Annotated in this window: 51 protein-coding genes (2 of these 51 cut by a window edge); 23 read left to right on the forward strand and 28 right to left on the reverse strand. The window is 65.2% G+C overall.

The window, feature by feature from the left end; translation table 11 throughout:
• The 6 genes in view from ACFFJ6_RS22530 to ACFFJ6_RS22555 are tightly spaced (at most 42 nt apart) and all read right to left on the reverse strand, a layout consistent with a single transcriptional unit that may run on beyond the window.
• Window positions 1-506: the 5' portion of a primary-amine oxidase gene (locus tag ACFFJ6_RS22530; protein WP_378392274.1), read on the reverse strand. It extends 1,504 nt beyond the left edge of the window; only the first 506 of its 2,010 coding nucleotides appear in the window; it begins with the start codon at window positions 504-506; its stop codon lies off the left edge, out of view.
• Between the two features lie 42 nt (window positions 507-548).
• Window positions 549-2,174, reverse strand: coding sequence for an ABC transporter ATP-binding protein (locus ACFFJ6_RS22535; RefSeq protein ID WP_378392025.1), 1,626 nt, complete (start codon window positions 2,172-2,174; stop codon window positions 549-551).
• Window positions 2,171-3,058, reverse strand: a complete 888-nt coding sequence (locus tag ACFFJ6_RS22540; protein WP_378392027.1) for an ABC transporter permease — start codon at window positions 3,056-3,058, stop codon at window positions 2,171-2,173. The genes ACFFJ6_RS22535 and ACFFJ6_RS22540 overlap by 4 nt, the downstream gene beginning before the upstream one ends.
• Window positions 3,055-4,005: an ABC transporter permease gene (locus ACFFJ6_RS22545; RefSeq protein WP_378392029.1), complete on the reverse strand. Its 951-nt coding sequence runs from the start codon at window positions 4,003-4,005 to the stop codon at window positions 3,055-3,057. The genes ACFFJ6_RS22540 and ACFFJ6_RS22545 overlap by 4 nt, the downstream gene beginning before the upstream one ends.
• Window position 4,006: 1 nt before the next feature.
• Window positions 4,007-5,596 carry an ABC transporter substrate-binding protein gene (locus ACFFJ6_RS22550; RefSeq protein ID WP_378392031.1) on the reverse strand — a complete coding sequence of 530 codons (1,590 nt, stop codon included), beginning with the start codon at window positions 5,594-5,596 and terminating at the stop codon, window positions 4,007-4,009.
• 27 nt (window positions 5,597-5,623) lie between these two features.
• Window positions 5,624-6,820: a serine hydrolase domain-containing protein gene (locus tag ACFFJ6_RS22555; RefSeq protein ID WP_378392033.1), complete on the reverse strand. Its 1,197-nt coding sequence runs from the start codon at window positions 6,818-6,820 to the stop codon at window positions 5,624-5,626.
• 170 nt (window positions 6,821-6,990) lie between these two features.
• On the opposite strand from ACFFJ6_RS22555, the gene ACFFJ6_RS22560 reads away from it, so the two are divergent.
• Window positions 6,991-8,025, forward strand: a complete 1,035-nt coding sequence (locus ACFFJ6_RS22560; protein WP_378392035.1) for a helix-turn-helix domain-containing protein — start codon at window positions 6,991-6,993, stop codon at window positions 8,023-8,025.
• A gap of 10 nt (window positions 8,026-8,035) precedes the next feature.
• On the opposite strand, the gene ACFFJ6_RS22565 is transcribed toward ACFFJ6_RS22560, so the two are convergent.
• The 3 genes from ACFFJ6_RS22565 to ACFFJ6_RS22575 all read right to left on the reverse strand — a co-directional run bounded on the left by ACFFJ6_RS22565 (window position 8,036) and on the right by ACFFJ6_RS22575 (window position 10,626).
• On the reverse strand, window positions 8,036-8,536 hold the full coding sequence (locus ACFFJ6_RS22565; RefSeq protein ID WP_378392037.1) for a hypothetical protein: 501 nt from the start codon (window positions 8,534-8,536) through the stop codon (window positions 8,036-8,038).
• A gap of 122 nt (window positions 8,537-8,658) precedes the next feature.
• Window positions 8,659-9,111: a DNA polymerase III subunit chi gene (locus ACFFJ6_RS22570; RefSeq protein WP_378392039.1), complete on the reverse strand. Its 453-nt coding sequence runs from the start codon at window positions 9,109-9,111 to the stop codon at window positions 8,659-8,661.
• Between the two features lie 12 nt (window positions 9,112-9,123).
• Window positions 9,124-10,626, reverse strand: coding sequence for a leucyl aminopeptidase (locus ACFFJ6_RS22575; RefSeq protein ID WP_378392041.1), 1,503 nt, complete (start codon window positions 10,624-10,626; stop codon window positions 9,124-9,126).
• A gap of 405 nt (window positions 10,627-11,031) precedes the next feature.
• Between ACFFJ6_RS22575 and lptF the strand changes: the two genes are divergently transcribed.
• The 8 genes from lptF (at window position 11,032) to ACFFJ6_RS22615 (ending at window position 20,997) form a co-directional block, all read left to right on the forward strand.
• Complete coding sequence (lptF, locus tag ACFFJ6_RS22580; RefSeq protein WP_378392043.1) at window positions 11,032-12,198, forward strand: LPS export ABC transporter permease LptF; 1,167 nt, start codon at window positions 11,032-11,034, stop codon at window positions 12,196-12,198.
• A 10-nt stretch (window positions 12,199-12,208) separates the two neighbouring features.
• On the forward strand, window positions 12,209-13,294 hold the full coding sequence (lptG, locus tag ACFFJ6_RS22585) for an LPS export ABC transporter permease LptG (RefSeq protein WP_378392045.1): 1,086 nt from the start codon (window positions 12,209-12,211) through the stop codon (window positions 13,292-13,294).
• A gap of 5 nt (window positions 13,295-13,299) precedes the next feature.
• Window positions 13,300-15,795 carry an LPS-assembly protein LptD gene (locus ACFFJ6_RS22590; protein WP_378392276.1) on the forward strand — a complete coding sequence of 832 codons (2,496 nt, stop codon included), beginning with the start codon at window positions 13,300-13,302 and terminating at the stop codon, window positions 15,793-15,795.
• A 66-nt stretch (window positions 15,796-15,861) separates the two neighbouring features.
• Entirely contained in the window at window positions 15,862-16,818 is a 957-nt protein-coding gene (locus tag ACFFJ6_RS22595; RefSeq protein WP_378392047.1) for a peptidylprolyl isomerase, read from the forward strand.
• Between the two features lie 37 nt (window positions 16,819-16,855).
• On the forward strand, window positions 16,856-17,860 hold the full coding sequence (gene pdxA / locus ACFFJ6_RS22600; RefSeq protein ID WP_378392049.1) for a 4-hydroxythreonine-4-phosphate dehydrogenase PdxA: 1,005 nt from the start codon (window positions 16,856-16,858) through the stop codon (window positions 17,858-17,860).
• Window positions 17,857-18,720 (forward strand): 16S rRNA (adenine(1518)-N(6)/adenine(1519)-N(6))-dimethyltransferase RsmA, encoded by an 864-nt coding sequence (rsmA, locus tag ACFFJ6_RS22605; protein WP_378392051.1) that lies wholly within the window; start codon window positions 17,857-17,859, stop codon window positions 18,718-18,720. The genes pdxA and rsmA overlap by 4 nt, the downstream gene beginning before the upstream one ends.
• Before the next feature lie 16 nt (window positions 18,721-18,736).
• The gene (locus ACFFJ6_RS22610; protein WP_378392053.1) at window positions 18,737-19,795 is read left to right on the forward strand and encodes an alcohol dehydrogenase; all 1,059 of its coding nucleotides are present in this window, start codon (window positions 18,737-18,739) and stop codon (window positions 19,793-19,795) included.
• A gap of 239 nt (window positions 19,796-20,034) precedes the next feature.
• Window positions 20,035-20,997: a hypothetical protein gene (locus tag ACFFJ6_RS22615; RefSeq protein WP_378392055.1), complete on the forward strand. Its 963-nt coding sequence runs from the start codon at window positions 20,035-20,037 to the stop codon at window positions 20,995-20,997.
• A 54-nt stretch (window positions 20,998-21,051) separates the two neighbouring features.
• On the opposite strand, the gene gmk is transcribed toward ACFFJ6_RS22615, so the two are convergent.
• From gmk to fabD, 7 genes are all read right to left on the reverse strand, one after another.
• A complete protein-coding gene (gene gmk / locus ACFFJ6_RS22620; protein WP_378392278.1) occupies window positions 21,052-21,714 on the reverse strand; it encodes a guanylate kinase in 663 nt (220 codons plus the stop codon).
• A gap of 2 nt (window positions 21,715-21,716) precedes the next feature.
• Window positions 21,717-22,604, reverse strand: coding sequence for a YicC/YloC family endoribonuclease (locus ACFFJ6_RS22625; RefSeq protein WP_378392057.1), 888 nt, complete (start codon window positions 22,602-22,604; stop codon window positions 21,717-21,719).
• Window positions 22,605-22,700: 96 nt separating this feature from the next.
• On the reverse strand, window positions 22,701-23,987 hold the full coding sequence (mltG, locus tag ACFFJ6_RS22630) for an endolytic transglycosylase MltG (RefSeq protein WP_378392059.1): 1,287 nt from the start codon (window positions 23,985-23,987) through the stop codon (window positions 22,701-22,703).
• A gap of 202 nt (window positions 23,988-24,189) precedes the next feature.
• Window positions 24,190-25,455, reverse strand: coding sequence for a beta-ketoacyl-ACP synthase II (gene fabF, locus ACFFJ6_RS22635; protein WP_378392061.1), 1,266 nt, complete (start codon window positions 25,453-25,455; stop codon window positions 24,190-24,192).
• A 97-nt stretch (window positions 25,456-25,552) separates the two neighbouring features.
• Entirely contained in the window at window positions 25,553-25,792 is a 240-nt protein-coding gene (locus ACFFJ6_RS22640) for an acyl carrier protein (RefSeq protein ID WP_011441358.1), read from the reverse strand.
• A gap of 293 nt (window positions 25,793-26,085) precedes the next feature.
• A complete protein-coding gene (gene fabG / locus ACFFJ6_RS22645; RefSeq protein ID WP_054163427.1) occupies window positions 26,086-26,823 on the reverse strand; it encodes a 3-oxoacyl-[acyl-carrier-protein] reductase in 738 nt (245 codons plus the stop codon).
• 18 nt (window positions 26,824-26,841) lie between these two features.
• Complete coding sequence (gene fabD, locus ACFFJ6_RS22650; protein ID WP_378392065.1) at window positions 26,842-27,801, reverse strand: ACP S-malonyltransferase; 960 nt, start codon at window positions 27,799-27,801, stop codon at window positions 26,842-26,844.
• Between the two features lie 187 nt (window positions 27,802-27,988).
• Here fabD and ACFFJ6_RS22655 point away from each other — a divergent pair, with 187 nt between their 5' ends.
• The 5 genes from ACFFJ6_RS22655 to rplI all read left to right on the forward strand — a co-directional run bounded on the left by ACFFJ6_RS22655 (window position 27,989) and on the right by rplI (window position 32,035).
• Window positions 27,989-29,359, forward strand: coding sequence for a GGDEF domain-containing protein (locus ACFFJ6_RS22655; protein ID WP_378392067.1), 1,371 nt, complete (start codon window positions 27,989-27,991; stop codon window positions 29,357-29,359).
• 261 nt (window positions 29,360-29,620) lie between these two features.
• Window positions 29,621-30,097 carry a 30S ribosomal protein S6 gene (gene rpsF / locus ACFFJ6_RS22660; RefSeq protein ID WP_378392280.1) on the forward strand — a complete coding sequence of 159 codons (477 nt, stop codon included), beginning with the start codon at window positions 29,621-29,623 and terminating at the stop codon, window positions 30,095-30,097.
• Between the two features lie 5 nt (window positions 30,098-30,102).
• Window positions 30,103-30,342, forward strand: a complete 240-nt coding sequence (gene rpsR / locus ACFFJ6_RS22665; RefSeq protein ID WP_054163395.1) for a 30S ribosomal protein S18 — start codon at window positions 30,103-30,105, stop codon at window positions 30,340-30,342.
• Between the two features lie 127 nt (window positions 30,343-30,469).
• A complete protein-coding gene (locus ACFFJ6_RS22670; protein WP_378392069.1) occupies window positions 30,470-31,414 on the forward strand; it encodes a hypothetical protein in 945 nt (314 codons plus the stop codon).
• A 36-nt stretch (window positions 31,415-31,450) separates the two neighbouring features.
• Window positions 31,451-32,035 (forward strand): 50S ribosomal protein L9, encoded by a 585-nt coding sequence (rplI, locus tag ACFFJ6_RS22675; protein WP_378392071.1) that lies wholly within the window; start codon window positions 31,451-31,453, stop codon window positions 32,033-32,035.
• 108 nt (window positions 32,036-32,143) lie between these two features.
• Here the strand turns inward: rplI and ACFFJ6_RS22680 are convergent, their stop codons facing one another.
• On the reverse strand, window positions 32,144-33,079 hold the full coding sequence (locus ACFFJ6_RS22680) for a hypothetical protein (protein WP_378392073.1): 936 nt from the start codon (window positions 33,077-33,079) through the stop codon (window positions 32,144-32,146).
• A 283-nt stretch (window positions 33,080-33,362) separates the two neighbouring features.
• Between ACFFJ6_RS22680 and ACFFJ6_RS22685 the strand changes: the two genes are divergently transcribed.
• On the forward strand, window positions 33,363-34,613 hold the full coding sequence (locus ACFFJ6_RS22685; RefSeq protein ID WP_378392075.1) for a cyclopropane fatty acid synthase: 1,251 nt from the start codon (window positions 33,363-33,365) through the stop codon (window positions 34,611-34,613).
• Between the two features lie 12 nt (window positions 34,614-34,625).
• Here ACFFJ6_RS22685 and ACFFJ6_RS22690 read toward each other — a convergent pair whose 3' ends face one another.
• Complete coding sequence (locus ACFFJ6_RS22690; protein ID WP_378392077.1) at window positions 34,626-34,826, reverse strand: hypothetical protein; 201 nt, start codon at window positions 34,824-34,826, stop codon at window positions 34,626-34,628.
• Between the two features lie 339 nt (window positions 34,827-35,165).
• Between ACFFJ6_RS22690 and ACFFJ6_RS22695 the strand changes: the two genes are divergently transcribed.
• A complete protein-coding gene (locus ACFFJ6_RS22695; RefSeq protein WP_378392079.1) occupies window positions 35,166-36,662 on the forward strand; it encodes a replicative DNA helicase in 1,497 nt (498 codons plus the stop codon).
• 137 nt (window positions 36,663-36,799) lie between these two features.
• A complete protein-coding gene (alr, locus tag ACFFJ6_RS22700) occupies window positions 36,800-38,050 on the forward strand; it encodes an alanine racemase (RefSeq protein ID WP_378392081.1) in 1,251 nt (416 codons plus the stop codon).
• A gap of 116 nt (window positions 38,051-38,166) precedes the next feature.
• Here alr and ACFFJ6_RS22705 read toward each other — a convergent pair whose 3' ends face one another.
• The 3 genes from ACFFJ6_RS22705 to ACFFJ6_RS22715 form a co-directional block, all read right to left on the reverse strand.
• Window positions 38,167-38,424, reverse strand: coding sequence for a hypothetical protein (locus ACFFJ6_RS22705; protein WP_378392083.1), 258 nt, complete (start codon window positions 38,422-38,424; stop codon window positions 38,167-38,169).
• Window positions 38,421-40,058, reverse strand: a complete 1,638-nt coding sequence (locus tag ACFFJ6_RS22710; protein WP_378392085.1) for a hypothetical protein — start codon at window positions 40,056-40,058, stop codon at window positions 38,421-38,423. The genes ACFFJ6_RS22705 and ACFFJ6_RS22710 overlap by 4 nt, the downstream gene beginning before the upstream one ends.
• Window positions 40,059-40,434: 376 nt before the next feature.
• Window positions 40,435-40,827 (reverse strand): NifB/NifX family molybdenum-iron cluster-binding protein, encoded by a 393-nt coding sequence (locus ACFFJ6_RS22715; protein ID WP_378392087.1) that lies wholly within the window; start codon window positions 40,825-40,827, stop codon window positions 40,435-40,437.
• A gap of 182 nt (window positions 40,828-41,009) precedes the next feature.
• Between ACFFJ6_RS22715 and radA the strand changes: the two genes are divergently transcribed.
• From radA to ACFFJ6_RS22740, 5 genes are all read left to right on the forward strand, one after another.
• Window positions 41,010-42,461 (forward strand): DNA repair protein RadA, encoded by a 1,452-nt coding sequence (radA, locus tag ACFFJ6_RS22720; protein ID WP_378392089.1) that lies wholly within the window; start codon window positions 41,010-41,012, stop codon window positions 42,459-42,461.
• Between the two features lie 212 nt (window positions 42,462-42,673).
• Window positions 42,674-43,303 carry a CvpA family protein gene (locus ACFFJ6_RS22725; protein ID WP_378392091.1) on the forward strand — a complete coding sequence of 210 codons (630 nt, stop codon included), beginning with the start codon at window positions 42,674-42,676 and terminating at the stop codon, window positions 43,301-43,303.
• A 24-nt stretch (window positions 43,304-43,327) separates the two neighbouring features.
• The gene (purF, locus tag ACFFJ6_RS22730; RefSeq protein ID WP_378392093.1) at window positions 43,328-44,866 is read left to right on the forward strand and encodes an amidophosphoribosyltransferase; all 1,539 of its coding nucleotides are present in this window, start codon (window positions 43,328-43,330) and stop codon (window positions 44,864-44,866) included.
• 123 nt (window positions 44,867-44,989) lie between these two features.
• On the forward strand, window positions 44,990-45,736 hold the full coding sequence (locus ACFFJ6_RS22735) for an SDR family NAD(P)-dependent oxidoreductase (RefSeq protein WP_378392095.1): 747 nt from the start codon (window positions 44,990-44,992) through the stop codon (window positions 45,734-45,736).
• Between the two features lie 81 nt (window positions 45,737-45,817).
• Window positions 45,818-47,044, forward strand: a complete 1,227-nt coding sequence (locus tag ACFFJ6_RS22740) for an ABC transporter substrate-binding protein (RefSeq protein ID WP_378392097.1) — start codon at window positions 45,818-45,820, stop codon at window positions 47,042-47,044.
• 66 nt (window positions 47,045-47,110) lie between these two features.
• Here the strand turns inward: ACFFJ6_RS22740 and ACFFJ6_RS22745 are convergent, their stop codons facing one another.
• From ACFFJ6_RS22745 to ACFFJ6_RS22770, 6 genes are all read right to left on the reverse strand, one after another.
• A complete protein-coding gene (locus ACFFJ6_RS22745) occupies window positions 47,111-48,391 on the reverse strand; it encodes a TCR/Tet family MFS transporter (protein WP_378392099.1) in 1,281 nt (426 codons plus the stop codon).
• The gene (der, locus tag ACFFJ6_RS22750; protein WP_378392101.1) at window positions 48,388-49,773 is read right to left on the reverse strand and encodes a ribosome biogenesis GTPase Der; all 1,386 of its coding nucleotides are present in this window, start codon (window positions 49,771-49,773) and stop codon (window positions 48,388-48,390) included. Before der ends, ACFFJ6_RS22745 begins: the two co-directional genes overlap by 4 nt.
• A 73-nt stretch (window positions 49,774-49,846) precedes the next feature.
• On the reverse strand, window positions 49,847-50,374 hold the full coding sequence (locus ACFFJ6_RS22755) for a hypothetical protein (protein ID WP_378392103.1): 528 nt from the start codon (window positions 50,372-50,374) through the stop codon (window positions 49,847-49,849).
• Between the two features lie 54 nt (window positions 50,375-50,428).
• On the reverse strand, window positions 50,429-51,082 hold the full coding sequence (locus ACFFJ6_RS22760; RefSeq protein WP_378392105.1) for a tetratricopeptide repeat protein: 654 nt from the start codon (window positions 51,080-51,082) through the stop codon (window positions 50,429-50,431).
• A 248-nt stretch (window positions 51,083-51,330) separates the two neighbouring features.
• The gene (gene panB, locus ACFFJ6_RS22765) at window positions 51,331-52,152 is read right to left on the reverse strand and encodes a 3-methyl-2-oxobutanoate hydroxymethyltransferase (RefSeq protein ID WP_378392107.1); all 822 of its coding nucleotides are present in this window, start codon (window positions 52,150-52,152) and stop codon (window positions 51,331-51,333) included.
• Between the two features lie 2 nt (window positions 52,153-52,154).
• Entirely contained in the window at window positions 52,155-52,739 is a 585-nt protein-coding gene (locus tag ACFFJ6_RS22770; protein ID WP_378392109.1) for an NnrU family protein, read from the reverse strand.
• Between the two features lie 138 nt (window positions 52,740-52,877).
• Here ACFFJ6_RS22770 and ACFFJ6_RS22775 point away from each other — a divergent pair, with 138 nt between their 5' ends.
• The gene (locus ACFFJ6_RS22775; protein ID WP_378392111.1) at window positions 52,878-53,876 is read left to right on the forward strand and encodes a Bug family tripartite tricarboxylate transporter substrate binding protein; all 999 of its coding nucleotides are present in this window, start codon (window positions 52,878-52,880) and stop codon (window positions 53,874-53,876) included.
• Window positions 53,877-54,327: 451 nt separating this feature from the next.
• Here the strand turns inward: ACFFJ6_RS22775 and ACFFJ6_RS22780 are convergent, their stop codons facing one another.
• Window positions 54,328-56,629: the 3' portion of an autotransporter domain-containing protein gene (locus ACFFJ6_RS22780; RefSeq protein WP_378392113.1), read on the reverse strand. The gene runs 800 nt beyond the window's last position; only the last 2,302 of its 3,102 coding nucleotides appear in the window; its start codon lies off the right edge, out of view; it ends in the stop codon at window positions 54,328-54,330.

Here is a 56,629-nt window from a genome sequence, read left to right on the forward strand (position 1 = left end):
CCGCGTTCGAATTCCTTGTCGAAGAAGCCCGAGGAAAACGGATCGACCTGCACCAGCTCGATCTCCGCCTCGCTCAGACCACGGCGCTTCATCGCGGCGCGCCAGCCGGGATCGGCCTTCACCACCGCGTCGGTCTTGTAAAACTCTTCGAGCATCACCGGCGGCTGGCCATACGGCGGCTGGCTGTTGGGCTGCACTTTGCGCGACAAGATGGTCGACGACGCGACGTCCACGATGTGCTCGGCCGCCTCGCCGTTCGAGACATCCAACGTCAGCACGAAGGCACGGCGCGGCAGCATGGCGCCGGCATCGAATTCGCGCAGCTCCGACTTGAGAGGCTCCTCGAGCCGCACCGTCGGAAACCGGCAATGCTCCGGCGATGGCGCAGCGTCCCGCACGACATTGCAGACGGTCGCGATCTCCGTTTCGGTGAGCGGGTCCAGTGGATGAGGCGCAGACGCCTTCAGCGCGGGCTCCTGCGGTCGCTCAGTAGCTTCAGACATCATCTGGGACATGGTTGGCTCCATCCTGATCCGGTCGTGTTACATTCAGACTGTGGCGAGCGCGCGGAACCGCTCCTGGCCGGGAGCGGCCGCGAACAGGGCGCGTGTGTAGTCGTGCTGCGGGTGCTGCATGATCCCCGCGGTCGGGCCGCTCTCGACAATCTCGCCGTGACGCATCACCATGATGCGATCGCAGAGTTCGGCGGCGACGCGCAGGTCATGAGTGATGAACAGCATCGCCAGCCCGAGCCGCGCGCGCAGATCCGCGAACAATTTGAGCACCTGGGCCTGAACCGTGACGTCGAGCGCCGAGACGGACTCGTCGGCGATCAGGATCTGCGGTTCGCTGACCAGCGCACGGGCAATGCAGATCCGCTGGCGCTGGCCGCCGGAGAATTCATGCGGCAGGCGGTCGAAGATATCCGTATCCATGCCGACGAGTTCGAGCAGCGCCCGCACCTTCTCTCGCGCAACTTCGGCGGGCACGCCGAAATTGACAGCCCCCTCGATCAGCGAACGGCCGACCGGAAGGCGCGGATTGAGCGAGCGATACGGGTCTTGGAACACGACTTGAATGTAGCGACGCTGCAGCCGCAGTTCTTCCTGACCGGCCTTCGAGATGTCACGCCCCATCAGCAGGATCTGCCCTGCCGTCGGCGTCGCGAGCCGCGCGACACAGCGCGCGAGCGTCGACTTGCCTGAACCGGATTCCCCGACCACGCCGAGAATTTCGCCCTGGTTCAACGTGAAGCTCGCGCCCTTGAGCGCATGCGTCGTGGTCGATGCACCGAACAGCGACCGTCGCCCGTACACCATCTCGACATTGCGAACGTCGAGAACCGGTGCCGCAGCCTCGGCCCGGGTTTCCCCGGACGCCTTTCCCTTCGGAACGGAGTCGATCAGCAACCGCGTATACGCCTTCTCCGGCGACTGCAGAACCTTTGCAGCCGGCCCGCTTTCGACCAGTTCGCCGCGCTGCATCACCACGACCTGATCGGCGATATCCGCGACGACGCCGAAATCGTGCGTGATGAACAAAACACCGATGTTGCGGCGCTCGACCAGCGACTTGATGAGGCCGAGGATCTGCTTCTGTGTCGTCACGTCCAGCGCCGTGGTCGGTTCGTCGGCGATCAGCAGCGACGGTGACAACAGGAGAGCCATCGCGATCATCACGCGCTGGCGCTGTCCGCCGGACAATTGATGCGGATACGCATTCATCACCCGCTTCGGATCGCGGACCAGCATATCCTCGAGGGTCTTCAGGATCAGGGCATCGAGTGCACCGCGCGACATCGGCGTCTCGCCGTGAAACTCCACCACCTCGGCGAGTTGCGACCGGATCGTCATCACCGGGTTCAACGCCGTCATCGGCTCCTGGAAGATCATCGCCATCCGGCTGCCGCGCAGTTTCCGCAGCCGCTCAGGATCGGCACCCAGCAGTTCCTGCCCGAGCAGACGGATCGAACCGGCCCGCGCCGTCAACGCGTCGGGTAGCAGCCCCATTACGCTGAACGACGTCACGGACTTGCCCGACCCGGACTCTCCGACGATGCAGGCGATCTCGCCCGGGCCGATCTCCAGGTCGAGACCGCGCACGATCGGCTCGGCGGATGGATCGTCGCCACGGCCGACGACGAGGCCCTGGATGGTGAGAACCGGTTCGGTCATTTGAGGCGCCCCACCGACTTGGCCAACCGAGGATCGAGCAGATCGCGCAAGCCATCGCCGATGCGATTGATCGCGAACACGGTCAGCACGATGCACAGACCGGGCAACAGCATCAGCATCGGCTTGACCTGGAACACCAGGCGCGCGTTCGCCATCATGTTGCCCCAGCTCGGCACCTCGTCGGGCATGCCGATGCCGAGGAACGACAGCGAGGCTTCGATCAGGATCGCCGACGACGCGATAAAGGTCGCCTGTGCAATCAGGGGGGCGAGCACGTTCGGAACCATGTGCCGTGCGATCAGCGTCGGCGTCCGCGTGCCCATGCTGACTGCCGCCTCGATGTAGGGCTCCTCGCGCACGGTCAGCACGATGCTGCGCACCAGGCGCGCCACCCGCGGAATTTCAGGGATCGCGATCGCAATGCAGATCGTCACCAGGTCGGCCCCGAGCGCGCCGATCATCGCCACCGCAAACAGGATCGCGGGGATCGCCATGACGCCGTCCATTGCGCGCATCAACAGCCCGTCGATCCACCGCACCGCGCCGGAAATCAGCCCGAGCAGAGCGCCGAACACCACAGCGAGCAGCGCAACGACGCCGCCCACCAGCAATGAAACCCTGCTGCCATAGATCAGCCGGCTATAAACATCGCGGCCGAGATGATCGGTCCCGAGCCATGCCGCGGCGCTCGGCGGCTTCAGCCGCAGACGCGGCTGCACAGCCGCCGGATCGACCACACCGAGCGCTCCGGCAAAGATCGCGATCAGGATCAGCGCGCCGAGCACGACCAAGCCGAACAGCATGGCTTTGCTGCGGAAGATCGCCGGCAAGGAACGCGCGCGTGTCCGTGCGGCGACCGGCGATGCCGTGGCGATCACACTCATGACAGCGAAATCCTCGGGTCAAAGGCTGCGTAGCTGAGGTCGATCAGAAGGTTGATCAGCACGTAGACGCCCCCGAACACGATAATGACGGCCTGGATCACCGGATAGTCGCGCGCCATCACCGAGTCGACGGTGAGCCGACCGAGCCCGGGCAGATTGAAGATGCTTTCCGTGATCACCACGCCGCCGATCAACAGCGCAACGCCGATACCGATGATCGAAACGATCGGCACCGCGGCGTTGCGCAGCGCGTGCCGGAAGATCACCACCCGCTCGGGAAGCCCCTTCGCGCGCGCAGTGCGCACATAATCGTCGGACATCACCTCGAGCAGACTGGTCCGCGACACCCGTGCGATCAGCGCGACATAGACGAAGCTGAGCGTGAGCACCGGCAGCGTCAGATGCCACAGGAAGCGGCCGAGGCCAGCCGACAACGGCGCGTAGCCCTGGACCGGGAACAGCCCCGCCTGCATCGACAGCACATAGATCCACACGTAGCCGACCGCGAAGGTGGGGACCGCGAAGCCAGCGGTCGTCATCACCGAGGTCAGCTGATCGACGATCCCGCCGCGCCGCCAAGCCGCGTAGACTCCGAGCGGCACGCCGATGACGACAGACACCAGCATGGTGAGCAGCGACACCGCGATCGTCGGGGCCGTATGCTGACCGATCAATCGCAGCACCGGCGTGCCCGACACGATCGAGGTGCCGAGATCGCCTTGCACGACGTGCCAGCCCCATTGCAGGAACTGCACGATCAGCGGCTGATCGAGGCCGAGCCGCGCCCGGATGGCCGCGATCACTTCGGGCGACGCATTGTCGCCGGCGAGTTGCGCCACCGGATCGCCCGAACTGATGCGCAGCAGCACGAACGCGATCAGGGCGACCGCAACCAGCACTGGCACCGTCGCTGCGACGCGCCGCCCGATGAGGAGCAGGACCCGCACCTCACACCTTCTCGACGTTCCAGAACAGCGGCGCCGGCGCGGCAATGATGCCGGTCAGCGCCTTGGAATGGCACACCGGCTGCTTGATCAGGCCGCCCGGAATGTGCGTCACGACCTCGTAGGCGCGGGCCTGAATCGCGTCGGCGGTCGCCTTCTGCGCCTCCGGGTTCGGCTCCATCGCGAACTTGGCCCGCAGCGCCTCGACCTCGGCATCCTCCGGCCAGCCCGGAATGCCGCTCGCTTTGCCGCGGGTGTCGATCAGGGTGTTGGTGAGCGGATTCATCAGGTCCGCCGTCGTCGTGACATAGTGATAGACTGACCAACCGCCCTGTGCCGCAGCATCGGTCTTGGCGCGCCGCGCCAGGATCGATCCCCAATCCATCGTCAGAACCTGGACGTTCATGCCGAGCGCGCGCAGCTTCTGCGCGGTCACGGTCGACGAGCCGTACAGCATCGGCGAGTCGGTGCCCTGCATCATCACGACCGGCGCACCGTTGTAGCCGCCCTTCTTGAGCAATTCCTTGGCGCGCGCGAGGTCCGGCTTGCCGTTCCAGCCGGACTCGGAGGCGAACGGCGTGTTCGGCCCGAACATCGCCGCGCTGGGCTGGTAGTAATCGGGGTTGCCGACCTGCGCCTCCAGCCAGTCGACCTGATCGCTGGCGTACATCAGCGCCTGCCGGGTTTCCGGTCGATTGAACGGCTCGGTCAGCCAGTTCATCCGCACCACCGACATGAAACCGAGCGGATTGTAGTCGGCGACCACGAGCTTCTTGTCCTGGGCAAGCTTCGGCAAAAGATCGTGCGGCGGTGCTTCGAGGAAATCGATCTCGCCGTTCGATAGCGCATTGGCCGCGGTCTGCATGTCCGGCATGCTGATCCACTCGTAGCGATCGACCTTCACCACCTTGCCGCCGGCGAGCCCGTCCGGCGCTTCGGCGCGCGGCACGTAGTTCGGATTCCGCTCATAGGCGGCGCGGCTGCCGGGCTGGAATTCGGATGCCAGGAAGCGGAACGGCCCCGACCCGATGAATTCGGTGACCGGCTGCTCGGGAGGCTGCTGCGCGAGCCGAGCCGGCATGATGAACGGGAAGATGCTCGCCGGCTTTGCCAGCGTCTGCAGCACTTGGCCGTAAGGCGATTTCAGCACGATCTGGAAGGTGCGCTGATCGACCATCCTGAACTCGGCCACATAACCCATCATGCGACCGCCCATCGTGTCGCGCTTGCCCCAGCGCTGCAGCGACGGGACGACGTCGGCCGAGGTGACCGGGGCGCCGTCGTGGAACGCCAGCCCCGGGCGCAGCACGAAGGTGTAGGTCAAGCCGTCCGAAGAGACCTCGTGGCTCTCGACCATCTGCGGACGGACCTGAAACTTCGAATCCATCGCGAACAGCGTGTCGTAGATGTTGAGACCGTGATTGCGTCCGGTCCATGCGGTGTTGATCACCGGGTCGGTCGCGCGCAGCGGTGCGTGCATCACGGCGCGGATCGTCTTGGACGAAGCTCCCCGCGCGATGGTGGGCATCATCCCGGCCGCCAGACTGGCGGCACCGGCTTTCAGGATCGTGCGGCGATTCAAGGTCGTCAGCATGGAGAGCTCCTGGTGCAAATCGATTGATTAGGATGCGGCGACATGCGCGGCGATCGCGCGGTAGGCCGCAAGCCAGCGCAGGTCGAGAGCGATGTCCATCGCCTTCGGATGCGTGGCGAGCTTGACGATGACGGTGTCGGTTTGAACGTCGACGTAGATCCACTGGCCGTGGATACCGATTGCGGCAAGGTCGCCGCGCGCGGGATCGATCGTGTACCACTTGCTGCGATAGCGGGCGCCGGGGAAGATCTCGGCGAGATCACCATCGGCCCAGGCCTGCGAGTCGCCGTTAGTGTGAATGTCGTCGATCCACCAGCCGGGCACGACCTGCCGCCCGGCGACGTTGCCGCGGCAACGGATCATTTCACCAAACCGCACTAGATCGCGTGCGGTGGCCGAGATGCCGCCCGCGCTGCGCGACGCCCCGAGCGCATCCAACGTCATCGAGGCGTTCTCGGCCGCCCCCATCGGCTGCCACAGATACTCGGACAGGATCGCCGGATAGGAGGCGCCGCAAGCGCGCTCGTAAACCCAGCCAAGCACGTCGGTGTTCGGCGATACGTAGTGAAACACCTTGCCGTGCGGCTTGCCGCTCGCAGGCATCCGGGCGAGCAGGCTACGCTGATCAGTAACCTCCACTCCGGGCGGAGGCAGATCCCAGCCGGACGCATAGCGATAGCGGGCCACATCGCCCGCTGGATCTTCGTAGTTCTCTTCGAAGGCAATGCCGACCGTCATGTCGAGCAGATGGCGCACGGTGCAGCCGTCATAGGCGGAGCCTTTCAGCTCCGGCAGATAGCTCACCACCTGTGCATCCGGGTCGATCAGACCGCGCCCGACAAGTACACCGCCGAGCGTGCCGGCAATCGATTTGCTCACCGAGCAAATCAGATGCGGCGTGGCGGCCGTCATGCCGTCGCCATACCATTCATGAACCAGCGCGCCGCGATGCATTACCAGCAGCGCGTCGGCGAACGTCTCCTGCAGGGTCGCGGAGACGGAGGTCTCGGTGCCGTCAGGCGCCACGAAACCAAGGCCGAGGATCTCGCGCGGCGCCATCGGCAGCGGCGAAGCCTGATCCGCGCGGCGGATCTCCGCGGTCGGAAGCAATTCCCTGACGTGGGTGAAGCCCCACCTGATGGCTGGGAAGGTTCTCCAATTGGCGCGGGTCACCTGCGCCTGCGGGGCAGCAGGGCTGCCGCGCATGATCTCGCTCGGTCGCATCGTCAACTCCCGGCGCTGCGGATTTTGATACCGTCCAAGGGGACGACTGCAGCGCGCGAGAGGTATCTGAGCCCACCGACCGCGATGGGCGTTATCGAAAATCGGCAAATCTTTAAACGATCACGCCCGATGGGTTCGGTTTTGGCGTAAATCTTGCCTAATGTCAGCAGATGCAAAGCACCGCTGCTCTATCGCCACCTACATCAACCGCCGGAAATTCGGCCGCGTTGCCGCGCGGTGCCGAAGAAAGCCCGCGTTCGCAGGTCTTGCAGGCGAGCAGCACCGACGTCGACGAACATTGCGCGAGCCTTGGCGCCTGGCGACTTGCTTACGATCAGATCAGCGCCGGCGCATTTCGCGGCAGCTTCGCTCTGCTGTCGCTTCCCCGTGTCGAAGTATTTCGAGAAAACACCAGCCAGCAGGTCCGGCAATACGGTCAGCTTGGCGTGGATCGGTTCGGCATCGCCCTGCCCTGGCAAGCCAGCGGCGAGGTCAGCTTCAACGGCGTCAGTATCACGCCGACCCGAGTGATCGCCTGCTTCGATGCCGAAGTCGACATGTGCACGCCGGAACAGTTCGAATTGCGGGGTGTGGTCACAAGCGCCAAACTGGTTGAAGAACTTGCCGACACCCTCCGCATCGCCCTGCCCCAGGATGCTTGGCACCAACTCCGCGCTATCGAGATGGAAACTGCTGCACTGCAGCGGCTTCGGCAATTATTGACCGACGTCTACGACACGCTCGCCGCCTCGCCGGACGCATTTGACGAACCGTCTCTGTTTCAGGCGATCGAAGACGCAGTCCTGGTGGAGATCACCGACATGCTACCGACAGCGCGGCCGTGCGACGAGGTGCGCAGCGCTGCAGCGCGCAAACGCACGGTCGATCGCGCTTGCGAGCTGATGCTCGCGACCGGCGACGAAGCCGTGTCGATCCTCGATGTCTGCAGGCATGTCGGCGTCAGCCGGCGAAAGCTGAACTACTGCTTTCAACACGTGCTGGGCACTACGCCGATCGCCTATGCACGTGCGGTCCGGCTCAACCGCGTACGGCGCGACCTTAAACACTGCCGCGATCCGCACACCGGCGTCTACGATGTCGCCGCCAGCCACGGCTTCTGGCACTTCAGCCAGTTCTCACTCGACTACAAGCGGCACTTCTGCGAGCTGCCGTCGGAAACTCTGCGCCGCGGCCGCGCGGCGTAGAGATGACGGTCTATTGGCGACGCCGAGATTTGGACTTCGGCTGCGCGACAGGCTCCTGCGCCCGCTCGATCGAGGTCAACCGCCCGGCAGTGAACGTATAGATGCCGGCCCGCGGCCCCTTCGAATAGGTCAGCACCGCGACTCGGTCGCCGCGCGGATTGGTCGAGAGGCTGACATTGTCCGGCGTACCCATGCCGCGGGCGACATCGCATTCGGTGTGATTGAGCGCGACCGTACCGCCGCGGTTGGCGGCTGCATCGGCTTCCGCGCCCGGCTGCGGCATGCCGGGGCACGCGCCATCGGCGCTGATCAGGTCTTCCGGCGTCACCGGCTTGTCCGGCGTCAGCGGCGGCGTCTCGATCGAGATGTTCTTGATGAACACGCGGCCAGGGCGCGAGAACCATTCGGCATCGCGCGAGAAATAATCCGACGCGTTCGAACAGCCCGCGAGCAGCGGCGCCGCCAGCACCAGCGAGAGCATCACTGGTCGGCAGGAAAGCTTGTGTTGCACGATTGATCTTATCCCATCCCGCTGCATCAGCATCCGTCCAAACATCGCTTTACGGCACCACCGTGACCGGCACGGCGTAGTGCGCGGAAAGCTCCAGTCTATCGTTAACCGCGTCGGCGAGACTATTGCCGACGCTGCCATCGTCCTTCCGCGTCGGCCTGCCAATAGGTCACATCGAAGCCCCGCGCCTTGCACTGCTTCCAGGCGTCGCGCGCCATGGCGACGGCATCGTCGTCGTCGCCATCGAACAGCAGCACCATGCGGTCGTAGCTCTCCGCGTCGGCCGGCAGCGCCGCGCTGTCGAGCAGGAACCGCACCGATGCGGCGTTCGGATTGCTGTCCTCCGCCGTCAGAAGGATCGGCTGCTGTGGCGCGTCAGGGACGCGCCACGTGGCATGCGGCAGGAACGAGTCGTCGCGATAGGTCCACAGATGACCGTCGAGCGCATCCGCGCGCTCCTCCGACCCCGCCTGCACGACCACCCGCCAGCCACGCGCAAGCGACTTCTCGAGCAATGGCGGCAGCACCTGCTCGATCGTCCGTCCCTGCAGATGATAGAACAGCACTTCGGTCATCGCGTCCCGCGGCTACTTCTTGGCTTCGTAGTACTCCGCAACGAGCGAGTTCAGCAGCCGCACGCCGTAACCCGAACCCCAGCTGCGGTTGATGTCGGTCTTGGGCGCGCCCATCGCGGTGCCGGCGATGTCGAGATGCGCCCACGGGGTGCCGTCGACGAAGCGCTGCAGGAACTGCGCCGCGGTGATCGAGCCGCCGTTGCGCGAGCCGGTGTTCTTCATGTCGGCGAACTGCGAGTCGATCTGCTTGTCGTATTCCGGGCCGAGCGGCATCCGCCACACCTTCTCGCCGGTGGATAGACCAACTTCCGTCAGGCGCTGCGCCAGTTCGTCGTTGTTGGAGAACAGGCCGGCGTGGTCGGTGCCCAGCGCCACCATGATGGCGCCGGTCAGCGTGGCGAGATCGACCATGAATTTCGGCTTGTGTTTCTGCGCCACGTACCACAGCACGTCGGCAAGAACGAGGCGGCCTTCGGCGTCGGTGTTGATGATCTCGATGGTCTGACCCGACATCGAGGTGACGATGTCACCCGGCCGCTGCGCATTGCCGTCCGGCATGTTCTCGACCAGGCCGATCGCGCCGATCGCGTTCACCTTGGCCTTCCGCGCGGCGAGCGCGTGCATCAGGCCGACGACGCAGGCCGCGCCGCCCATATCCCCCTTCATGTCTTCCATGCTGGCCGACGGCTTGATCGAGATGCCGCCGGTGTCGAAGCAGACGCCCTTGCCGACGAAGGCGATCGGCTGTTCGCCCTTCTTGCCGCCGTTCCAGCGCATGATCACGGTGCGGCCGTCATGGGCCGAGCCCTGCGAGACGCCGAGCAGAGCTCCCATCTTCAGCCGGGTCATCGCCGCGACGTCGAGAATCTGCACCTCGACGCCAAGCTTCTTGAGCTGCGCGGCGCGCTTGGCGAACTCGTCCGGATAGAGGACGTTCGGCGGCTCGTTCACGAGCTCGCGGGCAAGGATGACGCCATCGACGACGTGGCTCTCGGGGGTGAAGGCCTTCTTCGCCGCAGCGACATCCGCGACCGCGATCGACACCGCAGTGTTGACCGGCCCCCGCTCGTCGTCCTTCTTCTTGGTCTTGTAGCGGTCGAACTTGTAAGCGCGAAGCCGGATGCCTGAGGCAATCGCCGCAGCCTGCTCGGGCTGCATCGCGGCGGCCGGCAATTCGGCGATCACGGTGATGGCGGTGTCGCCGCTGCCGATCTTTCCAGCGATCGCGCCGCCCAGCTTCAGAACGTCGAACTCCTTCAGATCCGTCGCCTTGCCGGCGCCGATGACGATCAGCCGGCCGACCTTCAGCCCCTCGGGCGCCAGCACATCCAGAGTCGAGCCCGACTTGCCCTTGAACTGGCTGGCGGATGCGGCCCGCTTCACGGTGGCGGCGGCAATGCCCAGCGCCTTGCTGGTGGCCGATCCGAACTTCAACGCGTCGTCACAGAACACGACCAGCGTGCCGCGGACAGCAGCAGAAAACGGGACGAAGCCGACCTTGACGGCGTCGGACATTGGCATTCCTCCAAAAAGGCGGGCCGTGACGAAAACGGCGGGGTGCAACGTGCTGTTTTGGAGCCCTGCGCCCTCAAGTCAAGCTGACATCTGCGTCATGCTGTTGTGTCGCGTATAACAATCAGGCGATTCTCTTCTCAGCCGCTCTCAAACGCCCGGACCGGGAACGCTCGCGATTGCCGCAAGACGGTGCAGAGACACCTCCATCCAGCCCCAAAGCGTGGCGCCGGGGGTACAGTCGGGCAAGATTAACCATGTCCAGAAGCCGCCGCCGGTCAGCCATTTTGTTGACAGATCAGATAGATGGTAATGTGATCGTGGGACAGCCCGCGAGGTTGGCCGCCTGGGGAGGACTCGGTTTCGGGTCCTGGCGGCTCATCCCGGGACAGGGGAATTCGCCGGCCGATGGGCTCCATCGATAGCTATATTTTCCGCACGACCCTGACGTCGTTTGCGGTGGTGATGGCCAGTCTCACCGGCGTGATCTGGATTACCCAGGCTTTGCGCGGCATCGACCTAATGACCAGCCAGGGCCAGACCATCCTGACCTTTCTGGGCCTGACCGGCCTCGCCGTTCCCGTCCTGATTCTCGTGATCGCGCCGATCGCACTGATGATCGCAGTGGCGCACACGCTGAACCGCCTGGCCACGGATTCAGAGATCATCGTGATGAATGCCGCCGGCCTGTCGCCGTTGCGGCTGTTCCGCCCTTTCGTTTACGCCACGCTCGTAGTGTCGGCGATCGTCATCCTGATCGGCGCCTATATCGCGCCCGACGGCCTGCGCCGGATCGCGCGATGGGACAGCGAAATTACCGCGGACGTGCTCGCCAACGTGCTGCAGCCGGGCCGCTTCGCCCAGCTCGAGCAGAATCTCACCATCCGTGTCCGCGAGCGGCAGCCCGGCGGGCTGTTGGTCGGCGTCTTCATCGACGATCGCCGTGATCCCAACGACCGCGTCAGCATCATTGCCGACCACGGCACTGTGCTGAAGAACAGCGAAGGCTCTTTCCTCGTGCTCGAGGACGGCCATCTCGAGCGCTTCCAGGCCGGTCAGCAGGAACCGGCATTGGTGGCGTTCAGCCGCTACGCGTTCGACATGTCGAAGTTCTCGCGCGCCCGCGATGTCGCCTACGGCATCCGTGAGCATTATCTCTGGGAACTGATGTGGCCCGACCCTAACGATCCGCTGCTGAAGCAGTTGCCGACGCAATTCCGTTCGGAAATGCACGACCGGCTGTTGGCGCCGATCTATCCGTTCTTCTTTGCCGCCGTAACCTTCGCGTTCCTCGGTCTCGCTCGCACCACTCGGCAGAGCCGCAACTTCTCGATGATCGGTGCGGTGCTGTGCGCCTTCGTGGTCCGGCTGGCCGGCTTCGCGCTGTCGGTCATCGCCAATCAGACACCTTATGTCGCGGGTCTGCAATATCTGTTGCTCGTCATTGCCATCGCCGTCAGCGTCTGGCTGATCCGCCGGAACGTCGTGATCGAGCCGCCGGCCCGACTGGTCGATGCCCTGAATGCCCTCACTGCATCCCTGAGCCGGCTCGTCCGGCGTCCGATGCCGGCTTGAGGTGCCCGTGATGGTTTTGAACACGCTCGGACGCTACCTCGCCGCCCGGTTCGTCATCTCGGCGCTCGGCGTATTTTTCGGACTGTTCGTGCTGCTGGTGTTCGTCGACTACATCGACCTGCTCCGGCGCGCCGGCGGTCTTGCGGTCTCGGCGCTGACCATCGCGCAGGCTTCGTTCTATCGCGTGCCGCAACTGCTCGAGCGGCTGCTGCCGTTCTGCATCCTGATCGGCGCCATGACCTGCTATCTGGCACTGTCGCGGCGACTCGAACTGGTGATCGCACGGGCGGCTGGCCTTTCGGCCTGGCAATTCATCTCCCCGGCGCTGTGGAGCGCGCTCGCGCTCGGCGTCTTCGCCAGCGTCGTGTTCAATCCAATGTCAGCCTACATGCAGGAGCGCGCCAAGCAGATGGAAGCCGAGCTGTTCGGACAGGGCTCCGGCAGCTTGCAGGACGCCAACGGCTTCTGGATGAATCAGGTCAGCCCCGAGGGCCAGGCCATCATCAACGCCGCCCGCAGCCAGCAGCAGGGCGCGGTGCTGTCCGGCATCAGCGTGTTCCGGTTTGAGCCCGACTTCCAGTTCAAGGACCGAATCGAAGCCCGCGAAGCCGTGCTCGAACCGGGCTATTGGCTATTGAAAGACGTGCGACGCTACACGTTGGATGACGCTCCGGTACAGCAGGACACCCTCAAGTTGCCGACCGCCCTTACCTTGGCTCAGGTCCGCAACAGCTTTGCCACCCCCGAAAGTGTGTCATTTTGGCAACTTCCGTCATACATCAAAGCGTCAGAAAGCTCCGGCTTTGCGACGTCGGGGTATCGGCTGCAGTACCATAAGCTCTTGGCAAAGCCGTTTTTGCTGGCTGCGATGGTCATGCTAGCTGCTTCTGTCAGCTTGCGATTCTTCCGTTTCGGCGGCGTGCAAAAGATGGTTTTGAGTGGCGTGGGGGCAGGCTTTCTGCTCTATATCCTGTCGAAAGTGACTGAGGATTTGAGCAAGGCTGAGTTGATGCATCCGCTTGCTGCAGCGTGGTTGCCCGTGTGTGTGGGCGGTCTCGCTGGATTTCTGGCCTTGCTGTACCAGGAGGACGGGTAGTGGCCATGATCGCCGCCCTCCGCGATTTGCTGCCGTTTTCGCGGCGGTGCACCATCGTGCGCCGTAAGCGATCGCTCATGGCTAGCTGCGCGATTCCGCTCGCCGTTCTGCTGCTCGCCGGCGCCGCCGATCTGGCGACGATGTCGTCGGCCGACGCGCAGGGTTACACCTACAATCCGCGCCCTGCCCGCCCGCGCCCGCCCCAGGCGGCGAACAACGGGCAGATGCTCGTGCAGGCGACCGAGGTCAATTACGACTACAACAACAAGCGCGTGTCGGCTGTCGGCAACGTGCAGATGTTCTACAACGGCACCTCAGTCGAGGCCGATCGCCTCGTTTACGACCAGAACACCAAGCGTCTGCGGGCCGAAGGCAACGTCCGGATGACGGACGCGACCGGTCGGATCACCTACGCCAACATGCTCGATCTCAGCGACGACTACCGCGACGGTTTCGTCGATTCGCTGCGCGTCGATACCGCCGAGGATACGCGGATCGCGGCGTCGCGCGCTGACCGGACCGACGGCGACTACAACGTGTTCCAGAACGGCGTGTACACGGCCTGCGCGCCCTGCAAGGACAATCCGAAGAAGCCCCCGCTGTGGCAGGTGAAGGGCGCGCGGATCATCCACGATCAGACCGACAAGATGCTGTATTTCGAGAACGCCCAGCTCGAGTTCTTCGGCGTTCCGATGGCCTATCTGCCGTACTTCTCGACTCCCGACCCGACGGTGAAGCGGAAGACCGGCTTCCTGATGCCGTTCCTGACCTCGAACAGCACCTTCGGCGTGGGCTTCGAGGTCCCGTTTTATTGGGCCCTCGCCCCTGACTACGACCTGACGTTGACGCCGCGCATCACGACCAAACAGGGCGTGCTGATGCAGGCGGAATTCCGCCAGCAGTTGCTGAACGGCGCCTATCAGATCCGCGCATATGGCATCAGCCAGAGCGATCCGTCGGCATTCGCCGGCCAGCCAGGTGATCGCAATTTCCGCGGCGGCGTCGATACTCAGGGCCAGTTCGCGCTCAACGACAAATGGGTATTCGGCTGGGAAGGCGTTCTGCTGTCAGATCGCGCCTTCTTCCTCGACTACCGGCTATCGCAGTATCGCGATAGCTGGGGCACCTTCCTCAATCAGACCACCGAAGCGACGTCGCAGATCTATCTGACGGGCGTCGGCAATCGCTCGTACTTCGACCTGCGCGCCATTCACTATCTCGGCTGGGCGGCGGCCGACATTCAGGGGCAGATCCCGGTCATCCACCCGGTGCTCGACTATTCGAAGACGCTCGATCACAACATCTTCGGCGGCGAGTTCAGCTACAAGACGAACTTCACCAGCCTGAGCCGCCAGACCGCGCAGTTCGACCCGATCACCACGATCGCGAACACGTCGGGGCTGTGTCTGAACACGTCGGCCGACCCGGCCGCGCGGATGCCGTCGAGCTGCCTGCTGCGTGGCATCCCCGGCACCTACACTCGCGCGAGTTTCGAAGGGCAATGGCGCCGGTCGTTCACCGACTCCTGGGGCCAGATCTGGACCCCGTTCGCCTCGCTGCGCGCCGACGCGATCGACTCGTCGATCTCGAACCAGCCGGGCGTGTCCAACTATCTGCCGGTCGGAGACACCCAGGCGTTCCGGGTGATGCCGACGGTCGGACTGGAATATCGCTACCCGTTCATCAACGTGCAGCCGTGGGGCACCACGACGATCGAGCCGATCGCTCAGGTCATCATCCGGCCCAATGAAACCTATGCGGGCAAGCTGCCGAACGAAGACGCGCAGAGCATGGTGTTCGACACCAGCAATCTGTTCAGCGTCGACAAGTTCTCCGGTTATGACCGGGTCGAAGGCGGCGGCCGCGCCAACGTCGGCATTCAGGCGACCACGCAGTTCGATCGCGGCGGCGCGATCAACGTGCTGTTCGGCCAGTCCTACCAGTTGTTCGGCATGAACTCGTATGCGGTGAAGGACATCACCAATACGGGCCTCGATTCCGGCCTCGCCACCCCCCGCTCCGACTATGTGGCGCGGGTGTCCTATTCGCCGAACTCGACCTACAAGTTCACGACCCGTGCGCGGTTCGACGAGGCCACCGGTGCCGTCAATCGCTTCGAAGCCGAGGCCTCGGCCTCGTTCAATCGCTGGTCGATCAGCACCATCTACGGCAGCTATGCGGCACAACCCGATCTGGGCTTCCTCACCCGCCGTCAGGGCATCCTGACGACCGGTTCGGTGAAGGTGGCGTCGAACTGGGTGGTGTCGGGCGGCGCGCGCTGGGACCTTGAGGCGAACCGTATCAACCAGTATATCGTCGGGGCCGGTTACGTGGACGATTGCTTCGTCCTCGCCCTGAACTATGTGACCGGTTACGCGTACACCAACTACGGAACCACGCCGACGCTCAATCACTCGGTAATGCTGCAGATCGGGTTGCGCACCATCGGAATGAGCGCGATGCAGCAGAGCGTATCTGGCGGGTCGAGCGGCCTACAGTAACGCCGGGCCGCCGGGGGGAACCCCATTCCGAACCAACTCACATCGGCTGGGAGGCACACGCGACCCATGACGACGAAGCTTACCTTTCGCATTCTCATCGCCGCGCTGTTCTGCGCGGCGATGACGGGCGGCGGAACCGGCGTCGCGCGCGCGCAAAGCGTGGCGGTCATGGTCAACGGCGAACCGATCACCACTTTCGACATCGAGCAACGTTCCCGCCTGGACAAGCTGTCGCATCAGTCACGCACCCGGCAACAGATCCTGGACGAACTGATCGATGAGAAAGTGAAGATCCGCGAAGGCAAGAAGTACGGTGTCTCGCCAAGCGATTCCGACATCGATTCGTCGTTCGCCAGCATGAGTTCGCGGATGCGAATGTCGCAGGACCAGATGACGAAAATGCTGGCCGCTCAAGGCATTCGCCCCGAAACCCTGAAGTCCAAGATCAAGGCCGACATGGTTTGGACCAGCCTGGTGCGCGGCCGCTTCAAGGACAGCCTGCTGGTCGGCGAGAAAGAAATCCAGGCGCAACTCGCGGCGACGGGCGGCGGTGACAAAGGCAGCACCGAGAGCTTCGAATATCAGATGCGTCCGATCGTGCTGATCGTGTCGCGCAGCTCTGATGGCGGAGCGATGGAAGCGCGCCGCAAGGAAGCCGAGTCGCTGCGTAGCCGTGTGCAAAGCTGCGAAGATGCCGATCGCATTTTCAAGGCGCTGCCCAACACCGCGATCCGCGGCATGGTCGTGAAGACCTCAGCCGACTTGCCGCCGGCGCTCCGCGAGGTCCTGGACAAGACCCCGGTCGGTCAGCTGACTGCGCCGGAAGCGACCCGGCAGGGCATCGAGATGGTGGCGCTGTGCGGGCGCAAACCGACGACCGCCGACACGCCCAAGAAGCGTGAGATCCGTGACAAGATGTTCGCCGAGAAATTCATGGCGAAGTCGAAGGATTATTTGCGTGAAGTGCGCAATGCCGCGATGATCGAATATCGTGGCGTGGACGCCGGCCGCTCCGGCCGCTGACAAACGGTCCCGCCGCCGAACGGCGGACGGATACGACATGACCAAGCCCCTCGCGCTGTCGCTCGGCGAACCGGCCGGCATCGGCCCCGACATCACCATCGCAGCGTGGCTGCGTCGCGACGCGGCGCAGCTTCCGCCGTTTTATCTGCGCGGCGATCGTGACTGCATCGTGCGCCGCGCACGCGCGCTCGGCGTCGAGCTCCCTGTCGCCGAGGTCGCAATCGAAGACGCATCCACAGCCTTTGCGAGCGCCTTGCCCGTCGTGGCCACCGGCCTCGCCGCAACGGCCGAGCCCGGCAGGCCGGACGACACCAGCGCCGCCGCAGCGATCGGCGCGATCCGCAGCGCGGTCGATGATGTTCGCAGCGGCCGTGCGGCGGCGATCGTCACCAATCCGATCGCCAAGAGCGTGCTATACAAGGCCGGATTTGCGCATCCCGGCCACACCGAATTCCTCGCCGAATTGGCCCGCGACGGCGGCGCGACACCGCAGCCGGTGATGATGCTGTGGTGCCCAAGCCTCGCCGTCGTGCCGGTGACAATCCACGTCTCGCTGCGCGATGCGATCGCGCAACTCACCACCGAGATGATCGTATCGACGGCGCGCATCGTGGTGCGCGACCTGCAAAGCCGCCTCGGCATCGCCGCACCGCGGCTGGCGATTGCCGGCCTCAACCCCCATGCCGGCGAAGACGGCTCGCTGGGCACCGAGGATCGCAGCATCGTCGCACCGGCCGTCGAAATCCTGCGCCGCGAGGGCATTGACGCGCGGGGGCCTCTGCCCGCCGATACGATGTTCCATGCCGCGGCACGCACGCGCTACGACTGCGCGATCTGCATGTATCATGATCAGGCGCTGATCCCGATCAAGACCATCGCGTTCGACGAAGGCGTCAACGTCACGCTTGGGCTGCCGTTCGTCCGCACCTCGCCCGATCACGGCACGGCGTTCGACATCGCCGGCACCGGTCGCGCGGATCCATCCAGCTTGATCGCGGCCATGAAGCTCGCGGCCCGGATGGCGGACGCATCGCGCGGATGAGCGGCATCGACGACCTGCCGCCGCTGCGCGATGTGATCAAGCGGCACGATCTCGCCGCCAAGAAATCGCTCGGCCAGAACTTCCTGCTCGACCTCAACCTGACCTCCCGCATCGCGCGTGCCGCCGGCCCGCTGGACGGCACCACCGTGATCGAGATCGGTCCGGGACCGGGCGGACTGACGCGTGCCCTGCTCGCGGGCGGCGTCCGGCGCGTGATCGCCATCGAACGCGACGAGCGCGCCCTCGGCGCGCTGGAGGAGATCGCCGCGCATTATCCCGGGCGGCTCGACATCGTCTGTGCCGACGCGATGGAGTTCGACCCGCGTCCGATGCTGGGGGACACCCGGGCGCGGATCGTCGCCAACCTCCCCTACAACATCGCGACCCTGCTGCTGATCGGCTGGCTGTGCGCCGAGCCCTGGCCGCCCTGGTACGAGATGATGGTGCTGATGTTTCAGCGCGAAGTCGCGCAGCGCATCGTGGCCCGCGAGAACGACGATGCGTTCGGGCGGCTGGCGGTGCTGTCGAATTGGCGCTGCGAGACGAGCATGCTGTTCGACATTGCCCCCTCCGCCTTCGTGCCGCAGCCGAAAGTCACCTCCACCGTCGTGCGCCTGACTCCTCGTGTCGCACCCGAGCCGTGCGATCGCGCCGCGCTCGAGCAGGTGGCCGCAGCCGCCTTCGGACAACGGCGCAAGATGCTGCGGCAAAGCCTGAAGTCGCTCGGCGTCGATCCGGCGCGGTTGGCCGCGGCTGCCGGGGTCGATCCGACGCGGCGCGCCGAGACCGTCCCCGTCTCGGGCTTTGTTGCCATGGCCAATGAATTGGCCGATATACGGAACCACAAGAACACATCCTGAAGGGAGAGAAGCCACCATGACGCAGATGCGCCGCCAGTCTCTGGTGCAATTCGCCGCCCCGCTGTGCGAGACCATCATCGACACGCCGAAGCCGCAAGGCCGCGAAGTGCTGGTCAAGATCGAGCGCTGTGGCCTCTGCCACTCCGATCTGCACATCCAGGACGGCTACGCCGATCTCGGCGGCGGCAAGAAGCTCGACACCACCCGCGGCATGACGCTGCCCTTCACGCTCGGCCACGAAATCGCAGGCGTCGTCGCCGAGGTCGGCCCCGATGCGCCGAAGGAACTGATCGGCACCAAGAAGGCGGTGTTTCCGTGGATCGGCTGCGGCAAGTGCCGCGACTGCCTGGCCGGTGACGAGAATCTCTGCGCCAAGAACCGCTTCCTCGGCGTGTCGATCGACGGCGGCTTCGCCACGCACGTTCTGGTGCCGGATGCGAAGTACCTGCTCGACTATGATCCGCTGCCGACCAATGTCGCCGCGACGCTGATGTGCTCGGGCATCACCGCCTATGGCGCGCTGAAGCGTCTGGTCGATCGGCCGCGTCAGCGCAACCTGCTGCTGATCGGCCTCGGCGGCGTCGGCATGATGGGCCTGTCGCTCGCGCAGGCGATGTTCAAGCAGCCGATCGCCGTCGCCGATCTCAGCCCGGCGGCGCGTGAAGCGGCGCTGAAGAACGGTGCGTCGGTTGCTTATGATCCCTCCGAGCCCGACGTCGCCAAGCGGATGTTCAAGGAGACCGATGGCGGCTTCGACGGCGTCGTCGATTTCGCCGGCAACGACAAGTCGATGAACTTCGCGGTGAGCACCGTCGCGCGCGGCGGCAAGATCGTGGTGTCGGGCCTGATGGGCGGACAGTTCTCGCTGCCGATGGTGCAATGGATCTACAAGCGGATGACCGTCGAAGGTTTCATGGTCGGCACGCTCGAAGAGACCAAGGAACTTCTGGAGCTGGCCCGTGCCGGCAAGGTCAAGCCGACGCCGATGAAGGAAGAGCCGATGCAGGACGCGCAGAAGTGGATCGATCAGCTTCGCGCCGGCAAGGTCGTCGGCCGCATCATGCTGGCGAACTGACGCCGCGCGTCTCGACACACACTCAACTGCATTGCGGGTTCCACAGGCCCGCAATGCAGGCCTCAATTGCCAAACACCCACCGGATTTGCGGCTTATTGCGACCCCATTTCTTGCGGAGAACACGGAAAGCTAAGTTTCCGTTACCGCATCACGATCGGGGGATGCCATGCGTCAGCGAACCGCCAAGCTCCTTTGCACCACTGGCATCGGGCTTGCCGCAAGCCTCGCCTTCACCGCCATGACGGCGCCGCGCGCCGAGGCGCGTGAATGCCTCGCCGCTCCCAAAGGCCCGGCTCCTGCCGGCAGCCATTGGTTCTACCGCACTGATCATGCGAGTAAGCGCAATTGCTGGTACGTTCGCGCGAAGGACGGCTCATCCGCCGCGACAGCTTCCTCGGCCTCTGCGACTGACGGCAACGAAGCTTCGTCTTCCACTCCGGCAGCGTCCGGCGACGCGGCTTCCACCGATGCGCCAACGGCACGCGCTGCTGGCGCGAATGCTGCCCCCAAGCTCACTCGAAACGCAACGACGCCGCTGCATGCTTCGGTCGCCAATGCACGCGCCGAAGTGTTGTCGCCTCCCGAACCCGCTCCGCTCCGCGATGCCGCCGCGCAGGACTCCACCTCGCAATTTCCGGCGCCGTTGCCTGCGGTCAGTGCTGCAGCTCCCTCGCAAGATGCAGCGGCCTCCGGAGCGCCGCAGGCCGATGCCGCGCAAGGATCGTCGATCGATCAGCGCTGGGCCGATGCCCATGCCAGCGATGCGACGGCGGCCGCAAATGCGGACGCTTCAAGCAAGCTCCGCACGGCAGCGCAGGCCGCCGTGGCCAAAGGCGGCACACCCGCCACCGCGGCGATGGCCACAGCCGGATCGGCCGCGACGCTGATCGCCGCTTTGCTCGCAGCGCTCGCGCTTGCAGGACTGATCGTCGGCGGAATTTTCAAGTTTGGACGGCGCGAACCGACGATCCGCCGAGATCTCAATGGGCGCCCCGACATCTGGAGCGCGGCAGCGAAGCCCGCCTCGTCCGATTTCGTGACGGATCGGATCACCCAGGATCTCGATTTGTCGCCACCGATGCAGCCGGTCGAACCGCCGTCGTGGATCCAGGCGGCGCGTCAGCGTCAGACGGCCGCTATCAGCGAAGGCAACGAGATCGAGGAATTGCTGGCGCGAGCGCAAAAACGGCCGGCAGCCTGAGGATCACCAAACAGCAACGGCCGCGGCATCATCCGCGGCCGTTGTCGTTTCAACTCACCGTTCGAGTTCGCGGCGCATGTCGCGCACGAAGGCATCGATGCCGATCTGGCGCTCGCGCTTGAGCTGCTCGGCGCGCAGGATCGCCTTCACGGATTCGAACGCGATGCCGACATTGTCGTTGACCACGATGTAGTCGTAAGCATCGTAGTGACTCATTTCGTCGCCGGCCTTCTTCATCCGGCCGTGAATGACTTCGTCGGAATCCTGAGCGCGCGTGTGGAGGCGATGTTCCAACGCCTGCACAGAGGGCGGCAGCACGAAAACGCTGACGACATCGTTCGGGGCGTGGCTGCGGAGTTGCTGCGTGCCCTGCCAGTCAATGTCGAACAATACGTCACGGCCGGCGGCCAGCGCCGCTTCCACCGGCGCCTTCGGCGTACCGTAACAATTGTCGAACACGTTGGCCCATTCGAGGAATTCTCCGGCCGCGACCATCGCGTCGAATTTTGGCCGATCGACGAAGAAGTAATCGCGTCCCTCGACCTCACCCGGCCGCATCGGCCGCGTTGTCGCCGAAACCGACATCTGCAGGCTGGCCGCTTCCTTCACCAGCATCCGCGACAGCGTGGTTTTGCCGGCGCCCGAGGGCGAGGACAGCACGAACATCAGTCCGCGCCGTTCGACGCCGTTCAAGCTTGCTGTCGCCGCGTCCGTCATGCTCATTCCAGATTTTGTACCTGCTCGCGGAACTGCTCGACGACGTTCTTCATCGCCAGTCCGGTGTTCGTCAGTTCGAGGTCGATGGATTTGGAGCAGCAGGTGTTGACCTCGCGGTTGAACTCCTGAGACAGGAAATCCAGCCGGCGGCCGACCGCCCCGCCCTTGCTCAGCATCTCGCGCGCCTGCGCGACATGCGATGCGATGCGATCGAGTTCTTCGCGGATGTCGGCCTTGGTGGCGAGCATGATCGCTTCCTGATGCAGCCGGTCGACATCGAACCGGTCCGACGTTTCCAGAAGCGCCGCGACCTGCTCGGACAAACGCGCCTTGATCGCTTCCGGCTTGCGGCCGGGCGCGGCCTCCGCCTTCTTCGCCAGGCTTTCGATTTCGTCGAGCCGCTGAGTCAACACCGCGCCGAGCGTGGCGCCTTCGCGCTTGCGCATCTCGATCAGGCTGGCGAGCGCCTGCGCAAACGATGCGACGACGGCGGTGCGCGCGGCCTTGTCCTCGGCCTCGTCGGCTTGCGGTTCGGAGACTTCGATCACGCCCTTGATCGCCATGAGACCGTCGATGCTCGGCGCAACCGCGTCGACGCGGCTGGCGAGTTCGCTCGCCACTTTGAGCACCGAGGTCAAGACCTCCTCGTTGATCCGCACCGTCGACCCGGCATCGGCACGCTTGACGGTGAGATTGGCGTAGACCGTACCGCGCGACAGCGCATCGCCGGCACGCTTGCGAAGGTCGGCCTCGATATCGTCCCACCCCTGCGGAATGCGCAGACGGAAATCGAACCCCTTGGCGTTGACGGACTTCAATTCCCACTCGAACGAATACGGGCCGCTGCTGCCGTGGCTACGCGCAAAACCCGTCATGCTCGACAACGACATCGGTGGCCGACTCCGCAGATACTGGTTTGAGACTCGCGCCGGACGCGCGCGGCGGACCTTAGCCGATCAGGCCGGGCGAAGGAAACAGCCGCGCGGCTAATCCTGGTCGGTGGCGCCGGGAGTAGCCGCGGGCGCGGCCCCGTTCGCCGGAGCGTTGCGGGTGCGCTTCTTCTGCGCCCCGTTCTTCCCGGCCTTCGGCGCGCCAGCAGGCGGCGTCGCCGCCGACGCGTTCGTGTCCGGCGCTACAGCCGCAGGAGCCGCAGCGGGCGCGGAATCCTCGGCCGGTTCGACCGTGTCGTTCTGGGTCTGGCGTTCCTGGGCGCGCAGCTTCGCAACGTTCTTCAAATGCTGATCGTAACTATCACTGAACGCGTGACCTCCGGTGCCGTCGGCGACGAAGTACAGATCGCGCGTCCGGGCCGGATTGGCGGCGGCTTCGAGCGAAGCGCGGCCCGGATTGGAAATCGGTCCGGGCGGCAGCCCCTCGATTACATAGGTGTTGTACGGGGACGGCTGAGTAATCTCGCTCCGTTTGATCGGGCGCCCAAGCGTTCCTTTGCCGCCGACCAGACCGTAGATGATGGTCGGATCCGACTGCAGTTTCATCTTCCTCTGCAGCCGATTGACGAACACCGATGCCACGCGGGTCCGCTCATCCGGCTTACTGGTTTCCTTTTCGATCAGCGACGCGAGCGTCACCAACTGCTCCGGCGTCTTGACCGGAATATCCGGATTGCGGCGCTCCCAGACTTCGCTGAGGACACGTTTCTGCGCCTGCTGCATCCGGTTGATCACCTGCTCGCGCTGGGTCCCGCGGGGAAATTTGTACGTCTCCGGCAGCAATGTTCCTTCGCGCGGAATTTCACGCAAACCGCCGGTGAAAATGTTGTTCTCGGACAGGCGCGCGACGATCTGCTCGGACGTCAGCCCCTCCGGAATCGTCACCGCGTGCTGCACCACCTTGCCCTCGACGATGGTGCCGATCACGTCGCGCAGGCTGGCGCTCTTCTGAAACGCGTATTCGCCGGGCTTCAGATCGGCGCGCGCCTTCAGCGCCAGCACGCTGCCGATGAACACCCAGCGATTGTTCTCGATCACGCCCTCTCGCTGCAGGATCTCGGCGATATCGCCGAGGCCCGCGCGCTGCGGAATGTTGACGACCTTGTCTTCCGTGAGCGGCCCCGCGGCTTCGATCTTCTGCTTGCCGTAGACGTAGATCCCGCCGGCGCCGAGCATGACGATGAGCAGGATGGTGATGATGGCGTTGCCGACGATCACCAGCGGATTGCGTGCATGATCGGATCGCTTGGGTGGCGGCGGAAGTTGCTCCGGTTCGAGCGCCGCGCGCGGGCTTCTCGGCGAGATCGGCGGCCTTTCACTCATCGGTGCAACCTAATTCCTGTCGTCTCGAGGGAGGTCCCGTGCAAGATCGCACCATCACGTTCGAGATCACGACATTCGCGCAGGAGCCTGGACTTGAATCAGTCCAAGCCGTTCGGGACCGGCCGATCATACCCCCAAATCATCGAATGTCGTAGCATTTAGCAGGGATTACGGCGAAACGTTGAAACACGGTCGCAGCGCGTCAGTGAGCCACGCGCTGCAGGATCAACGATGCGTTAGTGCCGCCGAAGCCGAAAGAGTTCGACAGCGCGACATTGATCTCCCGCTTCCGCGGCTTCCATGCCACGAGGTCGATCGCGGTCTCGACCGACGGGTTGTCGAGATTGATCGTCGGCGGCGCGACGTTGTCGCGAATCGCCAGCACGCTGAAGATCGCTTCCACAGCACCCGCGGCACCGAGCAGATGTCCGATCGACGACTTGGTCGACGACATCGACACGCGTGACGCGGCGTTGCCGAGCAGGCGCTGCGCAGCGCCGAGCTCGATCTCGTCGCCGAGCGGCGTCGAGGTGCCGTGAGCATTGATGTAGTCGATATCCGACACAGAGATGCCCGCACGCTTGAGGGCAGCGCCCATGCAACGGAACGCGCCGTCGCCGTCGGAGCTCGGCGCCGTAATGTGATACGCGTCACCGCTCAGTCCGTAGCCGATCACTTCGGCGTAGATCCGCGCGCCGCGTGCCTTGGCGTGCTCGTACTCCTCGAGCACGACAACGCCGGCGCCCTCGCCCATCACAAAACCGTCGCGGTCCTTGTCGTACGGACGCGACGCCTTTTCGGGCGTGTCATTGAAACCAGTGGAAAGCGCACGGGCAGCGCAGAAGCCGGCCATCGCGAGGCGGCTGATCGGAGATTCGGTGCCGCCCGCAACCATCACGTCAGCATCGCCGAGCGCGATCAACCGCGAAGCGTCACCGATCGCATGCGCGCCCGTCGAACAAGCAGTGACGACCGCATGGTTAGGCCCCTTGAGCCCGAACTCGATCGACACGTAGCCGGAAGCAAGATTGATCAGGCGGCCGGGAATGAAGAACGGCGAGATCCTGCGCGGCCCCTTTTCCTTCAGGAGCAACGCGGTCTCGGCGATGCCCTGAAGACCGCCGATGCCGGATCCGATCAGCACGCCGGAGGCGCAGCGCTCTTCTTCGGTCGACGGATGCCAGTTGGCATCGTCCAGCGCCTGACGCGCCGCACACATCGCATACACGATGAAATCGTCGACCTTGCGCTGGTCCTTCGGCTCCATCCACTGATCGGGATTGAAGCTGCCATTGTTGCCGTCGCCACGCGGAATGATGCAGGCGATCTGGCTCGTCAAATCGGAAACGTCGAAAGCTTCGATCTTGCGAGCGCCGCTTTCGCCGTTGAGGACCCGGTTCCAGGTCGCATCGACCCCACAGCCGAGCGGCGAAACCATGCCAAGGCCAGTGACGACGACACGTCTCATATTCTCTACTCCGGGCCTGAAAGCGCGGTCCAAAGCAAGAAGCCGGTCGACCGCTCAGTGTGCGGCCCGGCCGGCTTCATCGTAACCGCGCGGAAGATCAGCTCTTCGCGTTCTTCTCGAGGAACTTGGTTGCGTCGCCGACGGTGAGAATCGTCTCAGCGGCATCGTCGGGAATTTCACAGCCGAATTCTTCTTCGAACGCCATCACGAGTTCGACGGTATCGAGGCTGTCGGCGCCGAGATCATCGATAAAGCTCGCGCCATCGACAACTTTCTCGGGTTCGACACCGAGGTGCTCCACCACGATCTTCTTAACCCGCTCGCCAATCTCACTCATTCTCTAAACCCCGTTGTTCCGACCCGACCGACAGACGATACGAGCCATCGTGGTGCGTCAACTCGCTAAAGTTCCGCAATCGCGAAGTGTACTGATTTTGCCCCGTCCCCGAGGTCGCAACCGCCGCCCGAGCGGCAGTCCCCATCGGCAATATACAGGGTTTGGAGATCCTGCAATGGCCTTCTTTGCCTATCCGCCGGGGCTTCGGTTATCATACTTCCGCTGCATTGACCACAAGCCCCCCGGCGCGCCGGCAACCGTGTTTTCCACCACACCGGGACTTGCGAGCAGCCTCAGATCATCGCCATCCCGCCGTTGACATGGATCGTCTGGCCGGTGACGTAAGCCGCCTCGTTCGAACTGAGATAAACGGCTGCAGCGGCGATATCCTCCGGCGTGCCGAGCCGGCCGGCGGGCACCTTGCTGAGAATCGTTTCGCGCTGCTTGTCGTTCAGCACGTCGGTCATCGGCGTTGCGATGAAGCCTGGTGCAATGCAGTTCGCCGTGACGTTGCGCTTGGCGTATTCGGCGCCCAGCGTCTTGATCATTCCGATCAGTCCCGCCTTCGAAGCCGTGTAGTTGCCCTGCCCCGGATTGCCGGTGACGCCGACCACCGAGGTAATCGCGATAATGCGACCGAACTTCTTGCGCATCATCAGCTTGGTGGCGGCGCGCGTCAGCCGGAAGGTGGCGGTCAGGTTGACCCTGATCACATCGTCCCAATCCTCGTCGCGGAGCTGCACGAACAGATTGTCCCGGGTGATGCCGGCGTTGCACACCAGAATGTCGAGCTGGCCCATCGCCTCGGCGGCGGCGGGCACCAGCGCCTCGACATCGGCAGCATCCGACAGGTTGCACGGCAGCACGTGAACGCGCTCGCCGAGCTTTGCCGCCAGCGTGTCCAGCGCCTCGCGGCGGGTGCCCGAGATCGCGACCGTGGCGCCCTGTCCATGCAGCGCCTGAGCAATCGCGCCGCCGATGCCGCCAGTTGCGCCGGTGACCAGCGCGGTTCGTCCCGTCAAATCGAACATCATCGTCTCCTGTGCCGGTTACGCCGAACGCCCGGCCGTAATGGCGTCCTTCGCGGCCGCAATATCGTTCGGCCCGCCGATGGCGATGCCGGTCGCGCCGTCGGCGATCCGCTTCACCAGCCCGCTGAGGACCTTGCCGGCACCGATCTCGAGAAACCGCGTCACACCCTGGCCAGCCATGTAGCCCACCGACTCGCGCCAGCGCACCGTGCCGGTGACCTGCTCGACCAGCCGACGGCGGATCTCGTCCGGATCGCTGATCGGCGCAGCCTGCACGTTGGCGACCAGCGGCGCTGCGGGCGACTTGATCTCAACGCCTGCCAGCGCCTCCGCCATCGCCTCGGCGGCTGGCTGCATCAGCGCGCAATGAAACGGCGCCGACACCGGCAGCAGCATCGCCCGCTTGGCGCCCTTGCCCTTGGCAATCTCGACCGCGCGTTCGACCGCCTCCTTGTGACCAGAGACGACCACCTGCCCGCCGCCATTGTCATTGGCAGCCTGGCAAACCTGATCCTGTGCGGCTTCGTTCGCCACCGCGACGGCGGCGTCGTAATCGAGCCCCAGCAGCGCGGCCATCGCGCCGACGCCGACCGGCACCGCCTTTTGCATCGCCCGCCCGCGGGTCCGAAGCAGCCGCGCCGTATCGCTGATGCTGAGAGAGCCGGCGGCGGCGAGCGCGGAGTATTCGCCGAGCGAATGGCCGGCGACGAAGGCCGCATCCCGGCCAATGGAAATTCCGGCCTCGCTTTCCAGCACGCGCATCGTCGCCAGCGACACCGCCATCAAGGCCGGCTGGGCATTCTCGGTGAGCTGCAGCGTTTCCGCCGGCCCGTCCCAGATGATCGCCGTCAGCTTCTCGCCGAGCGCGGCATCGACCTCATCGAACACCGCCTTGGCGGCCGGAAAGGCTTCCGCCAGCGCCTTGCCCATGCCGACCGCCTGGGAGCCCTGCCCCGGGAATGTGAATGCTGCCGTCATCTGCGTTCCTGAACCTGTCTGAATTCGCGCCGAAAGACACCCCGCGGACGGAAGATGTCAAGCTGACCGGCGCAAACTCCGGTTCCGGTCCACATGCTCCGAAAGGCGATAGCCCAAGCCGGGAGGGGCCGCGCCCCGCCCCGCGAGTTCCACGAACCCGCTTGGTGGTCGGCGCAATCCGAGGGAAATGGCGGGCGATTTGTTTACCCTGTCCGCAGTCGACAGGGGGATGAAAGGCGGCTGGCAAGGGTTGCTCGGCTATGCCCGGGTGACAACGAGGAGCGCCTTCCCTTTGATGCGCCGCATGACCAACGCCCATCCGCAGATCGACACACCCACGCAAGACCCGATCGTGACGTCGTGGATGATCAAATGGCTTGTCAGCGGTCCCCGGCCGCAGCCGCCCGCGATCTTCCGCCGCCTCCTGCTGCATAGCCAGACCAAGAGCCGCACACTCGTGCTGGCTGTCATCTCGACAACGATCCTGACGATCATCGCGGCCGTGCAGACCGGCGCGGCATGGGCTTACGCCTGGGTCGGCGTCGAGGTGTCGTTCGGCGTAGCACGCTACCTTGCTCTGCTGGACATGCTGAAGAAGCAGAACTCCGGCCGGCCGAGCAAAGGCATGACGATGTATTTGGGCCTGCTCTGGGCCATCAGTTACTCGGTCGGCTGCACGCTGTGCGTGATGACTGGCGAATGGTCGCTGATCCTGCTGTCCGGGATGGTCGTCGCGGGGCTCGCCGGCGGGATTTCATCGCGCAACGCCGGCACGCCGCGCTACGGCTTCGCGGTTATCTGCATTCTGGCGGTCCCCTACACGATCGCGATGATCGTATCGCCGATCCCGCATATGTATCTGATCGGGCTACTGCTACCCGCCTGGATCCTCGGCATGGCGGTGCTTCTGTTCGAGAATTATGACGTCCTGCTTCATCTGTTTCATTCCGAGCAGGAGAACAAATGGCTGGCGAGTTACGACCAGCTCACCGGCCTGCCGAACCGCACCATGCAGCATCAGTGGTTCGCCGATCTGCTTCGCGTTGCGTCCGGGCACCCGGGCCAGGCCTGCCAGCCATTGACCGTACTCTGTCTCGACCTCGACGGCTTCAAGGCGGCGAACGACCGGTTCGGTCATGCGGTCGGAGATGCCGTGCTCGTCGCCGTCGCGGAGCGGCTGCGCAGCTGTGTGCGGGAGCACGACCTGATTTTCCGGATCGGCGGCGATGAATTCGTGGTCCTGCTGCCGGACACCAGCGCGACCGAATCCACCGCGGTGGCGGAACGCATCATCGCCCGAATCGCCGAACCGCTCGACCTCGGCAGCCCCGGCTTGCTGACCATCGGTGTCAGTGTCGGCAGCGCGACCTTTCCGGGCGACGGCAGGACGCCCGACGCCCTGCTGCGATCCGCCGATCATGCCATGTACGAGGCCAAGCGGCGCGGAAAGGGGATCCTGGTGCATTGTGATACGCTGCACGAAACGGTCCCGCTGGCGCCCGAACAGATGCCCGAAGCTCGCCCGGCCCGGCAAATCTGGGCCCGCTCCAGCGCCTGACCGCGAAAAACCGATGCCTGGCGCAGACTTCCCGGCGCCCGACCCTTGCCAGACCGGCCAAAATCCGTATAACCCGCGCATCCGCAGATCCCGGCCGGGAGCTGAACGGACGGTCTCAGCATTTTCACCTTTCTGGCGAATTTGATGCGGCAGGGCCAGTCGGCTCGTCGTCCCGTGCTTCCGCCTTCTGAGCAGTCGAGTCCTTTCCGAAGGGTTCGAAGGGCTTGCCGCCGGTTCTGGGCCAACATGGAAAGGACCATCATGCCTCTTTATGAGCATGTTTTCCTCGCGCGTCAGGACGCGAGTGCACAGCAGGTGGAAGAGCTGACCACCCAGTTTACGGGTGTGATCGAAGGGCTCGGCGGCAAGGTCACGAAGACCGAAGCCTGGGGCCTTCGTTCCCTCACCTACCGCATGAACAAGAACCGCAAGGCTCACTTCGTGATGCTCAACATCGACGGCCCCTCCGCGGTGGTCGCCGAGCTCGAGCGTCAGCAGCGCATCAACGAAGACATCATCCGCTATCTGACCGTCCGCGTCGAAGAGCACGAGGAAGGCCCGTCGGCGATGATGCGCAAGGCCGATCGCGATCGTGAGCGCGACGACCGTGGCCCCCGCGAGGGCGGCTTCCGCGGCGACCGTGAAGGCCGTGGCGATCGTGAGGGTGGCTTCCGCGGCGATCGTGGTCCGCGCCGTCCGCGCGAAGACGCTGAACCCGCTGCCGCGACCGAGGAGTAAGAAACATGGCTGACGCAGGCGCCCGCCGTCCGTTCTTCCGCCGTCGCAAGACCTGCCCGTTCACGGGTCCGAATGCGCCGAAGATCGACTACAAGGATTCCAAGCTGTTGATGCGTTACGTCTCGGAGCGCGGCAAGATCGTGCCGAGCCGCATCACCGCGGTTTCCGCCAAGAAGCAGCGTGAGCTCGCGCGCGCCATCAAGCGCGCTCGCTTCCTCGGTCTGCTGCCCTACGTGATTCGCTAAGTATCCAAGCTCCGCGGCGCCCGCGCCGCGGAGCTTCTGCTTTTCTGTTCATAAGGCTTCCGGGTCGTCCGGTCGCCGATGGTTGGGGCGAAACGCCTCTAACCGCTCGAAGGGAGCGGGACAGCTGATGATGATCAACATTCTGATCGCGCTTGCCGCCGGCTGTGCTTCGGCGCTGATGTTTGCCTCGATCGTCTCGGGCGCGCTGATCTCCCTGCTGCTGTTCTATCTCGCACCGCTGCCGTTGATGGTGGCTGCACTCAGCTGGGGCGCTGTTGGCGCCGCGCTGGGCGGCCTGCTCGGCGCTGCCGTCCTCGCCGCGAGCGTCAGCTTTCCCTACGCCCTCGCCTTCATTGTCACTGTCGTGGTGCCGGCCTGCTGGCTGGGTCACCTCGCCCTGTTGGCCCGCCCGACAGGCGAAGATGCCGGCGTGCCAACGCTGGAATGGTATCCGGTCGGTCGCCTGATCGCATGGATGGCCGGCTTCGCCGCGATGACCACGATGGCGGCCCTGCTGACGCTCGGCACAGACGGCGCGACGATCACCGAAGGCCTGCGCACCGGCCTGCAGCGCGCGCTCAGCACGCGCAACTCCGCTGATGCCGATCGCCTGATCGATGCGCTCGTCACCGTTGCGCCTCCGGCCGCCGCGACCGTGGCGATGCTGACGCTGACGCTCAATCTGTGGCTGTCCGCCAAGGTCACGGCGATGTCCGGTCGCCTGAAGCGTCCATGGCCGGACCTGCGCTCGGCGGCACTCCCGGCCATGACACTGGCGGTGCTGTCGCTCGCGCTCGGCCTCAGCTTCGTCGGCGGACTGGTCTCGCTGGTCGGCAAGACCGTCAGCGCGGCTCTGTTCGTCGCCTATGGCCTCGGCGGCGCAGCCACGCTGCATACGCTGACCATGGCCACGCGCCATCGCGGCTTTCTGCTGAGTTCGACCTACGCGCTGGTGCTGATCTTTCTGTGGCCGGCGATCGCGTTGATCGCGCTCGGCATCGCCGACGCCGTCTTCGGCCTCCGGCAGCGCTACTTCCAGCGCCGCTCGATGCCACCGCCGACAAGTACTTAGACCTTCAACTTAACAATCCAATCGAGGAGAAAAAACATGGAAGTCATTCTGCTGGAACGCGTCGCCAAGCTCGGACAGATGGGCGAGCTGGTGCGCGTCAAGGACGGTTTCGCGCGCAACTTCCTGCTGCCGCGCGGCAAGGCGCTCCGCGCCACCGCCGCGAACCGCGAGAAGTACGAGCACATGAAAGCCGATCTCGAGGCCCGCAACATCGAAGCCAAGGCTGAGGCGTCGAAGGTCGCTGAGAAGATCGACGGCCAGAACGTGGTGGTGATCCGCCAAGCGTCCGAAAGCGGCCAGCTGTTCGGCTCGGTGTCGGTGCGCGACATCGTCGCCAGCTTCGAAGCCGGTGGGGTCAAGATCACCCGCAGCCAGATCCTGCTCGACGCGCCGATCAAGACTATCGGCAAGCACGAGATCCAGGTCGCCGTGCATCCGGAAGTGGAAGTCGGCGTGTCGGTGACGGTGGCGCGCAGCGCCGACGAGGCCGAGCGGATCAACCGCGGCGAGGACATCTCGACTCGCCAGGAAGATCAGGACGCGGCTGCCGAGGCGATCGCCGCCGCCGGCGAATTCTTCGATCCGGACGCGGATCGCGACGAAGAGCCGGCCGAGCAGTAAGCCGCCAGCGGCCGCCACTCCGGCGGCCGCCTTCAGCTCCTAACGAAAAGCCCGGCGTTTTGCGCCGGGCTTTTCTGTCTCTGGGAAAGGTTCGGCGGAAGCCCGCCGCTACCGTGAGATCGGCGCGTCGGCGGCGCCCGACGCCGGCGGTGGAGCGCTCGGCGTGACGGAGACCGACGGCGTGCTCGACGACGAACCTGCGACCGACGGCGCCGGCGTGGAGGTCGACCGCACTTCCGGAGCCTCGGTCGGCTTGGCCGGCGGCGGCCCGGCTTCCGGCGTCCGCGACGACTCGACGGGCTTCGGCGCCGGCGTAACGGCCGGGACCGGATCGGCCCGCGTCGGAGCTTCGGCCGGAGATGCAGGTCGGGTCGGCTGAACGGCTTCCGACTTCGCCGGTTCGGGCTTCGATGCTTCGGGTTTTGCGGCCTCGGCTTTCGGCGCATCGGATTTGGCCGAATCGGCGGCGGCTGGCGCAGCCTGGGCGGGCTTGTCCTTGCGGCCATGCTTGCGTCGCTGCTTCGGCGGAGTCTCGGCGACCGGCTCGGACGTTTCGACAGCGCCCGCTCCTTCGACCGGCTGCTCGGCCTCCGGCTTCGGCTTGCGCTTGTTACGGGCGCGCCGCGGCGTGTCCTCGGCCGGCGCAACCGCTTGCTGCGGAGCAACTTCGGGCTGAACAGCCTCTTCGGCGCCCTGCCGCTGCCGACGTCCCTTGCGACCTTCCGGCTGAGTCGGCTCGGTGCGAACGTCGTTCTGCTTGTAGCGGGTGTCGGTCGCTCCGTTGGAAATCAGGTAGGATGAGAGCAGCGCGGCCATATCGCTGCTGGTCGTGTAGTGCTGGCGAAGGAACGACGGCAGCGAGCTCTGCGGCACCGAACGAAGCAAACCGCGTGCGCTCTTGTGACAGGCCGCGCAGGTCCCGGCGAAAATCTGAGCTGGGCTTTTGCCCGCCTCGAGGTTCTGCGCCTGCGCGCTGGTCAAGCCCGCCGCCGCGGAGCCGATCAGAAGCAACACCGCCGCTGAAGTGAGCGCTCGGCTCGCCATACGATCCTCCAATGTTCTGAACTGCCGCGCGCGCGGCGCAGACCTTTTAGACGATTGGCCGCTGAATGGAAGCGTGGAGATCGTGCACGACACAGCCGAAAACCGCTCCCAACCCAGCTGAAAACGCCCGCTGAGACCGATTCCGCCGAAGCCGCACGGTGTGATCTTCGTCCAGGACCCAGACCAGCGTTCCACGCGCGTGACTCATGCGCGTGGCGCTTGGAACGTCGAAAATGCGGCAAGGTTTTTGCATCGGTGCGTCAAAATGTCGTTGGGAAAACCGATGGACCGTTTGCTGCGTCTGCTGATTGGGCAATTCATCCAACGCGGTGCAATCACCTTCACCACCGCGAGCGGCTTCACCTTCACCTGCGGCGACGGCACGGGCACTCCCGTCCACGCCAGGTTCACCAATAAGGAGGCGCAATGGCGCCTCCTCTTCGATCCCGAACTGGCGTTCGGCGAAATCTACATGGATGGCGAACTTGTGATGGAAAGCGGCTCCATTGCCGATCTGCTCGCCGTCGCAATGGATCAGCCGGCCTGGACTCCCCGCTGGACCAAACTGCACGGGTGGCTCCGCTACCTGACCCGATCGCTACGTCAGTTCAATCCCCGTCCCCGCTCGCGCGACAATGTCGCCCATCATTATGATCTCGATGGCCGGCTGTATTCGCTCTTTCTCGATGCCGACAAACAATACAGCTGTGCCTATTTTGAATCCCCGGACAGCAGCCTGGACGATGCGCAACTTGCCAAAAAGCGCCACATCGCCGCCAAGCTGCTCGTCGAACCTGGTCAGCGCGTGCTGGACATCGGATCAGGCTGGGGAGGTCTAGGTCTTTATCTCGCCGAGACCTGCGGTGCGGATGTCACCGGCATCACCCTGTCACGCGAGCAGCTTCAGGTCGCCAACGGCAGGGCTGAAGAGCGAGGCCTGTCCGCCTCCGCGAAGTTCATGCTGGAAGACTACCGCGACGTGCCCGGACCGTTCGACCGGATCGTATCCGTCGGAATGTTCGAGCACGTCGGCGTTACGCACTACGACACCTACTTCCAGCGCTGCGCCGAGCTGCTCGACAACGATGGGGTGATGTTGCTGCACTCGATCGGCAGATCGGAAGGTCCCGGCTTCACCAATCCCTGGATCGCGAAGTACATTTTCCCCGGTGGCTATCTGCCCGCACTGTCGGAAGTTCTGCCGGCTATCGAACGGGCTGGGTTGCTGGTCTGCGATATCGAGATTCTACGGCTGCACTATGCCGAGACCTTGAAGGCTTGGCGCGAGCGCTTCCTGGCGCGCCGTGAGGACGCCGAACGGCTTTATGATGCCCGCTTCGTTCGGATGTGGGAGTTTTATCTCGCTGCTTCGGAGATGAGCTTCCGCAAGCAAAACACCATGGTGTTTCAGATCCAGCTCACCAAGCGCCAAGGTATCGTGCCGATCACGCGCGACTACATCATGCGGGAGGAACAACGGCTGCGGATGATCGAAGGGCGGCCCATCCAGCGACTACAAGCCGCCGGCGAATAACGCTGCACGGCCTCACGCCAGGCGAACGAACCTCGAATTGCCCTGCTTGGCTGGCGAGGCTTTGCGTGCGGCCAGATGCGCACGGACCGCCCGCAGCAAAGCGCGGCTGCACGGGGCCTTGCGAACGTCGCTTCGGGTTGCCGTTTCGAAGGATTCGATCAACGTCGCCAGCCAGCGCCGGTCGGATCCGCCGGATTGCTTTTTCTGAGCCATCGCCGTTCCCCCGTTTCGCTGTGGTTATTTTCCGTGAACAACCCCCTGCAGGGGAAACCGTTCCCGGATCCGCGGCACCGCACTCTTTAAGCGCGCGGCGTCACGCAAGAAATCCTGCGGCAGCCATTCCCAAATGTGTCGAGCCCAGCGGCCGGGAGGTTCAAACTGGCGGGTCGCGGCGATTGATCCAACGTCAAGCCTGTCGCCCAGCCGGCGGCCGGTCATCCACATTTCTTGCCAGGCTGGTGCATAACGCGCGATTGCCGCTTTCACTGCCCCCTGAATCGGCGCTTTAGTCGCGCCCCGCATCCGACAAATTCGAGCGAATAATCGAGAGCTATGGCCGCCATTGATTCCAACGTTCTGAAGCTCGCGCCCGACGCTGCGGCGCCGGCCTACCGGACCGCGCCGCACAACATCGAAGCGGAACAGGCGCTGCTCGGTGCGATCCTGGTGAACAACGATGCGTTCTACCGGATTTCGGACTTCCTCGAGGCCAAGCATTTCTTCGAACCGATCCACCAGACGATCTTCGAAACCGCAGGCAGCATTATCCGCGCGGGCAAGATCGCGACGCCGATCACGCTGAAGACCTTTCTATCGGCCGACCTCGACCTCGGCGGGCTGACAGTGGCGCAATATCTGGCGCGCCTTGCGGCCGAAGCCACGACCATCATCAACGCTCAGGACTACGGCCGGACGATCTACGAATTGTCGCTGCGCCGCGACCTGATCGGTATCGGCACCGACATGGTCAATGTCGCCTACGACGCGCCGGTCGATTTCGCGCCGAAGAACCAGATCGAGGACGCCGAACGCCGGCTCTACGAGCTCGCCGAATCCGGCCGCTACGATGGCGGCTTCCAGAAATTCTCCCAGGCGCTGACCACCGCGGTGGACATGGCCGCCAAGGCGTTCCAGCGCGACGGCAAACTGTCCGGCATTGCAACCGGCCTGCGCGACCTCGACACCCGCATGGGCGGACTGCAGCACTCGGACTTGATTGTGCTCGCCGGACGCCCCGGCATGGGCAAGACCGCGCTCGCCACCAACATTGCCTACAACGTCGCCAAGGCCTATCGCGGCGAGGTCCAGCCCGACGGCAGCACCAAGACCATCAACGGCGGCATCGTTGGCTTCTTCTCGTGCGAAATGAGCGCCGAGCAGCTCGCCACGCGTATTCTCGCCGAACAGACCGAGATCGCCTCGAGCAAGATCCGCCGCGGCGGCATCAGCGAAGCGGATTTCGACAAGATCCGCGACTATTCGATCGAACTGCAGACGCTGCCGCTGTTCGTCGACGAAACCGGTGGTCTCTCGATCGCACAGCTCACCGCCCGCGCGCGACGACTGAAGCGGCAAAAGGGCCTCGACCTGATCGTGGTCGACTATATTCAGCTGCTGCAGGGCTCCAGCAAACGCGGCGATAACCGCGTGCAGGAAATCACCGAGATCACCACCAGCCTCAAGGCGCTCGCCAAAGAGTTGAACGTTCCGATCATCGCGCTGTCGCAGTTGTCGCGTCAGGTCGAATCCCGCGACGACAAGCGGCCGCAGCTCTCCGACCTTCGCGAATCCGGGTCGATCGAGCAGGACGCCGACGTCGTGATGTTCGTGTATCGCGAAGAATATTATCTGCAGAACAAGGAGCCGCGCCCGGGCACGCCCGAACACGAGAAGTGGGCGACCGAGATGGACCTCGTCCACGGCAAGGCGGAAGTCATCATCGCCAAACAGCGCCACGGCCCGACCGGCACGGTCGACGTGCAGTTCGAAGGCCAGTTCACCCGCTTCAGCGATCTGGCCGACGACAGCCACCTGCCCGACCGCGTCTGACGCAACTCCGTTCGGCGGAATTCAGGTCGAGACGCGATCCACCGTTCTGCTAGAACGGGCGAGGAGAGCTGCGATCTTCTCGATGCGTTTTCGTCACGCCGCGGGACGATCCACTCGACAGCGCCAGAGTGTGAGACATGACCATCCTCCCAGATCCCAACGCGACCGTCGCCAGTTTGCTGACGCCCGACGCGGCCAAAGCCGCATCACTGGCGGCCTCGACGGCAACAGCGCCCGGCATTCTCACGATCGACCTCGATGCGATCGTCGCCAATTGGCGAAAGCTCGAGAAGACGGCGGTGCCGTCCGAAGCCGCCGCCGTGGTCAAGGGCGACGCCTATGGCTGCGGCATCGGCCCGGTCACCCGCGCGCTGGCCGGCGCCGGCTGCAAGACCTTCTTCGTCGCGACGCTCGGTGAAGCCGTAGCGGTCCGCGCGGCTGCGCCAGACGTGGCGCTCTACGTGCTCGACGGCTTCTTCCAGAGCACCGGCGACGAATTCGCCCGGCTGAACTGCCGACCGGTGATCGGCGATCTTTACGAACTCGCCGAGTGGGACGTGTATTGCCGGCGCACCGGCTGGAGCGGCGGCGCCGCGATTCACATCGACACCGGCATGAACCGGCTCGGCCTCACCGCCGCCGAAGCACTGAGCATCGTGCCGCGCATATCTGTCGGCGATCATGGCATCACGCTGGTAATCAGCCATCTGGTCGCTGCCGAGACGCCCAATCATCCGATCAATGCCAGGCAGGCCGCGACATTCCGCGAAATCGCCAGCCAGTTCGCGGGTGTGCCGGCATCGTTGTCGGCGTCGTCCGGCATCTTCCTCGGATCGCAATTCCAGTTCGATCTGGTCCGTCCCGGTGCTGCCCTGTACGGCGTCAACCCGACTCCCGCCTCCGACAATCCGATGCAGCCGGTGGTCGATCTCAAGGCACGCATTGTGCAGGTCCGCAGCGTCGAACGCGGCGACACCGTCGGTTATGGCGCTACCTGGAGTGCGCGCCGGCCGACCAGGATCGCCGTGCTGTCCGCCGGATATGCCGATGGATACTTCCGTGCCGCCGGCTCCAACGATGGCACGCGCGGCGCCGACGTGATCATCGCCGGCCAACGCTGCCCGATCGCAGGGCGCATTTCGATGGACCTGCTCGCTGTCGACGTCAGCGATCTGCCGCCCAATGCGGCACGCCGCGGCCAGATGGCGACGCTGATCGGCGACGGCATCACCGTCGACGAACTCGGGCATCATTTCGGCACGATCGGCTACGAGGTGCTGACCAGCCTCGGCCCGCGCTACGCGCGGATCTACACTGGCGGCGACGCCAAGCCGGCTGCAGAATCAACCGCTTCGAAGCCGGCTGAACCTGTGGCCCCGGCCAGCTGAGGCGTTCTCTCGCGCTGCATCCGCTGGCGGCTTTTCTCGGAGCGGAGCGACGAGACAATCCGGCACCGAGCGCGGAGCCTGGATTGCATCGCTCCGCTCGCAATGACGGACTGAGCTCAGTCCTCATGGACCAGAAATAGGAAGCCGGTGACGGCCGCGCAGAATGCGAACGAGCCGGCGATGCCGACGACCAGCACGGCCCTCACCAGCATCGGCGCCTCGCTGGTGTCGATCACCTTCGCCAGACCGAAGTAATTGCCGAGCAGCAGGATCACCGCAAACCCAGCTCCGAACACCGCGCCCATGACGAAGTGCCCGGCAACCTGCCGCCACTTGCGACGTTCATAGTCATTGTCGTGACGGCGCGGGTTCATTGCGCCGACGAGCCTAACTCACCGGCATGGACGCGGCCAGCGGAAGGCGGCTCGGCGTCCGGCGGCGTCACGCGGTACAGCGCGACGTAGTCGCTCTGATAGACCGGCGACATCTCCGGCAGCGGCGCCTTGGCCGGCGGCTCGAGCATCAGCACGGCATCAAAGCGGTGGGGCCAGTCGGCCAGATAGCTCTTGCAGCCAGGCGCAGCCTCTCCTCGCGCTGACGAGGCTGTCTGCATCAGCACGGACAGCTCCACCGGCTCGCACAATGGGGCGGCATAGGATGCAAACGCCGGTTTCACGACCATCGGCTGCTGAGATGCTTCGGCGAACATCAGAGGCCAGAACGCCCGCCTTTCGATCGTCAGCAGCGCGCCGACGTGGTGATCGATCGGAAAGTAACCCGCCAGCGCGCGTCCGGCCTGCGCCGACGTAGCGATCTCGACCTCGCGACCACGGGCCATCAACACCTTCTCGCCGGGCTCGACATGGGCAATCGCGGCACGCAACTCGGCGAGATCGCGTCGGTGGTCGTACCAGTCATGTGCGACATAGGCCGATCGTCCGACGACCAGAGCGATCACCAGCGTCGCAACGGCCATTGCGCGACGCGGCGATAGCTGCGGCAGCATTCCGGCGAACAGCAGCACGGCCGCCATCACGGCGAGGCGACTGTCGAGGAAGCTGCCGCCTTTGAACCGCGCCGGCACGATCACAAAGATCGCCGTGAGCACCGCAAACGTCAGGGGCAACGCCGGCGCCAATCGAATGCCCCGCGCCGCAAGCCCCAGCACGATCAACAAGGCACTGAGGCTCAGGATCGTCACCACCTCGCTCGTCGTCATCACGGGGGCAACCAGGTCCCATAGCTTAGCGAGGCCGCGCCACGGGCCCGTATCGACCCCTGCTTCCGAAAGCGGACTTGCCAGATACAGTGCCACTGCTGGAGCAAGCGCCACCGTCAGCAACAGCCCTGCGGCGCCCAGTGCGCGCGACACCGAAGCGCCGCCGCGTCGTGCTCGCACGCTCCGCGCGATCTCCTCGCTGCCGATTAATAACGCGAACAGCGCCACCCCGAAGATGTGCGAGAAGAACACCACGGCCGAGAATGCCGCACCGACGAGGGCGGCCGCGACGGTGCGGTTGTTTCGGCGCAGCGCGATCCACGTCGCGGCGCCGATCAGCGCCAGGCCAAGCGACAGCAGAAAATTCATGAAGCCGAGAAAGAACACCGCGTTGTAGGCGACCGCACCAGCGGCAAGCGGCCAATACGAGAACCGGCCGAACACCACGCGGTGATAGACCACGGCACCGATCACCGGCATCAGCAGGCTGAGTGCAAGCAGGATGCGGCCGCCGACGTGAACGCTGAAGACGTTGAGCAGCACGGTGCCGATCACGTCCATGCCGAGATTTGGCAAAATCCGCCAGTGCGGCGCGTAGAACTGCGACAGGATCGGATCGTCCGGATGCGCCAGGACGAAGTAGCGCGCCAAGTGATTGGGATAGTCCAACACCGCCGGCACATCGACCATCAGAAACGGCGCCAGCAACACGATGACCAGCGCGGCCGCAGCGATAAACCAGCCGAGCGTCGGTCGCTGGCCCGGCATGGCGTCGGCGGCCGTCTTCATTGCACGATATCCCTCACCCGCGTCGATCTCGGCCGATCATCCCCGCTGCCGGTTAGCACCGGGTCAATATCGCCGGTCAAGACAGAGCGATGCCCGCCTGATGGGACGTCTACACCTGAAACAAAGGGCGAACGTCCCGTGCCTTCATCTCGACGGGCGGTCGCAGTGCATTTAGACGCGCCTGTTGAAACATCCTGGCGAAAGGCGCGACCGTTGGCTTGTCGCTGATGCTCAGCGCTTCCGCACCAAGCGTTGCATGCCGACGATCGACCTGAGCGTGGTCGGCTGGTGGTGGATGGCATCATGCTGACCGCCTGAGTGGCCATGCTTTGAAATGCGCTCGCAACGCCGAGCTGCTCTTGGCGCTCTCGTGCTTTCAATGCCGCGAAAACAGATCGCGCAGCCGGCACAGCGTTGTGGTGATGTCGAAACGCTGGTCCGGCAGCGCCTCGCCCTTGATGACGTGGTCGAGCGCGGCCGCCGGATCGGTTTCGCCGGTGAGCAGCACATCGGCGCCGCGTTTCTTCATGTGGCGGACGAAGCCGTCGCCGGCACTGCCCGCTACAATGACCTCGACGCCGTCGAGTGGATGCGGACCATCGTCCTTGAAGTGGTGCGGCAGCTGCTCTTTCGTGAGTTCGACCCGCGCGGGCGACGGCAGTGTGTCGCCGTCATGATGCCCCGTCAGATCATACACCAGCCATTGCCGCGCCTGCCCGGCGTGGCCGCTGACGGTGATCCAGTCTGCGGTGGGGATAGCGATCTTCATGCTTGTTCTTTCGCTCTGCGATCAGACTCGGAAGCAACAGTGCCCCGCCTTGCCGCCGAGGGCCTTGATCCAGCTCTGCTCGTGTCCGGGATCGACGCCCGCTCCGGGATGCCGCAGCAGTTGACGCGAAGAACAAAATATGAACAACAAGACTACCCAGTCACCCCGCCCGAGCATCGCTGATGGCCAAAGCTTCCTCGTCCTTTGTCTGCCAGAACTGCGGCGCCGCCTTTAATCGCTGGCAGGGCAAATGCGAGGCCTGCGGGGAGTGGAATACGCTGGTCGAGGAAGCCGGCGATAGCGCCGTTCCCGTCAGCATCCGGGCGAAGCGGCGCGGACGGACGTTCAAGCTGGAGTCGCTGGCCGGCAAGAGCAACGACGCCCCTCGCCTGCCGTCCGGCATGGCCGAGCTCGACCGCGTCACCGGCGGCGGATTCGTGCGCGGCTCGGTGCTGCTGGTCGGCGGCGATCCCGGCATCGGCAAGTCGACGCTGCTGACCCAGGCGACCAGCCTGATGGCCAAGGCGGGGCATCGCACCGTCTATATTTCCGGCGAAGAGGCGATCGCACAGGTGCGACTGCGCGCCGAGCGGCTCGGTCTCGCCGCCGCGCCCGTCGAACTCGCCGCCGAGACCTCCGTCGAAGACATCATCGCGACGCTGTCCGAAGGCGCGACACCGAAGCTGATCGTCATCGATTCGATTCAGACGATGTGGACCGACACGGTGGAATCCGCGCCCGGCACGGTGACACAGGTCCGTGCGTCGGCGCAGGCGCTGATCCGCTTCGCCAAGAAGAGCGGCGCGGCGATCATCCTGGTCGGCCACGTCACCAAGGACGGCCAGATCGCCGGGCCACGCGTGGTCGAACACATGGTCGACGCGGTGCTGTCTTTCGAAGGCGAAGGCTCGCAGCAGTTCCGCATTCTGCGCTCGGTGAAGAACCGATTTGGACCGACCGACGAGATCGGCGTGTTCGAGATGACCGGGCTGGGTCTGCGCGAAGTCAGCAATCCGTCGGAACTCTTCCTGTCCGAGCGAGACCTCGGCTCGCCGGGCACCGCGGTGTTTGCCGGCATCGAAGGCACCCGCCCAGTGCTGGTCGAATTGCAGGCACTGGTGGCGCCGTCCACGCTCGGCACCCCACGGCGTGCGGTGGTGGGCTGGGATTCGGCGCGGCTGTCGATGGTGCTGGCGGTGCTCGAGGCGCATTGCGGGGTCAAACTGTCGGGATACGACGTCTATTTCAACGTCGCGGGCGGCCTGCGGATCAACGAGCCGGCGGCCGACCTCGCGGCCGCCGCTGCGCTGGTATCGTCGCTGGCGAATTCGCCTCTTCCGACAGATGCGGTGTATTTCGGCGAAATCTCGCTGTCCGGTGCGGTGCGGCCCGTAGCGCAGACCCCGGCGCGGCTGAAGGAGGCCGCCAAGCTCGGCTTCGGCCGCGCGGTCCTTCCGGAACAGACACGCGGCGATGCCCCGTCCGACGCCGGCCTGTCCCTGCAGAGCGTTGGCGGCCTCACCAGCCTCGTCGCCGACATTGCTGCCCGGGGAACGCCGCGCCCCGCCGCGCGCGAGCGGGACAGTGCGGAGAAAAATGCCACACCGGCGCGATTCCGGCAGCGAGAAGGCTGATCCGGGGTGACCTTTCGAGAACGCGCCGCTATACAACGCGCGCGCATGGCGGGCGGAGGCCGACCGTCCATCGACCCGGCAGATCTATGTTGTGTCGAGTGCCCCGTTGACCGTTTTCTCGCCTTGCGCGGCGTGCCATATCACCGTCACGTGCCCTGACGGCGCGCGCGCGATTCGCCGTTTGTTGCACACCCAGCGGACCCGACTGGCCGATGCCGATCACGATTCTCGACTTCGTTGTCCTCGCGGTGATGTTGGTGTCCGGCCTGCTGGCGATGGTCCGCGGCTTCATGCGCGAAGTGCTGTCGATCGCCGCGTGGGGCGCCGCCGCACTGGTCACGCTTTACGCATTCCAGAAGCTGCTGCCGACCGCCAAGACCTATTTCTCCAACGACACGGTCGCTGCCGTCGTGGTGGTCGCGGGCGTGTTCCTCGGCACGCTGATCATTGTATCGATCATTACTGTGCGGATCTCGGACATGATCCTGGATTCGCGCATTGGCGCGCTCGACCGCACCCTCGGGTTCCTGTTCGGCCTCGCCCGCGGCTTGCTGATCGTGGTGGTGGCCTATCTGTTCTTCAACTGGCTGGTGCCGGACAAACAGCGCCCGGATTGGGTGGTCAACGCGAAGTCACGCACGGTCCTGCAAGGAACTGGTGACTGGTTGATGACACTCTTGCCGGATGACCCTGAAAACACCATCTTGAAGAGGTTCAAGAAAAACAAGCCGGAGGAAGAGCAGACCGACGATTCGGCGGCTCCCGGCAATGGTGACGGCTACAGCAAACCCGCCCGCGACAGTTTGAAAAAGCTGATAGAGGGCAAACCGGCCGCGCGCTGAGCGTTGGCCCAACTGAGAGGCCCGATGCACGCGCAGAGCCCTTCCGACGACGCCGCAACGCCCGCATCGGACGCTCGCGACCCGCAAACTCCCGATCATCACGTCCCAGACGACGTGTTCGACACAGATGGCGACACGCTGCGCGAAGAATGCGGCGTGTTCGGCATCTTCGGCCACCCCGATGCGGCCGCGATCACGGCGCTTGGGCTGCACGCCCTGCAGCACCGCGGTCAGGAAGCTGCCGGCATCGTCTCGTACGACCACGGCCGGTTTCATTCAGAACGCCGTCTCGGCCTGGTCGGCGACACCTTCTCTCGGGCTGATGTGATCGCGCGACTGCCCGGCAATCTGGCGGTCGGCCACGTCCGCTATTCGACCACCGGCGAGACCATTCTGCGCAACGTGCAGCCGCTGTTCGCGGAACTGAACGCCGGAGGTTTTGCGGTCGGCCACAACGGAAATCTCACCAACGGGCTGACGCTGCGCCGCGAGCTGGTGCAGAGCGGCGCGATCATGCAGTCGACCACCGACACCGAAGTGATCCTGCATCTCGTCGCGCAGTCCAAGCGCGGCCGCTTCATCGACCGCTTCATCGAAGCGCTGCGTGCGATCGAGGGCGCCTACTCGCTGGTCGCGCTTACCAACAAGAAGTTGATCGGCGCACGCGACCCGCTGGGCATCCGCCCGCTGGTGCTCGGAGAGCTCGACGGCTGCCCGATCCTGGCGTCGGAAACCTGCGCGCTCGACATTATCGGCGCCAAATATGTGCGCGACGTCGAGCCCGGCGAAATCATCGTGTTCGACGAACAGGGTGCGCAGAGTCACAAGCCCTTCCCGCCTCAGCCGCCCCGACCGTGCATCTTCGAGTACATCTACTTCGCACGACCGGATTCGATCGTAGGCGGCCGTTCGGTCTATGACGTCCGCAAGGCATTCGGTGCCCAGCTGGCGCGCGAGAGCCATCTCGAGGCAGACGTGGTCGTTCCGGTCCCTGACTCCGGCGTGCCGGCGGCGATCGGCTACAGCCGCGAGAGCGGCGTGCCGTTCGAGCTCGGCATCATCCGCAATCACTATGTCGGCCGGACCTTCATCCAGCCGACCCAGAGCGTGCGCGAGCTCGGCGTGCGGATGAAGCACTCCGCCAACCGCGCGGCGATCGAGGGCAAGCGCATCGTGCTGATCGACGACAGCCTGGTGCGCGGGACGACCTCGAAGAAGATCGTCAAGATGATGCGCGATGCCGGTGCCCGCGAGGTGCATTTCCGGATCGCCTCGCCGCCGATCACTCACCCCGATTACTACGGCATCGACACGCCGGATCGCGCCGGCCTCCTCGCAGCGACGCATTCGCTGGAAGAGATGCGCGAGCTGATCGGCGCCGACTCGCTGGCCTTCCTGTCGGTCGACGGCATCTATCGGGCGATGGGGGAACCGGGCCGTGACCCGGCGATGCCGAAATTCACCGACCATTGCTTCACCGGCGAATATCCGACGCCGCTGACCGACATGAACCAGACCGAAACTTCGCCGCGGCAATTGTCTCTGCTGGCCGAAGCGAGCTGACTGCTCGCCGGCGTCGCCTGACTAAAGTTCGTGAAGCCCGGCCTTGTGCCGGGCTTCAACGTCTTTAGAACAGCGGTATCGGCTGCGGCAGTTCCGGCCTCGGCCCAACATCCAAGTGCCTCCATGACCGACAAGCCCCTCGCCTCCCGCATCGCCCTCGTCACCGGCGCCTCGCGCGGCATCGGCTATGCGACAGCTCGCGCGCTCGCCAACGCCGGCGCTCATGTCATCGCCGTCGCCAAGACGCAGGGCGGTCTCGAAGAGCTCGACGATTCGATCCGCGCCGACGGCGGCCATGCCGCCACTCTGGTGCCGCTCGACCTCAAGGATCTCGAGGCTATCGCCCGCCTCGGCGCATCGATCTACGAACGCCACGGCAAGCTGGACGTGCTGGTCGGCAATGCCGGCGTCGCCGGGCCGTCGTCGCCGCTCGGCCACATCGAGGTGAAGTCTTGGTCCGACGTGATCAACCTCAACCTGACGGTGAATTTCCAGCTGATCCGCTGCATGGAGCCGCTATTGCGGGCGTCGGATGCCGGCCGCGCGGTCTTCCTGACGTCGCGCGCCGGCGGTCGGGCCCCGGCTTATCGCGGTCCCTATGCGGCCTCCAAGGCGGCGCTTGAGACTTTAGTTCAAGTCTGGGCCCAGGAAGTGGTCAATACGACACCGATCCGGGTCAACTTGTTCGATCCTGGTCCGACGCGCACCAAGCTACGTGGCACGATCATGCCCGGAGAAGACCCGGAAACACTGCCGACTCCCGACGAAGTCGTCGAGAAGTTGTTACCGCTCTGCCTGCCCAGCTGGGCCGAAACCGGCAAGCTGTTCGACCGCGTGTCCGGCGCGCTGAAAGACCCCACCGCGGATTGACTTCCGCAGGACGGCAAGATTGACTGACCGCAAGCGGGGACCACACCCGCTCACAATCTGCCATCCTCAAAGGGGGAAATCATGAAAGCCGCATTCTCGCGTCGTCATGCGCTTGCGCTTGCGCTGGCGAGCGCCGCGTTCGCCTCGCCCGCATTCGCCCAGGACAAGACCGCCAAGATCGGCGTGCTCAACGACATGTCGAGCCTGTACGCCGATATCGGCGGACCGAACTCCGTCGTCGCGGCGAAACTCGCGATCGCCGATTCCGGCCTGGAAGCGAAGGGCTGGAAGATCGAGCTGATCGCCGGCGATCACCAGAACAAGCCCGACATCGGCGTCAACGTTGCGCGCCAGTGGATCGACGTCGACAAGGTCGACATGATCACCGACACGCCGAACTCCGGCGTTGCGCTGGCAATCAGCAATCTCGTCAAAGAGAAGAACAACATCCTGATGAATTCGGGCGGCGCCAGCGCGGACCTCACCGGCAAGGCGTGCAACCCCAACACCATCTCGATGACCTACGACACCTACATGCTGGCGCACGGCACCGGTCAGGCGCTGACCAAGGCCGGCGGCAACACCTGGTTCTTCCTCACCGCCGACTACGCATTCGGGGCCGCGCTCGAGCGCGACACCACCGCGGTGGTCAAGGCCAATGGCGGCCAGGTGCTCGGCAGCGTCAAACACCCGATCAACAACGCCGACTTCTCGTCCTTCCTGCTGCAGGCGCAGGCGTCCAAGGCGAAGGTCGTCGGCCTCGCGAACGCCGGCGGCGATACGACGAACTCGATCAAGCAAGCGGCCGAATTCGGCATCACATCCGGCGGCCAGAAGCTGGCTGCGCTGCTGCTGTTCGTGAACGACGTCCACTCGCTCGGTCTCAAGGTCGCGCAGGGACTGACGTTCACCGAGTCCTACTACTGGGATCTCAACGACAACACCCGCGCCTTCGCCAAGAAGTTTTCGGAGCAGGCCAAGAACAACGCCAAGCCGTCGATGACCCAGGCCGGCGTCTATGCCGCCGTGCTGCATTATCTCAAGACCCTCGAGGCGATGGGCGGCAATCCGCATGACGGCGCCAAGGTTGTCGCCAAGATGAAGGAGATTCCGGCGGACGACGTGCCGTTCGGCAAGTCGATCATCCGTGCGGACGGCCGCCGCATGGTTCCGGCCTATCTGTTCGAGGTGAAGACCCCGGCGGAGTCGAAGGGCCCGTGGGACTATTACAAGAAGATCGCCGACATCTCGGCCGAAGACGCGGCCCGGCCGCTCGCGGACAGCGAGTGCCCGCTGGTGAAGAAGTAAGCTATTCCGTCCTTGCGAGCCAACGTTCGGCGCGAAGCATCGCGCGACTGACGACCGCAGGAAATCTCAGCTCTCAGGCGCCGCTTGCGGCGCCTGATTGCTTTCGGGACCACGGGCTACGCTGGCCGCGATCACCACCGAGACGACAAGGAGGGCGCCCGCGAGCAGGAATGGCGCGCCGGGCAGTGCGAACGGCGCATTGCCGCCGATGAAATACGCGAAGATCAGCGTGAACAGGAAGGGCCCGATCAGTTCGGCGATACTCTTGACGCTGGTCATCGCGCCCTGGAGTTGGCCCTGCTGCTCGGCCGAGACGAAACGCGTCATCATCCCGGAGGTCGCGGGCCCCGCGATACCCCATAGCGTCATCACCGGAATGCCGATCCAGAATAGCGCCCCGGTCGGCGCAAGAGCATAGATCAGAAAGCCGGCCGCGCCGCCGCCATAGCCGATGATCTGCGCATTGCGTTCGCCGAGCCGTTTGACGGCCGGCCCGACCAGCCCGCCCTGTACAATCGCGGTGCAAACACCGACGAACGCGAGCGCCAGACCGATCGTGGTCTCGCTCCAGCCGTAGCGATAGCTCGCATACAACACGAAGATCGCCGGCAGCGCGACATGCGCGACCTCCGCGCAGAACTCGACGACCGCCATCGCGGCCAGCCGGTTGTTGGAGGCGAGCAGCCGCACGGCGCCGACGGGATTGGCCGACTTCCAGCGGAACGGTGAGCGGCGCTGCGGCGGCAGCGACTCCGGCAGTACGAACAAGCCATACAGCGCGTTGCAAAGGCTCAGCCCGGCCGCCACCCAAAACGGCAGCCGCGGATCGACGCCGCCGAGCAGCCCACCCATCGCAGGGCCGATGATGAAGCCCAGCCCGAATGCGGCACCGACCTTGCCGAACACGGCGGCGCGCTTCTCGGCGGGCGTGACGTCGGCGATGTAGGCGAAGGCGGTGGAAATACTCGCCGCAGTGATGCCGGAAATCACCCGGCCGAGAAACAGCCAGCCGAGCGACGGCGCCAATGCCATCAGGATGTAGTCCAGACCGAGCCCGAGATTGGACAGCAGAATCACCGGCCGGCGGCCGAAATGATCGGATAGTCCACCGAGCACCGGCGACGCTACGAATTGCATCAGCGCCCAGGCTGTGCCGAACAGGCCGTAGATCCGCGCCGCGTCGGCGGTGTTGTTGTGGGCAAAACTCTCGATCAGCTTCGGCAGGATCGGCAGGATCATGCCGATGCTCAGCATGTCGAGCAGGATCGTGACGAAGATGAATCCCACCGCGGCGGGCCGCGCGCCTCCCGCCCCGATCGTGTCGGACGGTTGGTCGCCGCTGGTCATGACTTCCGCTTGCGCTTGTGGGCGAACGGGTTGGCCTTTTCGCGCAGCGTGATCCGCACCGGCGTGCCGGGCAGCTTGAACACGCCACGCATCGAGTTGATCAGGTAGCGCAGATAGGATTCGGGCACCGCATCCGCGCGCGAGCAGAACACCACGAAACTCGGCGGCCGCGCCTTGGTTTGCGTCACGTAGTTGAGCTTCAGACGGCGGCCGGCCACCGCGGGCGGCGGGTTTTGCGCCACCGCCTGCTCGAACCAGCGGTTCAGCGCCGCGGTCGACACCCGCGTATTCCAGACCGCATAGGCGTCCTGGATCGCCTGCATCAGCCGGTCGACGCCTTCTCCCAGCATGCCCGACGTCGCGACGATCGGCACGCCGCGGATCTGCGGCAGCCAGTGATCGGCGTCGGTGCGAAGCTGCGAGATCTGGCCGCCCTGCTGCTCGACAAGGTCCCATTTGTTGACGGCGATCACCAGCGCCCGGCCCTCGCGCTCGATCAGATCGGCAATACGCAGGTCCTGCTCCTCGAAGCGGTTCTGCGAATCCATCATCAGCACGACGACCTCGGCGAAGCGCACCGCGCGCAGCGCATCGGCGACCGAGAGCTTCTCCAGCTTCTCCTCGATCCGCGACCGCCGCCGCAGCCCGGCGGTGTCGAACACGCGGAAGTCGCGGCCTTTCCATTGCACCTCGACCGCGATGGAATCGCGCGTGGTGCCGGCTTCCGGGCTGGTCAGCAGCCGCTCTTCGCCGAGCAGCCGGTTGATGAAGGTCGACTTGCCGGCATTGGGCCGGCCGACGATCGCGACGCGGATCGGCCGCCGCGCGATTTCCTCTTCGGTCAATTCGTTGAGGTTTTCGTCGTCGTCTTCGTCCTCTTCCACGGGCTCCGGCATCAGTTCGCGCAGCGCGTCGTAGAGTTCGCTGAGGCCTTCGCCGTGCTCGGCGGAGATCTGCACCGGATCGCCGAGCCCAAGCGCGTAAGACTCCATGGCACCGATCTCGCCGTGCTTCCCCTCGCTCTTGTTGGCGACCAGCACGACAGGCTTGTTGGCGCGGCGGGCGAAGTCGGCAAAGGCGCGGTCGTTCGGCGTCAGCCCCATGCGCGCGTCGAACACGAACATCAGCGCGTCCGCGAGTTCGATCGCGGTTTCGGTCTGCTGCTGCATCCGCGCGGTCAGCGAGCCTTTGGCTCCCTCGTCGAGTCCGGCGGTGTCGATGATGGTGAATTCCAGATCGCCGAGACGCCCCTCGCCTTCGCGACGGTCGCGCGTGACTCCGGGCGTGTCGTCGACCAGCGCGAGCTTTTGCCCGACCAGACGATTGAACAGCGTCGACTTGCCGACGTTAGGTCGGCCGATAATGGCGATGGTGAACGACATGGCTGATCCGTGCGCCGAGAAGCGGTGACCTGTCAATGTCGCGACATGCCGGAGGCGCGTCCGGCCATCAGGATCAGCGCTGGAAAGTGCCGCTCGGCAGCGGCGCCGGGAACGCCGAGGTGCCCTGCTGCTGCTGGGCCGGAGCGGAGTCGGCGGGCTGATCGGGTGCCGGGGCGGTGGTGCTGCGGCGGCGCGCCTGCTTGGCGGGCTTCGGCGCCGGCGGAGCGGCGGCCGTGCTGCCATCCTCTTCCGGCGCGGGCTCGGCGTCGGATGCCGGCTGCGCGGCGGGGCGCGACGCGGACGCATTGCGGTGCGACTTGCTGCGCTTCGGCTTCGCTTCCGGCGGCGGCGCGACGGGGGCCGCCTCGACGGCGGCCTGATCCTGCTGCGCGCCCTTGTAGAGGCCCTTCGGCACGCCCTGTTCGAGGCCGGGCACCCCTTCCGGGAACACCGGCTTGCGGTCGCCCGCGAGCTTCTTCTTGTTGTCGAGGAAGTCGAACATATCGGTCGGGTCCCAGCCACCGAGGCTGCCACAGCCGGCCAGTCCGCTCGACAGCGCGAGCAGGACGGCAAGGGAGATCAGGCGGTGCGAACGGCGCATGGACGGTGTCTCACGTGAACTCGAACGTTGGCGATGATGCCGGTCGGTGTCGTACTAGCTCTTGGCGGCAGGCGGCAGCAGCGCCTGCAGAACTTCGGCGCGATTGCGCAGGCTCGTCGGCGTCTCGGGATCGAGATTGATCTGCTCGACCCACTGCCGCGTCGCCGCAACATTGTTGGCGCGCCAAGCAGATAGCGCCAGCATTTCACGCGCGGTGTGACGATAGATGGCGCCCGGCCCTGAGATCGGTTCGAGCCGCTGCACCATGTCGTTGTAGCCCGCGGTATCGACCAGCAACTGGCCGGCGCGCAGCGTGGCGAGGTCGCGATCCTGCGACGGCACGGAGCGGTCGGCCGCGATGGCGTCGAACAGCTTCACGCCCTGCTGGGGATCGCGCGCGGCGGCCTCGGCGGCGGCGCGGAGCCGCGCCAGATTGCGATAACCGGCGGGGGCCGTGGCGGCCACCTTGTTGAACGCGGCTTCGGCTTCAGCGTGCTTGTTCTGGTCGGCGAGTTCGGCCGCGGCGGTGAAGGCGGCGCCGGCTTCGGCTGCCTTCTTGGATTCCAGATATTGGTAACCGCGCCAGCCGCCGACGCCGGCGACGAATAGGACGGCCACAATGATGATGAGAAGCGAGTACTTGTCCCACAGCTTCTTGAGCCGCTCGCGACGCACTTCCTCATCGATTTCATTAAATATTTCAGACACTTATGGATTTCCTGTCCCGACGGGCGGCGCTTTCGCCCAGATGCGCCGCGCGCCCGTCCCCCAGACGCTGCGGCGGCGATACCCTAGCGTTATGGCGGAGGCAAGGCAAAGCCAGCCAAATCAAGGGGATGTCCCGAAACGATCAACCGAAGCCTTGCGACCCGCTGGCGTCGAAAAGCATGCGGCAAACTTCAGGCAAACCCAAGGCACCGATCCTGCCGGATCGGCGCCCCAGATGCCATCGATTGTCAGCTCTTCTTCATGCCGTAGACGTGCTCCGGACCCGGGAAGGCACGCGAGCGGACCTCCTCAGCGTAGCCCTTGATCGCCGCCTCGATGCCCGGGCCGAGCTCGCCATAGCGCTTGACGAACTTCGGCGGCTTCGGCGACAGGCCGAGCATGTCTTCGAGCACCAGCACCTGACCGTCGCAGGCGGCGCTGGCGCCGATGCCGATGGTCGGGATCGGAATGATCTCGGTGACTTTGCGGCCGAGCGGTTCGGCGACGGCTTCGACCACGACCGAGAACGCGCCGGCCTCGGCGACCGCGCGGGCGTCGGCCTCGATCGGCTCCCAACTGCCTTCCTCGCGGCCCTGCGCGCGGAACGAGCCGAGCGTGTTGATCGACTGCGGCGTGAGACCGATGTGGCCCATCACCGGAATGCCGCGCTGGGTGAGGAACGCGATGGTCTCCGCCATGCGCACGCCGCCTTCGAGCTTCACCGCGCCGCAGTGAGTCTCCTTCAGGATGCGCGCGGCGGAGTGGAAGGCCTGCTCCTTCGAGGCTTCGTACGAGCCGAACGGCATATCGACCACGACGAGCGCGTGCTGCGAGCCGCGCATCACCGCGTGGCCCTGCAGGATCATCATCTCGAGCGTCACCGGCACGGTGGTCTCGAATCCGTGCATGACGTTGCCGAGCGAGTCGCCGACCAGGATGACGTCGCAATAGCGATCGACCAGCGACGCCGTATGCGCGTGATACGAGGTCAGCATCACGATCGGATCGCCGCCCTTGCGCGCGCGGATGTCCGGAGCGGTCTTCCGCCGGATGGTCGATTGAACAGACATGCTTAGGCTCCGAACACGGACACGCCGATGACGTAGGGATGGAACACGAAGGCGAGCGCCAGATACAGCACGATGCCGGCGACGATGGCGACGACGTCGTTCTTGACGCCGCCGACCGGGATCGGCGGGCCGCCCGCGTCGCTGCGCCGCTTCAGCGAGATGCGGTCGTACACCGCCCAGGCCAGCAGCGAGCCGAACAGGATGATCGAACCGAGATCGCCGTTGGCGATCAGATGCCCGACCGCCCACAGCTTCACCGCGGTGAGCATCGGGTGCTTCACGGCGGCGTAGATGCGGCCGCGCGAATAGGCCGCAGCCAGCAGGATCGCCATCGGCAGCATCAACAGCGCGGTGAGATGCTTGGTCCAATGCGGCGGATACCAGACATCGATCCAGCCGTGAGCGCGATAGGAGCCGAAGCCGTAGGCGATCAGGATCAGGCCGCCGATCGCCAGCACCGCATAGCCGATCTTGTACACGGCTTCGCCGCCGATCCCAATCAGCTTGCTGCGCAGATCGCGCCGCGTCGTCACGACATGGGTGCCGATGAACAGCACCAGGCCGAGGATCATCACCGCAAGTCCCATCGCGTCTCTCCTGTCCCGGCCGGCGCCTGCGGCGGTTTGCGCACCGGCGAAATCTGCCTATGGTCCGCGCCATCGCGGCTGCCGCAGACGGCGCCACGCGGGCGAAACCGGGTATCACTCTTTACAGGACCGATGCAAATGCTGGCACACTTATTCCGCCGGACGCTGCGGCCGGCGCTGGCAATGCTCGGCGTCGCGATTTGCGCGATCGGCCACGCCGCTGCGGCGGAGACTGCGGCATGGCCGCCGAAGCTGGTGCGCATCGTCGTGCCGTTCGGCGCCGGATCGACGCCGGACATCGTCGGCCGCGTGCTGGCCGACAGCCTGCAGGCGCGACATCCCGGCACGAGCTTCGTGGTCGAGAACAAGCCGGGCGCGGCCGGCAATATCGGCACCGACGCGGTCGCCAAGGCGGCGCCGGACGGCGCGACGCTCGGCATCTCGATCCCCGGCCCGCTGGTGATCAACCAGATGGTGTTCGCGAGACTGCCGTACGATCCGGAGCGCGACATCACGCCGGTGACGATGCTGACGCGGTTGCCGAACGTGCTGGTGGTGCCGACGAGCCTCGGCGCCTCGAACGTCGCGGAATTCGTCGCCAAGCTGAAGGCGCCGGGCAGCAGTCTCGCTTACGCCTCGATCGGCGCCGGCTCGTTGTCGCAGCTCTGCATGGAGGCGATCGCGCAGCGGGCGGACGCCAAGCTCGTGCATATTCCATATGCCGGCTCGCCCAACGCGGTGACGGCACTGATCCGAGGCGACGTGCAGGCGGCGTGCCTGCCGGCGATCTCGGTCGCGCCGCAACTCGCATCCGGCACGCTGAAGATCCTCGCGGTGTCGACGCCGGAGCGCTCGCCGTTTCTGCCCGACGTGCCGACGCTGAAAGAGAGCGGCATCGACGTCCAGTCCGATGCCTGGAACGCCTTGATCGCCCCGCGCGGCACGCCGGCCGCATTGGTCGATACGATCAACGCCGAGCTACGACAGTCACTGGCCGAGCCGGCGGTGATCGAGAAGCTGAAAGTCCAGATGATCACGCCTGCCCCCTCCTCACCGGACGAGCTGCGCAAGACGCTGGCGGACGAGAAGGCGCTATGGTCCGGCGTGATCCGCGCGGCGGGGATCAGGATCGAGTAACGGCCGACGTCGTCGATTGGCCTGAGCGAAGGCCGCGCCGCCCGTCGGGATCACTTATCCCAAGCCTGACGAATAATAGACTGACTCAAGTCATCGCTTACGCTCGTCATTACGAGCGAAAGCGAAGCAATCCAGCTCCGTGCCCTGAGCTGGATTGCTTCGTCGCTTCGCTCCTCGCCATGACGAAGGCGGGTGCCGGGATCCATTCAGCCGCAAGGGATCCTGAACAAACATCGTCCGCCATCTCTCACTCCCCCAACGCCCACTCTCTCCGTCATGCCCGGGCTTGTCCCGGGCATCCACGCCTTGCGGCAGAAGAGACGGAGAAAGGCGTGGATGGCCGGGATGAACCCGGCCATGACGTGGTGTGAGGTGAGTGCCTGACCGCAATGTTGGTGCTTGCGGCGAAGCTTGGAGGTGCGCGGACACGCTGGTCAGGTTCGCGAACGACTCACCAGTTGTAACGCAGCGTGCCCTTGCCGGCGTAGGACTGTGAGACGTTGGAGAACTCGCCTTCGAAGCTGGCGGCGACGGAGATGCCGTTGCGCCATTTCAATTCGGCGCTGGCGCTGGTGAGCGCGAGGTCGTGCGGCTGCGCGGCGCCATTCACCGTGAAGCTCGCGGCCGGCAGCGCCTGGAAGGTGGCGGTGACGGTGCGGTCGGCGTTGAAGTCGTGGGCCCATGCTGCGCGGCCGCGCAGAGTCAGCAGTGCGTCGCCCGCGATGAACGACTTGTCGCCGCGCAGACCGAGTTCGGTCCGCGTCGCGGTGACGTCCTTCGAGGCGTAAGCGAGGCCGAAATTGCCGGTGCCGGTTTCGGCGTAGGACGGCAGCATGAAGGTCGTGACCTGCGCGGCCACATAGGGCGTCAGGCCGATCGCCTCCGGCGCGACGAAGCGATAGCCGCTTTCCACCCGGCCGGTCAGCGCATTGGCGTTGAACCGGCCTTGCAGCTGATCGACACCGGCGATCGTGACGGTGCGGTTGGTGGTGACGTCCTGCCAGCCGTAGGCCAGCGCGGCCGACAGATAGCTCGGGCCGATATTGTGACGGACGAAGGCGCCGGCCTGGAACACATCGGACTTGCCGCTGCCGAGGCCTCCCCCGAGATCGTACTTAGTGCCGCCGCCGGCGAGCGCGAAGCCCGCCACGGTGTCGGGCGAGACGTAATAGTCGGCGCCGACCGCCACGCCGTAGATCCGGCTGGTGGTGTCGGCCGTGCCGGCTCCCGCATCGCCGTTGGTGGTTTGCGAACCGCCGAAGCCGGCGGCCCAGACGCCCCAGCGCGGCTCATAGACCGCGAGCGGCACGGCCTTGGTGGCCATCGCATAAGCGTCGCGCTCCGCGCCCGAACGCTTGCGCCCGTTGGCCGCGTAGGACAGCGCGTCGCTCTCTTCGGCGAAAGCGACGGCCGGACCCGCGCCCGGCAGGCCGGCGCCGCGGCCACCGACCGACGGATCGAGCAGCACGCCGACGAACTGGTTCATCACGTTGAAGCTGGTCTGCTGCGCGCCGCTTGCGCCCTGCCCGCCGGCCTGTGCGAGGTTCTGCCCGACATTGCCGGTGAAGATCGCACCGAGCGGACCGGCGCTGCCGCCGGCGTTGAAGGCGGCGTCGAGGCCGGCGCCGACCGCGCGCTGATTGTCATTGAGCCCGGCGATCTGGCCGAGGCCCGATTGCAGGTTCAACGAGACGGTCGTGCCCGTGTAGCTGAGCGTGCCGGTGACACCGGCGGGCGCCGTCACCGCGCCGAAGCTGGTGCCGCTAAGCGATGCGGCGGTCAGGATCGTGGTCGGTGTATTGAAGCGATACGCGCCGGTCGGCGACGACACCTGCACGGTGCCGGCGAGCGAGGCCGCGCCGCTAACGCTGGTGAAGGGCGTGCCGGCCGGCGAAGCCTGCACCAGATAAAGAGCGCCGGCCTGCATCGCGAGGCTGCCGTTGATCTTCAGCGACGAGCCGGCGACGCCGTTGCCGGGCTGCAGCGCGCCGCCCGCCAGCACGGTGGTGCTGCCGACGGTGCCGGTGCCGGCGAGCACGCCGGTGTTCGCCACCGTGACGTTGGTGCTGACCACGTCGGTTGCGGCCAGCGTGATGGTGCCGATGACGTTCTGGAAGTAGCCGATCGCCGAATACAGATCGAGGCGGGTCCAGTAGCTCAGCGGCGTGCCGTAGAACGCCGCCAGCGCGACGCCTTCGGTGTTGACGATGATCTGGTTGATGGTGTCGGTCTGCAGGCTGCCATAGAGGCCGCCATTCGGCGCCAGCGTCTTCGCCGCCGAGGTGCTGCCGCCGAACACCGGCGCGAGCAGAATGGACGCGTCCGGCCCGCCGCTCGGCGCGGCTTCGCGCGGCGCCTCGGCGTAGCTCAGCGTCGGCAGGCCGTAGGTCAGCCGCTGCTGATAGACGGCCTGGTTCGACGAGGCCGCATAGGGATTGTTGGTGGTGGCGCACACCGTGATGGTGCCGCAGCTCTGCCCGGCGGCGCCGGTCGACAGATAGCCGGTCAGTTCGCTCTGCGCCGACGTGAACAGCGCCGGCAGGTTGACCGCCGTGCCGGTCACCGCCGCGTTGTTGATGTAGGCGGGATTGCTGAACGCCTGCGCCAGGTCGTAGCTGGCCATCGCCCGGCTGGCGATGATGTCCAGCGGATAATGCACACCGAGCGCGATGCGGCTGTTGGCGTATTCGGAGGCGCGCGCCAGCATGCTCTGATAGAGCTGCGGCACCAGCATGCCGAGCAGGATCGAGTCC

The organism is Rhodopseudomonas telluris, from assembly GCF_042432815.1.
GTDB lineage: Bacteria > Pseudomonadota > Alphaproteobacteria > Rhizobiales > Xanthobacteraceae > Rhodopseudomonas > Rhodopseudomonas telluris.

Bases quoted from the DNA above. Each gene is read 5' to 3' on its own strand.
- ACFFJ6_RS22715 (WP_378392087.1), bottom strand. From the start codon at position 40,827: ATGAAGATCGCTATCCCCACCGCAGACTGGATCACCGTCAGCGGCCAC.
- ACFFJ6_RS22735 (WP_378392095.1), top strand. From the start codon at position 44,990: ATGACCGACAAGCCCCTCGCCTCCCGCATCGCCCTCGTCACCGGCGCC.
- ACFFJ6_RS22690 (WP_378392077.1), bottom strand. From the start codon at position 34,826: ATGGCTCAGAAAAAGCAATCCGGCGGATCCGACCGGCGCTGGCTGGCG.
- ACFFJ6_RS22680 (WP_378392073.1), bottom strand. From the start codon at position 33,079: ATGGCGAGCCGAGCGCTCACTTCAGCGGCGGTGTTGCTTCTGATCGGC.
- ACFFJ6_RS22775 (WP_378392111.1), top strand. From the start codon at position 52,878: ATGCTGGCACACTTATTCCGCCGGACGCTGCGGCCGGCGCTGGCAATG.
- ACFFJ6_RS22610 (WP_378392053.1), top strand. From the start codon at position 18,737: ATGACGCAGATGCGCCGCCAGTCTCTGGTGCAATTCGCCGCCCCGCTG.
- radA (WP_378392089.1), top strand. From the start codon at position 41,010: ATGGCCAAAGCTTCCTCGTCCTTTGTCTGCCAGAACTGCGGCGCCGCC.
- panB (WP_378392107.1), bottom strand. From the start codon at position 52,152: ATGTCTGTTCAATCGACCATCCGGCGGAAGACCGCTCCGGACATCCGC.
- ACFFJ6_RS22590 (WP_378392276.1), top strand. From the start codon at position 13,300: ATGATCGCCGCCCTCCGCGATTTGCTGCCGTTTTCGCGGCGGTGCACC.
- ACFFJ6_RS22595 (WP_378392047.1), top strand. From the start codon at position 15,862: ATGACGACGAAGCTTACCTTTCGCATTCTCATCGCCGCGCTGTTCTGC.
- ACFFJ6_RS22555 (WP_378392033.1), bottom strand. From the start codon at position 6,820: ATGCGACCGAGCGAGATCATGCGCGGCAGCCCTGCTGCCCCGCAGGCG.
- pdxA (WP_378392049.1), top strand. From the start codon at position 16,856: ATGACCAAGCCCCTCGCGCTGTCGCTCGGCGAACCGGCCGGCATCGGC.
- fabD (WP_378392065.1), bottom strand. From the start codon at position 27,801: ATGACGGCAGCATTCACATTCCCGGGGCAGGGCTCCCAGGCGGTCGGC.
- lptF (WP_378392043.1), top strand. From the start codon at position 11,032: ATGGGCTCCATCGATAGCTATATTTTCCGCACGACCCTGACGTCGTTT.
- ACFFJ6_RS22575 (WP_378392041.1), bottom strand. From the start codon at position 10,626: ATGTCCGACGCCGTCAAGGTCGGCTTCGTCCCGTTTTCTGCTGCTGTC.
- ACFFJ6_RS22755 (WP_378392103.1), bottom strand. From the start codon at position 50,374: ATGCGCCGTTCGCACCGCCTGATCTCCCTTGCCGTCCTGCTCGCGCTG.
- purF (WP_378392093.1), top strand. From the start codon at position 43,328: ATGCACGCGCAGAGCCCTTCCGACGACGCCGCAACGCCCGCATCGGAC.
- rsmA (WP_378392051.1), top strand. From the start codon at position 17,857: ATGAGCGGCATCGACGACCTGCCGCCGCTGCGCGATGTGATCAAGCGG.
- ACFFJ6_RS22685 (WP_378392075.1), top strand. From the start codon at position 33,363: ATGGACCGTTTGCTGCGTCTGCTGATTGGGCAATTCATCCAACGCGGT.
- ACFFJ6_RS22695 (WP_378392079.1), top strand. From the start codon at position 35,166: ATGGCCGCCATTGATTCCAACGTTCTGAAGCTCGCGCCCGACGCTGCG.
- ACFFJ6_RS22550 (WP_378392031.1), bottom strand. From the start codon at position 5,596: ATGCTGACGACCTTGAATCGCCGCACGATCCTGAAAGCCGGTGCCGCC.
- ACFFJ6_RS22705 (WP_378392083.1), bottom strand. From the start codon at position 38,424: ATGAACCCGCGCCGTCACGACAATGACTATGAACGTCGCAAGTGGCGG.
- rpsF (WP_378392280.1), top strand. From the start codon at position 29,621: ATGCCTCTTTATGAGCATGTTTTCCTCGCGCGTCAGGACGCGAGTGCA.
- ACFFJ6_RS22770 (WP_378392109.1), bottom strand. From the start codon at position 52,739: ATGGGACTTGCGGTGATGATCCTCGGCCTGGTGCTGTTCATCGGCACC.
- ACFFJ6_RS22740 (WP_378392097.1), top strand. From the start codon at position 45,818: ATGAAAGCCGCATTCTCGCGTCGTCATGCGCTTGCGCTTGCGCTGGCG.
- ACFFJ6_RS22625 (WP_378392057.1), bottom strand. From the start codon at position 22,604: ATGTCGTTGTCGAGCATGACGGGTTTTGCGCGTAGCCACGGCAGCAGC.
- rplI (WP_378392071.1), top strand. From the start codon at position 31,451: ATGGAAGTCATTCTGCTGGAACGCGTCGCCAAGCTCGGACAGATGGGC.
- der (WP_378392101.1), bottom strand. From the start codon at position 49,773: ATGTCGTTCACCATCGCCATTATCGGCCGACCTAACGTCGGCAAGTCG.
- alr (WP_378392081.1), top strand. From the start codon at position 36,800: ATGACCATCCTCCCAGATCCCAACGCGACCGTCGCCAGTTTGCTGACG.
- fabG (WP_054163427.1), bottom strand. From the start codon at position 26,823: ATGTTCGATTTGACGGGACGAACCGCGCTGGTCACCGGCGCAACTGGC.
- lptG (WP_378392045.1), top strand. From the start codon at position 12,209: ATGGTTTTGAACACGCTCGGACGCTACCTCGCCGCCCGGTTCGTCATC.
- gmk (WP_378392278.1), bottom strand. From the start codon at position 21,714: ATGACGGACGCGGCGACAGCAAGCTTGAACGGCGTCGAACGGCGCGGA.
- ACFFJ6_RS22540 (WP_378392027.1), bottom strand. From the start codon at position 3,058: ATGAGTGTGATCGCCACGGCATCGCCGGTCGCCGCACGGACACGCGCG.
- ACFFJ6_RS22535 (WP_378392025.1), bottom strand. From the start codon at position 2,174: ATGACCGAACCGGTTCTCACCATCCAGGGCCTCGTCGTCGGCCGTGGC.
- ACFFJ6_RS22725 (WP_378392091.1), top strand. From the start codon at position 42,674: ATGCCGATCACGATTCTCGACTTCGTTGTCCTCGCGGTGATGTTGGTG.
- fabF (WP_378392061.1), bottom strand. From the start codon at position 25,455: ATGAGACGTGTCGTCGTCACTGGCCTTGGCATGGTTTCGCCGCTCGGC.
- ACFFJ6_RS22615 (WP_378392055.1), top strand. From the start codon at position 20,035: ATGACGGCGCCGCGCGCCGAGGCGCGTGAATGCCTCGCCGCTCCCAAA.
- ACFFJ6_RS22655 (WP_378392067.1), top strand. From the start codon at position 27,989: ATGGCGGGCGATTTGTTTACCCTGTCCGCAGTCGACAGGGGGATGAAA.
- ACFFJ6_RS22640 (WP_011441358.1), bottom strand. From the start codon at position 25,792: ATGAGTGAGATTGGCGAGCGGGTTAAGAAGATCGTGGTGGAGCACCTC.
- ACFFJ6_RS22710 (WP_378392085.1), bottom strand. From the start codon at position 40,058: ATGAAGACGGCCGCCGACGCCATGCCGGGCCAGCGACCGACGCTCGGC.
- ACFFJ6_RS22570 (WP_378392039.1), bottom strand. From the start codon at position 9,111: ATGACCGAAGTGCTGTTCTATCATCTGCAGGGACGGACGATCGAGCAG.
- ACFFJ6_RS22670 (WP_378392069.1), top strand. From the start codon at position 30,470: ATGATGATCAACATTCTGATCGCGCTTGCCGCCGGCTGTGCTTCGGCG.
- ACFFJ6_RS22745 (WP_378392099.1), bottom strand. From the start codon at position 48,391: ATGACCAGCGGCGACCAACCGTCCGACACGATCGGGGCGGGAGGCGCG.
- rpsR (WP_054163395.1), top strand. From the start codon at position 30,103: ATGGCTGACGCAGGCGCCCGCCGTCCGTTCTTCCGCCGTCGCAAGACC.
- mltG (WP_378392059.1), bottom strand. From the start codon at position 23,987: ATGAGTGAAAGGCCGCCGATCTCGCCGAGAAGCCCGCGCGCGGCGCTC.
- ACFFJ6_RS22560 (WP_378392035.1), top strand. From the start codon at position 6,991: ATGCAAAGCACCGCTGCTCTATCGCCACCTACATCAACCGCCGGAAAT.